This is a genomic window from Streptomyces sp. NPDC036764, assembly GCF_055609385.1.
On sequence record NZ_JBVJPT010000001.1, the window covers coordinates 1,465,231 to 1,522,901 of the forward strand.

A 57,671-nucleotide genomic window follows, 5' to 3' on the forward strand; every position below is an offset into this window, starting at 1 on the left:
CGTGGCCAGCGCCGCGTTGATGCCGCCGGCGGCGAGGGCCGTGTGGGCGTCTTCCTTGGGGCGCTTGCCGACCGCGAGGACGTCGACGCCAGCCTCGGCCAGTTCGATCGCCGCACGCAGACCGGCACCGCCGGTGCCGATCACCAGCACCATGGTGGAAAGACGTTGTTCGGTGATAGCCACGGTCTTCTCCGATCACGGGGATGTCACTCATTACGACCGGACCGCCGGCTCATCTGTGACAGCTTCCCGTTGCCCGGACACGTTTGCGGGCTTGGCCGTCCTGTAGTTCCTTACGCCAGCGTGATCGTCGTCGGTGTTCCCCGCCAGGCCATCCGCGCGTACGGGCACAGCGAGTCGGCCTTCGTCAGGAGCGGAGCGGCGATCTCCGGGTCGATGCCCGGCCACCTGACCACGAGGTCGATGTGCAGCAGGTAGCCGCCGTCGCCCGGATCCCGCCCGAAGACCACGGTCGCCTCGACGGAGATCGGGGCCGGGTCGAGTTCCTCCTGGCGTGCCACCAGGCTCAGGGCGCCGTGGAAGCAGGCGGCGAACCCGGCCGCGAACAACTGCTCGGGATTCGTCCCCCGGCCGTCTCCCCCCAGTTCGGCGGGCATGCGCAGGTCGAGGTCGAGGACCCCGTCGGCCGAGCGCGCCCTGCCGGAGGCGCGCCCGTGACTCGCCGGTCCGCCGCTCACCGTCACCGTGGTGGTGTAGATGGGGGAGAAGGAGTCGCCGGCGTAGTCCTTCTCGGTGGACAGGCCCGGCAGCTTGAACGGCTCGCTCATCGGGCGCCTCCCGCCGGGCCGTACGGCGGGAGGACCGAACCGGTCACTGAACATGCCATCTTCGACGCACCTCTGCCTCGTCGCGGTCTTCCCAGGTCCGGGACAGCCGGTTGACCGACAAGTCACCGAACCTGTGACAGCGGCCACCGAGGCGGCGTGCGGCCGTCGGCCTCAGTCGGTCAGCGACGCCACGTAGGGAGCCAGCTTGGCCGGGTTCATGACCCACATGATGCGTTCGATGCCCCGCTCCGAGACATCGACGCAGAGCAGTGCCACCGGGTCTCCGTCTGCGGACACGAGGACCGCCGGCCTGCCGTTGGCCTCGACCCAGCGGACCTCCGCGGGAGGCCAGAACCGCGGGGCGAAGGCGGCGAGGTACTTGGCGACGCGCAGACGGCCGACGACCGGGATCTTGGACGCCCCGCGGATCCCGCCGCCGTCGGAGTAGCTGACCACGTCCTGCGCGAGGACGTTCTCCAGCACCGACAGGCTGCCCGTCCGGGCCGCGTCGAGGAACACCTCCAGCAGACGCCGGTGAGCCGTGGTACTGACCGGCTCCTTGCGCTCCGCCGCCAGGTGCTTCCTGGCCCGGGTCACCAACTGGCGTGTGTTGGCCTCGCTCGTCTCCAGGATCTCCGCGATCCGCTTGTACGGGTAGTCGAAGGCCTCCCGCAGCACATAGGCGGCCCGTTCCACCGGGTTGAGCTTCTCCAGGAGCAGGAGCACCGCCATGTCGAGCGCCTCCGCCCGCTCCGCACCGAGCTGCGGATCCGCCCGGGTGTCGACCGGCTCGGGGAGCCAGGGGCCGGTGTACGACTCACGCCGCATCCTGGCGGACTGGGCGACGTTGATCGCCAGCCGGGCGGTGACCGTGGCGAGGAACGCCGCCGGCTCCTTGATCTCGCTGCGGTCGGTCCTCTGCCACCGCAACCACGCGTCCTGGACGACGTCCTCGGCCTCCGCGGCGGTGCCGAGGATGCGGTAGGCGATACCGAAGAGCTGGGGGCGCGCCGCCATGAACTGCTGTGCTGCCCGGTCGAGGGAGTCTGTGCCGTCCTCGGCGCGCATGCATCTCCTCCAGTCCTGGACGACCAGGCTACAAGCGGGCACGACGGGACGCGCGGCCGGGCCGCCGTCGCCGCACGCCCGTCAGTGCCGCCCCAGCCGCACCGCGAGAACGGCGGGATCGGCCCGTTCGGGCAGCGGAAGGAACCCGGAACCCGCGAGCTCCGCGATCACCTGCGCACGGGACGCCGGCCACATCCAGAACGTCTCGGAGTACTCGCGCAGAACACCCCGCGCGCCGCGCACCCAGTAGTCGAAGCGTGTCCGGATCCGGTCCGCGTCGGCCGACATCACCATGCGCCCTCCGTACACATGCTGGCCGACCTCCTGGCGCGGCAGATCATGCGTCGCTTCGCCATGGGGGAGGCGGTCGGGCGGGAGGTGGACGAGGAGGACCCCGCCGGGCACGAGTGCGTCGACGACGGCCGGCCACAGGGCGCGGCGCGCGTCCGGCGGGAGACAGCCGATGGTGTTATGGCATATCGCCACGTCGGCCACGTCTCGCAGCCCGGCCTCGCCGAGTCCGACGGGATGCACGGTCACCCGCGACCTCATGCCCACGGGCAGCGCCGCCAGGCGCGTCATCAGCAGGGACCGCATGGAACGCGCGGGTTCCACGGCATGCACCGGAACCCGCGATCCGGCGAGGCTCATGAGCGTGACCCGCCCGGTGCCGGCACCGACGTCCAGCACGCCCCGGCGGGCGGTACGGACGTCGCGGCCGTAGAACCTGTGCACGCGGGCCCGGTCCTGGTCCGCCTGAAGGATGTCGTAGAACTCGGCACTGACCTCGTAGGCGTCCCGTGGCTCCGGGCTCCGCACATCAACGGTGACATCTGACAGGAAAGGGAGCATATAGATATAGACAGGACGGATGGCCTATCTGTGACAGTGGGCATCGAAAGCGGTGACATACCGGCGCGGGCGGATGTCGTGGTCCCGCGGTGATCGTCCATCGGGCGCCGGGCAGGGCCACGACAGGCGTTGGTAGCGTCGGCCGTGCCGCGCCTGCCGGTGCGGTGCGCCGACCGACCGAGAGAGATGCGATGCCCCCGACGATCCGCAGGGCCGTGATCCCCGCCGCCGGACTCGGCTCCCGACTGCTGCCCCTGACGAAGGCGACACCCAAGGAGATGCTCCCGGTCGGCGACAAGCCGGTCATCGAGCACACCGTGCGCGAGCTGGTGGACTCCGGAATCACCGACATCACCATCGTGGTCTCCGGCGGCAAGAGCCTCATCCAGGACCACTTCCGCCCCAACCCGGCCCTCGTCGAACAGCTCCGCGCGGACGGCAAGACGGCCTACGCCGACGCCGTCGAGGAGGTCACCGAGCTGGCCCGCAAGGGCCACATCACCTACCTCGACCAGTACGGCCCCTACGGCAACGGCACCCCGGTGCTGAACGCCGCCCGTTCCTTCGGCGACGAGCCCGTGCTCGTGCTGTGGCCCGACGACGTCTTCGTGGCCGAGGTGCCCCGCGCCCAGCAGCTCATCCGGGCCTACGAGCAGACCGGCTGCCCGGTGCTCGCCCTCCTGCCGATGGACCCCACCGAGTCCCAGCGCTACGGCGTCCCCATCGTCAAGGAGGACCTCGGCGGCGGCCAGCTCCGGATCACCGGTCTCGTCGAGAAGCCCGAGCCCGCCGCCGCCCCGTCGTCGTACGCGGCCATCGGCGGCTACGTCGTCACCCCCGGCATCATCGACGAACTGCGCGAGCAGACCCGCCGGTGGTACGAGCACCGCACCGGCGAGGTCTACCTGACCGACGCCATCAACGCCTACGCCGCCACCCGCGCGGTGTACGGGCAGGTCATCAAGGGCCGCTGGTACGACACCGGCAACCCGGCCGACTACCTGGTCGCCCAGATGGCGTCCGCCCTCGCCCACCCGGAGTACGGTCCCCTGCTGCGCGGCCTGGTCGCCGCACTCGACGACGACAGCGCCGCCCGCCGGACACCGGCCACTGACGAGAGGTAGGACGGGACCGGCGGCGGATGACGTGTCCTCTCGGGTCCCGTCACGATGCACGTCCTATTCCACGAAGTACGAGTCGTGCTCGTCGAAGAACCTCGCGCGTTCCTCGTCCGTGGCGTCGGCCAGTTGAGACAGCCCTTCGAAGTACGCCTCACGCGGCGCCCCCGGTGTGAACAGGAGCAGCATCTCGGCGGGCGCGTCGGAGTCGTTGCGGAAGGCGTGCAGTCCGCCTTGCGGCACGTGCAGGAAGTCGCCCTGCCGGGCGTCGACCCACTGTTCGCCGTTGAAGAGACGGACGGTGCCGCCGAGGATGAAGAAGGATTCCGAGACGGTGCGGTGGAAGTGCGTCTTCGGGCCGCCCGCCCGCGCGCTCATCTCGACTCGGTAGAGCCCGAACTCGCCGCGCGTGGTGGTCGTGGTCGCCAGGTAGTGAATGGCGTCCTCGCCGGCTGTGCCGAGGTTCGGCGCAGTGTCCGCCGGCCGGAAGTCCGCGCTGACCTCTCCGCCGTCGCCGTGGTAGACCTGCTTCGGATACGACATGCCGACCGCTCCTTTCGCAAAAAGTGACGGGTCGGTCAGCCGAACTGGCCGGGCTGGTAGTCGCCGGCGGGCTGCTGGTTGATGACGTTGACGCGGTTGTAGGCGTTGATGACGGCGAGCAGGGAGATCAGCGCCACAAGCTGCTCCTCGTCGAAGTGCTTGGCCGCGTCGGCCCAGGCCTCGTCGCTGACGCCGCCGGCCGCGTCGGCGATACGGGTGCCCTGCTCCGCCAGCTCCAGGGCGGCGCGCTCGGCCTCCGTGAAGACCTTGGCCTCCCGCCAGGCGGCGACCAGGTGCAGACGCTGCACCGTCTCACCGGCTTGGGCGGCGTCCTTGGTGTGCATGTCCGTGCAGAAGCCGCAGCCGTTGATCTGGCTCGCGCGGATCTTCACCAGTTCCTGGACCGTGCCCGGCAGGGACGAGTCCGCGATCAGCTTGCTTGCCGAGTTGATGTGCCGCAGCACCTTTCCCGCGAGGGGGTTGCCGAAGTAGTCGAGACGCGGTTCCACGGTGTTGTCTCCTTGCCGTTGGGATGGGCTACACCCCACTGACCGGACGGGACCGGAAGGTGTGACAGCACGGCAGGTGTGAACCAGGTCTCACCACTGTTCGCCGAGGACGGTCAGCAGCCGCAGCCTCTCCTGGCTCTCCGTGCCCGGTACCGCGGTGAACACCTGAAGCCGCTGCGCCTGGTCGGGGTCGACGAGGGTCTGACAGTGCAACTCCAAAGGCCCGAGCCGCGAGTGACGGAACCGCTTCGGGCCGCAGTAGGGGCCGAGAACCGGGTGCTCGCGCCAGAGCGCGGCGAACTCGGCGCTGGCCGACCGCAGCGCGTCGACGAGGTCGGAGGTCGGCGAATCGCCCCCGTCCCGCGCGTACGCGCCGCGCAGATCCGCCACCAGCAGCCGGCTCTGCTCGGCGTGCTCGCCGTCCGGACGGATCAGCCGGGACGCGGGATCGGTGAACCACCGGTAGTGCAGGCTGCGCTCCCGTCCGGTGAACGCCGTCTCGTCCCCCAGCAGCGCGACGGCGGGCCGCGTCTGCCGCAGCGTCTCGCCCAGGTGGTTGACCACCTGCGCGGGAGTGTCCGCGAGCCGGTCGAGGATGCGCATCATCCCCGGACTGAGGTGATCCCCGCGCCGCACCCGGTGCGGAACGGCATGGCCGACGAGCCGGAACAGATGGTCCCGTTCCGCCAGCGACAGCCGCAGACCGCGGGCCAGGGCGGCCGTCATCTGCTCCGAAGGACGCGGCCCTCGCGGCTGTTCGAGCCTGCTGTAGTAGTCGACCGACATGTCGCACAGGGCGGCGACCTCCTCTCGGCGCAGCCCGCCGGTCCGCCGGCGCCGCCCGCGCGGGAGCCCGACGTCCTCCGGCTGAAGGGCCTCACGCCGCGCCCTGAGGAAAGCGGCCAATTCGGCTCTGTCCACTGTTGGTTCCCCTGTTCCGACGGTTCTGCGGTACTTACGGCGAGACCGTCCCCGAGCGTTGGTCGTCCACGGACTCGTCCACTGGCTCGAACGCGACTCCCGTCAGACGCTCGGAGACCTGCCACAGGCGGGCCGCGTCCGCCTCGCTGCGGGCCGACTTGTACAGCGCCAGCTCGGTGGGGCCTCCCGTGAACTGCCCGAGGCCGTCTGGACCGTACAGGCGCCCGCCCTCGGCGCGTGGACTCGTGGCCGCGTACAGCGCAGGAAGCACGCCCGCCTCCACCGCGTGCACGAGGACGCCCCAGCGGGCCAGCCGGCTCATGATCCGCTCGTGCGGCGCGGGGCGGGAGCGGCCGAGGTTGGGGCCGGACGCGTAGAGGTTGGTCAGCGTCGTGCCGGGATGGGCGGCGTTGCTCACGATGCCCCAGCCGCCCGCCGTGCTCCGCCGGTCCAGCTCCAGCGCGAACAGCAGATTCGCCAGCTTGGAGAGGTTGTAGGCACGCACCGGCGCATAGCGCCGCTCGCTCTGGAGGTCGTCCCAGTCGATCCGGCCGCCGCGCGCGGCAGCGCTGGTCACGGTCGTCACCCGGGCCCGGCCCGCCCGCAGCAACGGCAGCAGCCGCCCGGTCAGCGCCGCATGCCCGAGATGGTTGGTGCCGAACTGGAGCTCGAACCCGTCCACCGTCGTGTGCCGGGTGGCCGGCGCCATCACGCCCGCGTTGTTGATCAGCAGGTTGATCGGCCGGCCCTCCGCCCGCAAGGTGCCGGCGAGGTCCTCGACCGAGGCCAGCGACGCCAGGTCGAGGACGCGCGTGGAGACCTTCGCCGCCGGGGCGAGGGCCCGGATCCGTTCGAGGGCGGCGGCGCCCTTGGCCGCGTTGCGGACCGGCAGCACGAGCTCCGCGCCGGCCCGGGCCAGCCGCTCCGCCAGCCCCAGCCCGACCCCGTCGCTCGCACCGGTCACCACGGCGAGCCGGCCGTGCAGATCGGGGACGGTGACTTCCTTCATCGCATGCTCCCAGCGTGCGGTCGTGAACACGGTCGAGTACGAGGGTGCGCGGACCGGAGGCCCCGCTCCATGCGGCGCTCAACCATGGTCCGGCAGTACATGGCTGAGCCCCCTGGGGCTGCGTCCGGCGGGCAACGGCGTCCGGGCGTCCGCACCTGCACGACCCTGTATAACACCGTGTGACACGGCGCTGTTTCACGCGAGGTCGGCGGTCCCCCCGGCGGCGGCGTTACTAGGGTTTTTCCCGTCCTCGCCGACCGAGACTCTCACCGTGCCGCATCCGAGAGAACCCGCAGAACACGCCGTCTGACCTGAGCCGACGCCCCGCGTCCGACCGGCTCCCGGCCCAGGTCGTCCTGACGGGGCGGCCGCCCATCCCCCGGGGCGGCCGCCCTCCGCGTGCACTCGCGCGCGCCCGTGCCCCGCGCCGGGCAGACGCCCGGTCCGTGACCACGCCGGCCCGGGCCCGGCCGACGACATCCCGCATCGGTAACCGCTGTCGAGGTGACTTGAGATGGACAACGAACACAAGCTCAGGGACTACCTGAAGCGGGCCACCGCCGACCTGCGGCACAGCCGGCAGCGCGTCCAGGAACTCGAGGCCGCCGCCCACGAGCCCATCGCGATCATCGGGATGGCCTGCCACTACCCCGGCGGCGTGAGCGACCCCGACGGCCTGTGGGAACTGCTCGTCGACGGCAGACATGGCATCGGACCCTTCCCCGACGACCGCGGCTGGGACCTCGAGGCGGTCTCGGCCGCCGCCTCCGGCGGAGGCTTCCTCCACGACGCCACCGACTTCGACGCCGAGTTCTTCGGCATCAGCGCACGTGAAGCGGTCGCCATGGACCCCCAGCAGCGGATCGTGCTCGAATCCACCTGGGAGGCCATCGAGTCCGCCCACATCGACCCCACCGCGCTGCGCGGCAGCGAGACCGCCGTGTTCATGGGCGCCATGGCCCAGGAGTACCGCGCGGGCGCCGAGGACGGCGCCCGCGGCCTGCACCTGACCGGCAACGCCGGCAGCGTCCTGTCCGGCCGTATCGCCTACACCCTCGGCCTGACCGGCCCCGCCCTGACGGTGGACACCGCCTGCTCCTCCTCCCTCGTCGCCCTCCACCTCGCCGCCCACGCCCTGCGCACCGGCGAGTGCTCCCTCGCCCTCGCCGGCGGCGTCACCGTCATGTCGACGCCCTCCACCCATCTGGAGTTCGGCCGCCAGGGCGGACTGTCCGCCGACGGGCTGTGCCGCTCCTTCGACGACTCCGCCGACGGCACCGGATGGTCCGAGGGCGTCGGCGTACTGCTCCTTGAGCGCCTGTCCGACGCCCGCCGCAACGGCCACCGCGTCCTCGCCGTCGTCCGCGGCTCCGCCGTCAACCAGGACGGCGCCAGCAACGGCCTCACCGCACCCAACGGCCCCTCCCAGCAACGCGTCATCGAACAGGCCCTGATCAACGCCCGCCTCTCCGCCGACCAGATCGACGCCGTCGAGGCCCACGGCACCGCCACCACCCTCGGCGACCCCGTCGAGGCCCAGGCCCTCCTCGCCACCTACGGCCGCGCCCGCACCGCCGAACGCCCGCTGCTGCTCGGCTCGGTGAAGTCCAACCTCAGCCACACCCAGGCCGCGGCGGGCGTCGCCGGCGTCATCAAGATGGTGCAGGCCATCCGACACGGCGTCCTGCCCCGCACGCTGCACGTCGACGAGCCCAACACCCACGTCGACTGGTCGGACGGCACCGTACGCCTCGTCACCGGCAACACGCCCTGGCCCGACACCGGGCAGCCCCGCCGCGCCGCCGTCTCCTCCTTCGGCATCAGCGGCACCAACGCCCACGCCGTCATCGAACAGGCCCCCGCCGACCCGTCCGACGAGGCCACGCCCGCCGCCGCGCCCCTCACCCCCGTACCGCTCGTCCTGTCGGGCCGTACTCCGCAGGCCCTCGCCGCCCAGGCGGCCCGACTGCGCACCGCGCTGGACCGCCCCGGACAGCCGCCGCGCCTCGACGTCCTGGCCCGCGCCCTCGCCACCACCCGCACCGGCTTCGAGCACCGCGCAGCCCTCGTCACCGCCGACGCTGCCACCGTCACCGCCGGCCTCACCGCCCTCGCGGACGGCACCCCCGCCCCCGGCCTGCTGCGACACACCGCGACCGAGGCCCCCGCCGCCTTCCTCTTCTCCGGTCAAGGCGCCCAACGCCTGGGCATGGGCCGCGAGTTGTACGAGTCCTTCCCCGCATTCCGCGCCGCTCTCGACGAAACCCTCGCCCTGCTGCCGCCCGGCGTACGCGACGCGATGTGGGGCACCGACACATCCCCCCTGAACCACACCGGCACCGCCCAGCCCGCCCTGTTCGCCGTGGAGGTGGCACTCTTCCGCCTCCTCGAATCGTGGGGCGTACGACCCGACTTCGTGGCCGGGCACTCCATCGGAGAGGTCGCCGCCGCGCACGTCGCCGGCGTGCTGTCCCTCGCGGACGCCTGCACCCTCGTCACCGCCCGCGCCTCGCTGATGGCCGGCCTCCCCGAGGGCGGCGCCATGACGGCCGTACGGGCCTCCGAGGAGCAGCTACGCCCGTACCTCACGGCCGACATCGCCGTGGCCGCCGTCAACGGCCCGGCCTCCGTGGTCCTCTCCGGTCCCGCCGAGGCGGTGGCCGCAGCCGCCGCACGACTCGCCGCCGACGGCCACCGCACCACACCCCTGCGCGTCTCGCACGCCTTCCATTCGCCGCTCATGGACCCGATGCTGGCCGACTTCGCCGAGGCCCTGTCCGGCATCGACTTCCACCCGCCGCGCATCCCGCTCGTCTCCAACCTCACCGGCACCCTCGCCACCCCCGAGGACGTGTGCGACCCGCAGTACTGGGTCCGCCACGTCCGGGAGACCGTCCGCTTCGCCGACTGCCTGCGCACCCTGGACGGGCACGGCGTGCGCACCTTCCTCGAACTCGGGCCCGACGGCGTCCTCACCGGCCTCGTCCCCGAGTCGGCACCCGCGGACAGCGTCGCCCTCGCCGCCCTGCGCAAGGACACCCCCGAGCCCACCGCCCTCACCACGGCACTCGCAGCCCTCCACACCACCGGCGCCCCCGTCGACTGGACGCGCTACTTCGCCGACACCCCCGCCCACCCGGTCGACCTGCCCACCTACGCCTTCCAGCGCCGCCGGCACTGGCCGGCCGCGGGCGTCGGCGGCGCCGGAGACGTACGCGCGGTCGGCCTCGCCCCCGCCGAACACGGCCTCCTCGGCGCCGCCGTGTCCCTCGCCGACTCCGACGGCGCCCTCCTCTCCGGCCGTCTCTCCTTCACCACCCACCGCTGGCTCGCCGACCACCGCATCGACGGCCGCGTCCTCCTGCCCGGCGCCGCCTTCGTCGAACTCGCCCTGCGCGCCGGCGACGAGTTCGGCTGCGACCACGTGGCCGAACTCGCCCTCCCGGCCCCGCTCGAACTCCCCGAGCAGGGTGCCGTCCAGATCCAGACCTTCGTCGGTTCCGCCGACGCCTCCGGCCATCGACCGGTCACCATCCACGCCCGCCCCGATGACCGCCATGGTGAGCACGCCGGGGACGAGCACGCCTGGACGCTCCACGCCACCGGTCGGCTCAGCCCCGGCGCGGACACCGGCGCACCCGCCGTCCCGGACGCCACGCAGTGGCCCCCCGCCGGCGCCGTACCCGTCCCGGTCGACGGCGCCTACGACACCCTCGCCGAGCACGACTTCGCCTACGGCCCCGCATTCCGCGGCCTCAGCGCCCTCTGGCGCCGGGACGGCGACCTCTACGTCGAGGCCGAACTCCCCGCGGGAACCCGCACCGCAGGCTTCGCCCTCCACCCCGTGCTGCTCGACGCCCTCCTCCACGCCGTCGCCCACGCGGGCGACGGCCGCCTCGGCGTGCCGTTCGCCTGGGAAGGCGTCAGCCTTTACGCCACCGGCGCCACCAAGGTCCGCGCCCGCATCGCCGCGCAGGGCGGGGACACCGTCGCCATCGACGTCGTGGACACCATGGGCGCGCCCGTGCTGTCCGTGGACGCGCTCACCACACGCCCTCTCGACGCCGCGCGCACCGGCGCATCGACGGCCGCCGACACGCTGTACCGCGTCGACCGGGTACCGGCCGCCGAGACGACGCCCTACGAGGGTCCCCTCGCCCTGCTCGCCGACGCCTCGTGCGCCCAGGAGATCAGCGACGCCCTCCACCGCACGCCTGTACGCGTCCACGCCGACCTCAGTGAACTCGCGGGCACCGCACCCCTCCCGGACGTCGTCCTGGCTCCGCTCATGGTCGATCCCGACGAGACGAACCCGGTCGGTGAACTGCACACGCTGACCGCCCGCGCCCTCGACCTGGTCCGCCGTTGGCAGCACGACGAGCGCCTGCGCGGCACCCGCCTGGTCGTCGTACTCCGTGACGACCGGCTCGCGACCGCCGCCGTGCGCGGCCTGCTCCGCGCCGCCGAGTCCGAACACCCGGGCAGCATCGGCCTGTTGACCCTCGGCACCGAGCCCGTGGACGGAAACCTCCTCCGCCAGGCCCTCGCCGTCGCCGAACCGGAGGCCGCCCTCACGGACGGTCGCGTGAGTGTTCCGCGGTTGGTGCGTGCGGGTGGTTCGGGTGGTGTGGGGGTGGAGTGGGCCGGTCCGGGTGCTGTGGTGGTGACAGGTGGTTCGGGTGGTCTGGGTGGGGTGGTGGCTCGGCATCTGGTGCGGGTGCATGGGGTGCGGGAGTTGGTGCTGCTGTCGCGGCGGGGTGGGGATGCGCCGGGTGCCGATGAACTTGTCGCCGAGTTGGGTGAGTTGGGTGCTCGGGTTGAGGTGGTGGCGTGTGATGTGGCGGATCGTGGGGCGTTGGCGGGTGTGCTGGCGGGGCGGTCGGTGCGGGGTGTCGTGCATGCCGCGGGTGTGCTGGACGACGGGCTCGTCGGCAGCCTGACCCCCGAGCGCCTGCACGCCGTACTCGCTCCGAAGGCGGACGCGGCCTGGCACCTGCACGAACTCCTGCCCGACGTCGGGGCGTTCGTCCTCGTCTCCTCCGCCGCCGGCACCTTCGGCCCCGTGGGCCAGGCCGCCTACGCCGCCGCCAACGCCTACCTCGACGCCCTCGCCGCGCACCGCCGTGCCCAGGGTCTGCACGCGGTCTCCCTGGCCTGGGGACCCTGGCAGCTCGACGGCCAAGGCATGGCCGCCGACCAGCCGCCCACCGAAGCGAACGACGAGGCCGCGCTCATCCACCCGGTGTCCGCCGAGCGGGGTCTGAGTCTGTTCGACGCGGCCCTCGCGAGCCCTGACGACGTCGTGCTCCCCATCCCGCTGGACCTGCGGGCGGCACGAGCCCGCACCGAGATCCCCCCACTCCTCCGTGGACTCGTACGACCCCGCCGCCGCACCACGAGCAGCGGCACCGGCGCACCGGACCTGGTCCGCAGGCTCGCACCGCTGGACGAGGTGGAGCGGCACGAGGTGCTGCTCGATCTGGTGCGGGGGCAGGTGGCGTTGGTGCTGGGGCACGAGGGTGCCCTGGGCGTGGACGCGTCGCGGTCGTTCCGGGATCTGGGTTTTGACTCGCTGTTGGCGGTCGAGCTGCGCAATGGCTTGCAGTCGGTGACGGGGCTGCGATTGCCGGCGACGTTGGTGTTCGACTATCCGACGGTCGCGGTCCTGGCGGACTTCCTGCTGGGTGAGGTGCTGGGGGCGCAGGCTGCGGTTCCGGTGGCGTCGTCGGTGGCGGTGGTGGCCGACGATCCGGTCGTGATCGTGGGGATGGCGTGCCGCTACCCCGGCGGCGTGTCGTCGCCGGAGGACCTGTGGCGGCTGGTCTCGGAGGGCGGTGACGCGGTCGGGGAGTTCCCGTCCGACCGCGGCTGGGACCTGGAGCGGCTCTACCACCCCGACCCCGACAACCCGGGCACTTCCTCCACCCGGGCCGGTGGCTTCCTCCGGGAGGCCGGCGGCTTCGACGCGGACTTCTTCGGGATGAGTCCGCGTGAGGCGTTGGCGACGGATGCGCAGCAGCGGTTGCTGCTGGAGTCGGTGTGGGAGGCGATCGAGCGGGCGGGTATCGACCCGACCTCGCTGCGCGGCAGCCAGACCGGTGTCTTCGCCGGTGTCATGTACAACGACTACGGACTCCTCCTCGACGGCCGCGAGTTCGAGGGCCTGCGCGGCAACGGAAGCGCGATGAGCATCGCCTCCGGCCGAGTCGCCTACTCCTTCGGCTTCGAGGGGCCGACCGTCTCGATCGATACGGCGTGTTCGTCGTCGTTGGTGGCTCTGCATCTGGCGGCGCAGGCGTTGCGTGGTGGTGAGTGTTCGCTGGCGGTGGCCGGTGGTGTGACGGTGATGTCGACGCCGACGACGTTTGTGGAGTTCTCGCGGCAGGGCGGTCTCGCCGCCGACGGCAGGTGCAAGGCGTTCTCCGACTCGGCTGACGGTGTTGGCTGGGCGGAGGGTGTGGGTGTGCTGCTGCTGGAGCGGCAGTCGGACGCGGTGCGTAACGGGCACCGGATCCTGGCGGTCGTCCGCGGCAGCGCTGTCAATCAGGATGGTGCGTCGAACGGGCTGACCGCGCCGAACGGGCCTTCGCAGCAGCGGGTGATTCGACAGGCGTTGGCGTCGGCCGGGTTGTCTGCCGCCGAGGTGGATGCGGTCGAGGCGCATGGCACGGGTACGACGTTGGGTGACCCGATCGAGGCGCAGGCGCTGCTGGCGACGTATGGCCAGGATCGTGAACGGCCGCTGCTGCTCGGCTCGGTGAAGTCGAATCTGGGTCACACGCAGGCCGCTGCGGGTGTCGCTGGTGTGATCAAGAGTGTGCTGGCGATGCGGCATGGTGTCGTCCCGCGCACCCTGCACGTGGACGCGCCGTCCTCGCATGTGGACTGGTCGGCGGGTGCCGTGGAGCTTGTCCGCGAGCCTGTGGCTTGGCCGGACAACGAACGCCCGCGCCGCGTCGGCGTGTCTTCCTTCGGGCTGAGCGGTACCAATGCGCACGTCATTCTGGAGGCGGGGCCGGACGCCGAACCGACGCCGGAGGCGGGGGAGTTCGGTGTCCTCCCGTTGGTGGTGTCGGCCCGGTCCGAGCAGGCGCTGGACGCGCAGATCGAACTGGTGCGGGCGGTCGAGCCGTCGGTGGATGTCGCTTACACGCTGGCCGGCGGTCGTGCTCGGTTCGCGCATCGGGCGGTGCTGCTGGCGTCGGCGGACGGCGTCACGGAGGCGGCGAGGGGAGTGGTGGCCGAGGGTCCGCTCGCGTTCGTGTTCTCCGGTCAGGGCGCTCAGCGACTCGGTATGGGTCGTGAACTGTACGACCGATTCCCGGTGTTTGCGCGGGCCCTGGACGAGGTCCTTGCCCAGCTCGACCCTGCCATGCGCGAGGTGATCTGGGGTGAGGACGAGGAGGCCCTGAACCGCACGGAGTTCACCCAGCCTGCCCTCTTCGCCGTCGAGGTGGCGCTGTTCCGGCTGGTGACCTCTCTCGGTGTCACCCCGAAGTACCTCGCGGGTCATTCCGTCGGTGAGATAGCCGCCGCGCATGTCGCGGGTGTGCTGTCGCTCGCGGACGCGTGCACGCTGGTGTCGGCACGTGCCCGGTTGATGCAGGCCCTGCCCGCGGGTGGGCTCATGCTGGCCGTCGAGGCGGGTGAGGGCGAAGTCGCTCCTCACCTCGTCGACGGTGTGTCCATCGCGGCGGTCAACGGGCCCTCCTCGGTGGTGCTTTCGGGCACTGAAGAGGCTGTTCTCGCGGTCGCCGCCGCCCTGCCGGAGCGTCGCACCACCCGTCTGCGGGTCTCGCACGCCTTCCACTCCCCGCTCATGGACCCGATGCTGGAGGACTTCCGCGCGGCAATCGCCGGTCTCCACTTCGCCGAGCCACGCATCCCGCTCGTCTCGAACCTCACCGGCACTCTCCTCGACGCGGCGAGCACGGCGGACTACTGGGTTCGACATGTCCGCGGCACAGTGCGTTTCGCCGACGGCATCCGCACCCTCACCGACCACGGCGTGACCCGGTTCCTGGAGATCGGCCCGGACGGTGTGCTGTCCGCGCTGATCGGGCAGTCCGTGGCGGACGACGCGCTCGTCGTGCCCGTACTGCGCAAGGACCGGCCCGAGCAGGAGGCCGCGCTCACCGCCCTCGCGCAGCTCTACACGCACGGCGCACCCGTGGACTGGCGGGCGCTGTTCAGGGGCACGGACGCCCGGCTCGTGGATGTCCCGACGTACCCGTTCCAGCGCCAGAACTACTGGCCGGTCGGGGGATATACGACGGGCGCCGGGGACGTGCGGGCCGCCGGGCTCGCCGCCGCCGACCATCCGCTGCTGCGGGCCGCGGTGTCGTTGGCCGACTCCGAGGACGTGGTGCTGTCCGGGCGGCTGTCGGCGGCCACTCACCCCTGGCTGGCCGATCACACTGTCTTCGGGCGTGTGGTCGTCCCGGGCACGGCCTTCGTGGAACTGGCGGTGCGGGCCGGTGACGAGGTCGGGTTCGCCACCCTGGACGACCTCACCGTGACGACACCCCTCGTGGTTCCGGACACGGGCGCCGTGCAGATCCAGGTGCGGGTCGCGGAGAGCGATGACGCCGGTCGCCGCACGGTGACGGTGCACGCACGTCCGGACGAGGCGGCCGGGGACGCTCCCTGGACGCAGCACGCCACCGGCGTTCTCTCCGACGAACCACCGGTCCGGAGCGACTGGGCCGATGCCGCGCAGTGGCCGCCCGCCGGCGCGGAGCGTGTCGAGACGGGCGACCTGTACGAGGAACTGGCCGACGCCGGCCTCGCCTACGGCCCCCTCTTCCAGGGACTGCGCGGAGTCTGGCGGCGCGGTGCCGAGACGTTCGCCGAGGCGACGCTGCCGGCCGGCACCGATGCCGGCGGGTTCGGGCTGCACCCGGCGTTGCTCGACGCGACCCTGCACGCCGTCGCCGCCGGAGGGACGGGCGACCCGGCGCTCCCCTTCGCCTGGGAGGGCGTCTCGCTGCACGCGTCCGGCGCGAGCGAGGTGCGGGCCCGACTGGTCCGGCGGGACGACCGGGACGCGATCGCCGTGGACCTCGCCGATGTCGAGGGACGCCCGGTGGCACGTGTGTCCGGGCTGGTCGTCCGGCCCGTCACGAGTGACCGGCTCGGCGGGGCGAGTGCGGCGGCCGGATCGCTGTTCCGGGTCGACTGGACCGAGGCGCCGGAGACGTCCGCGGAGCTTCCGGCTGTGGCGCTGCTCGGGGGCGGAGATGCGCTCGCGGACGTGATGCGCGACGCCGTGACCGACGTTCGGAGCTACGCCGACCTGGCCGAACTGGCGGCGGACGTGGACGCCGGTGTCGATACCGATGCCGACGGCGAGGTGAACCGGCCGGTTCCGGGGCTGGTCGTGGCCGCCCTCCCGACCACCGACGACAACGCGCCGGACTTGGCCGGGCAGACGCACGCCGCCGTCGCGCAGGCGCTGGCTCTCGTACAGGCGTGGGTCGCGCAGGAGCGGTTCCGCGGCGCGCGGTTGGTGGTGCTGACCCAGGGCTCGGCCGTGGTCTCCGCGGCGGTGCGCGGGCTCGTGCGGTCTGCCGACGCCGAGTACCCGGGCCGCTTCGCGACGCTGGACCTGGCGGACGCCGATGCCGACCAACTCGGCGCTGCCCTACGTGCGTTGGCCGCCGACGAATCCGACGTCGCCGTACGCGGCGGTCGCGTGAGTGTTCCGCGGTTGGTGCGTGCGGGTGGTTCGGGTGGTGTGGGGGTGGAGTGGGCCGGTCCGGGTGCTGTGGTGGTGACGGGTGGTTCGGGTGGTCTGGGTGGGGTGGTGGCTCGGCATCTGGTGCGGGTGCATGGGGTGCGGGAGTTGGTGCTGCTGTCGCGGCGGGGTGGGGATGCGCCGGGTGCCGATGAACTTGTCGCCGAGTTGGGTGAGTTGGGTGCTCGGGTTGAGGTGGTGGCGTGTGATGTGGCGGATCGTGGGGCGTTGGCGGGTGTGCTGGCGGGGCGGTCGGTGCGGGGTGTCGTGCATGCCGCGGGTGTGCTGGACGACGGGCTCGTCGGCAGCCTGACCCCCGAGCGTGTCGAAGCCGTCCTGCGGCCCAAGGTCGACGCGGCCTGGCATCTGCACGAACTCCTCCCCGACGAGACGCCGCTCGTCGTCTTCTCCTCCCTCGCCGGTGTGCTCGGCACCGTCGGCCAAGCGGCCTACGCGTCGGCCAATGCCTTCCTCGACGCCCTGGTGGCCCTGCGCCGGGACATGGGCCTGCCCGCGGTGTCTCTCGTATGGGGCCCCTGGCAGCAGGAAGCCGGAGGCATGACGGCCGACCCGCAGCGGACGGCCCGCACCGGCATTCCCGCGATCACGGTCGACCAGGGCCTGGCCCTGTTCGACGCGGCCCTGCGGGTGCCCGAGCACGTGGTGGTACCCGTTCCGCTCGATCTGCGCGCCATCCGGGAACTCGGTGAAGTACCGCCCGTCTTCCGCGCGTTGGTGCGGTCGCGTCGTCGCGTGGTCGCGGCGGGCGGTCTGCTCCAGCGGCTCACCGGGCTGGACGAGGTGGAACGGCGCGAGGTGCTGCTGGACCTCGTACGGGGGCAGGTGGCGCTGGTCCTGGGCCACGAGAGTGCTTCGCGTGTCGATGACTCACGGTCGTTCCGGGATCTGGGTTTTGACTCGCTGTTGGCGGTCGAGCTGCGCAATGGCTTGCAGTCGGTGACGGGGCTGCGGTTGCCGGCGACGTTGGTGTTCGACTATCCGACGGTCGCGGTCCTGGCGGACTTCCTGCTGGGTGAGGTGCTGGGGGCGCAGGCTGCGGTTCCGGTGGCGTCGTCGGTGGCGGTGGTGGCCGACGATCCGGTCGTGATCGTCGGGATGGCGTGCCGCTACCCCGGTGGCGTGTCGTCGCCGGAGGATCTGTGGCGGCTGGTCTCGGAGGGCGGGGACGCGGTCGGCGAGTTCCCGTCCGACCGTGGCTGGGACCTGGAGCGGCTCTACCACCCCGACCCGCAGCACACCGGTACGTCGTCCACGCGTGCCGGCGGGTTTCTCGCCGACGCCGGCGCGTTCGATCCCGAGTTCTTCGGGATGAGTCCGCGTGAGGCGTTGGCGACGGATGCGCAGCAGCGGTTGCTGCTGGAGTCGGTGTGGGAGGCGATCGAGCGGGCGGGTATCGACCCGACCTCGCTGCGCGGCAGCCAGACCGGTGTCTTCGCCGGTCTCATGTACAACGACTACGGAGTCCTGCTGTCCGGCGACGAGTTCGAGGGCTTCCGGGGGAGCGGCAGCTCACCGAGTATCGCGTCCGGCCGTGTGGCTTACGCGCTTGGCCTTGAGGGGCCGACGGTGACGATCGATACGGCGTGTTCGTCGTCGTTGGTGGCTCTGCATCTGGCGGCGCAGGCGTTGCGTGGTGGTGAGTGTTCGCTGGCGGTGGCCGGTGGTGTGACGGTGATGTCGACGCCGACGACGTTTGTGGAGTTCTCCCGGCAGGGCGGTCTCGCCGCCGACGGCAGGTGCAAGGCGTTCTCCGACTCGGCTGACGGTGTCGGCTGGGCCGAGGGCGTCGGCGTACTGCTGCTGGAGCGGCAGTCGGACGCGGTGCGTAACGGGCACCGGATCCTGGCGGTCGTCCGCGGTAGTGCTGTCAATCAGGATGGTGCGTCGAACGGGCTGACCGCGCCGAACGGGCCTTCGCAGCAGCGGGTGATCAGGCAGGCACTGGCGTCGGCTGGGCTGGGTGCCGGGGACGTCGATGTCGTGGAGGCGCATGGCACGGGCACGACGCTGGGTGACCCGATCGAGGCGCAGGCGCTACTGGCCACCTACGGCCAGGATCGTGAACGGCCGTTGCTGCTCGGCTCGGTGAAGTCGAATCTGGGGCACACGCAGGCCGCTGCGGGTGTCGCCGGTGTGATCAAGAGTGTGCTGGCGATGCGGCATGGTGTCGTCCCGCGCACCCTGCACGTGGATGCGCCGTCCTCGCATGTGGACTGGTCGGCGGGCGCTGTGGAGCTGGTCCGCGAGCCGGTTTTGTGGCCGGACAACGATCGCCCGCGTCGGGCCGCCGTTTCCTCCTTCGGCCTCAGCGGCACCAACGCCCACGTCATCCTCGAACTGCCCGAGAACACAACGGAGTCGAGGCCCGCTCAGCAGCCGTCCATGGTGCCGTTGGTGGTGTCGGCTCGGTCCGAGCAGGCGCTGGACGCGCAGATCGAACTGGTGCGTGCGGTCGAACCGTCGGTGGATGTCGCTTACACGCTGGCCGGTGGTCGTGCTCGGTTCGCTCACCGGGCGGTGTTGCTGGCGTCGGCGGAGGGCGTCACGGAGGCGGCCAGGGGAGTGGTGGCCGAGGGTCCGCTCGCGTTCGTGTTCTCCGGTCAGGGCGCTCAGCGTCTCGGGATGGGTCGTGAACTGTACGACCGATTCCCGGTGTTTGCCCGGGCCCTGGACAAGGTCCTTGCCCAGCTCGACCCTGCCATGCGCGAGGTGATCTGGGGCGAGGACGAGGAGGCCCTGAACCGCACGGAGTTCACCCAGCCCGCGCTCTTCGCCATCGAGGTGGCCCTGTTCCGGCTGGTGACCTCCCTCGGTGTCACCCCGAAATACCTCGCCGGTCACTCCGTCGGTGAGATAGCCGCCGCGCATGTCGCGGGCGTGTTCTCGCTCGCGGATGCGTGCACGCTGGTGTCGGCACGTGCCCGGCTGATGCAGGCACTTCCCGAGGGTGGGCTCATGCTGGCCGTGGAGGCGGGTGAGGGCGAAGTCGCTCCTCACCTCGTCGACGGTGTGTCCATCGCGGCGGTCAACGGGCCCTCCTCGGTGGTGCTTTCGGGCACGGAGGAGGCTGCTCTCGCGGTCGCCGCTGCCCTGCCGGAGCGTCGCACCAGCCGTCTGCGGGTCTCGCACGCCTTCCACTCCCCGCTCATGGATCCGATGCTGGAGGACTTCGGCGCCGCGATCGCCGGTCTCCACTTCGCCGAGCCGCGCATCCCGCTCGTCTCGAACCTCACCGGCACACTCACCACCCCGGACACGGCCGACTACTGGGTCCAGCACGTCCGCGAGACCGTCCGCTTCGCCGACGGCATCCACACCCTCACCGACCAGGGTGTGACGCGCTTCCTGGAGATCGGCCCCGACGGCACCCTCACCGCCCTCATCGAGCAGACCGCCCCCCAGGACGCTCTCGTCGTCCCGACGCTCCGCAAGAACAGGACCGAGGAGGCAGCCGCTCTCACGGCGCTGTCCCGGCTCTTTACGAACGGCGTTCCGGTGGACTGGGCCTCCTTCTTCGCCGGAACCGGTGCCCGTCTCGCCGACGCCCCCACCTACCCCTTCCAGCGCCGGCACTACTGGCCCGCCGTCACCCCTTCCCTCCAGGACGCCGTGGCCTTGGGGCTGGCACCCGTCGGGCATCCGCTACTGGGTGCGGTCGTGCCGTTGGTGGAGTCCGATGGGGTGGTTCTCGCCGGGCGGCTCTCGGCAGGTACGCAGACCTGGCTCGCCGATCACGCCGTGCACGGCCATGTGCTGCTGCCGGCGACCGCGTTCCTGGACCTGGTCCTGCGTGCGGGGGACGAGGTCGGATGCGGCCGGGTCGAGGAGCTGTCACTCGGCGTCCCCTTGACCCTCGGACCGCGTGCGGCCGTGCGGATCCAGATCGCCGTCGGGGCTCCGGACGAGGAGGGCCGCCGTTCCGTCGGCGTCCACTCCCGCCCGGACACGTCGGACGACGATCTGCCCTGGACCCAGCACGCCTCCGGCACGCTCGCCGTGCAGGACGGCTCGCCGCAGACGCTCGACGTCACGGCGTGGCCGCCCGCCGACGCCCGGCCCGTGGACCTCGACGGTTTCTACGAGGCGCGGGAGGAGGCCGGCTTCGCGTACGGCCCGGTGTTCCAGGGGTTGCGCGCCGCCTGGCGGCGCGGTGGCGAGGTGTTCGTGGAGGCCGAGCTGCCCGAGCACGTTCCGACCGGCGGATTCGGTCTGCACCCGGCCCTTCTCGACGCCGTGCTCCACGCGGCCGCGTTCACCGGCGGGGAGACCGAGGAGTCGGGCGGACTGCTGCCCTTCGCCTGGGAGGGCGTGTCCCTGCACGCGACCGGCGCCTCCACGGTGCGGGCCAGGCTGGTGCGCACCACCACCGGCGCCGGCACCGGCAACATCGCCGTGACTGTGTCCGACCAGGACGGGAACCCGGTCGCGTCGGTGAACCGCCTCGTCGTCCGCCCCGCCGACGACCGTCTCTCGGCGAGTCGCACGAGCGGCGACCTCTACCGCATCGAGTGGACACAGGTCACCGCCACGGAGCCCTACGAGGGCCCGCTCGCCGTCATCGGTGAGGACGCCACCCCGTCGGCCGAAGCATGGGGCGCCACCGCGCACCCCGATCTCGCATCCCTCACCGACGCGTCCCCCGGCGTCGTCCTCGCCCTCATCAAGGGCGACACGACCGCCGATGACCTCGTCACCGCCGTGCGAGACACGACAGCTCACGTCCTGCGACTCGTCCAGGAGTGGCTCGATCAGGAAAGGCACCCGGACGCCCGTCTCGTCGTGACCACCACCGGCATGCCCGAACCGGTCGTCGGTGCCGTACGTGGCCTGCTCCGCACGGTGCAGAACGAACACCCCGGACGCGTCGGCCTGCTGTCCTGGCCGACGGGGGAAGAGCCTTCCCCCGACCTGCTGCGCCGGGCCCTGGCCCTCGACGAGCCCGAAACCGCCGTACGCGAAGGCCGGTTGGAAGCGCCGAGGGTCGTGCGGGCCGCCACGCCCGCCGACGCGGCCCGGCCCTGGACCGGCCGGGGCCCGGTCCTGGTGACCGGCGGTACCGGCGGACTCGGCGCGGTGCTGGCCCGGCATCTCGTGCGCTCGCACGGCGTACGAGAGCTGGTACTGCTGTCGAGGCGCGGCGCCGATGCGCCGGGCGCTGACGAACTCGTCGCCGAGTTGGCCGAGTCGGGGGCGGAGCGGGTAGACGTGGCGGCCTGCGACGTCTCCGATCGTGTGGCGCTCGCGGACGCCCTGACCGGCGCGTTGGCCGGGCGGTCCGTCTCGGCGGTCGTCCATGCCGCGGGCGTACTCGACGACGGACTCGTCGGCAGCCTCACCGCCGAACGACTGCACTCCGTGCTGCGCCCCAAGGCGGACGCGGCATGGCACCTGCACGAACTCCTGCCCGACGTCGGGGCGTTCGTGCTCGTGTCCTCCGCCGCCGGCACCTTCGGCGGCACCGGACAGGCCAACTACGCCGCCGCCAACGCCTTCCTCGACGCCCTCGCGGAGCACCGCCACACCCTCGGCCTGCCCGCCACGTCCCTCGTATGGGGACCCTGGGACCTCGACGGCACCGGCATGACCGGCGACCTCACCTCCGCCGAACGCGAACGCCTCGCCCGTACCGGCTTCCCCGCCGTGACACCGGAGCAAGGACTCACGCTGTTCGACGCCGCCATGGCCCACGACGCCGCCGTCGTCCTTCCCATCCCGCTCGATCTGCGCACGATCCGGGACCGGGGTGACGTGCCCGCCATGCTGCGCGGGCTGGTGCGTTCGCGTCGTCGAGTGGTCGCGGCGGGCGGTCTGCTCCAGCGGCTCACCGGGCTGGACGAGGTGGAGCGGCGCGAGGTGCTGCTGGACCTCGTGCGGGGGCAGGTGGCGCTGGTCCTGGGCCATGACGGCCCGGCCGGCCTCGACGACTCGCGATCCTTCCGCGACCTGGGCTTCGACTCGTTGCTCGCCGTCGAACTGCGCAACGGCTTGCAGTCGGTGACCGGTCTGCGACTGCCGGCGACCTTGGTGTTCGACTACCCGACGGTGAGCGCGCTCGCCGGTTTCCTGCTGGACGAGGTGCTCGGTTCGCGTACGGCCGCCCCGGTGACCTCGGTGGCGGCGGTGGCCGACGACCCGGTGGTCGTCGTGGGCATGGCCTGCCGGTTCCCGGGTGACGTGGCGTCGCCGGAGGATCTGTGGCGGCTGGTGTCCGAGGGCGGCGACGCCGTGTCCGGATTCCCCGAGGACCGTGGCTGGGACGTGGAGCGGCTCTACCATCCCGACCCCGAACACACGGGCACCTCGTCCGCCCGCGAGGGCGGCTTCCTCAACGGCGTCGGCGGCTTCGATCCGGAGTTCTTCGGGATGAGTCCGCGTGAGGCGCTGGCGACGGACGCCCAGCAGCGGCTGCTGCTGGAGTCGGTGTGGGAGGCCGTCGAACGGGCCGGTATCGACCCGACCTCCCTGCGCGGCAGTCAGACCGGTGTCTTCGCAGGCGTCATGTACAGCGACTACGCCCACCTGCTCGCGGGCCCCGAATTCGAGGGCTTCCGTGGCAACGCCAGCTCCCAGAGCGTCGTTTCGGGCCGCGTCGCGTACACCCTCGGCCTGGAAGGCCCGTCCGTCTCCATCGACACGGCGTGTTCGTCGTCGCTGGTGGCGGTGCATCTGGCCGCGCAGGCGTTGCGCGGTGGTGAGTGCTCCCTCGCGGTGGCCGGTGGTGTGACGGTGATGTCGACGCCGACGACCTTCGTCGAGTTCTCGCGGCAGGGCGGGTTGGCGGCGGACGGTCGGTGCAAGGCGTTCGCCGACTCGGCCGACGGTGTCGGCTGGGGCGAAGGCGTCGGCGTGCTGCTGCTGGAGCGGCAGTCGGACGCGGTGCGCAACGGGCATCGGATTCTCGCCGTCGTCCGCGGCAGCGCGGTGAACCAGGACGGTGCGTCGAACGGTCTGACCGCGCCGAACGGCCCCTCGCAGCAGCGGGTGATCAGGCAGGCACTCGCGTCGGCGGGCCTGAGCGCCGCGGACGTCGATGTCGTGGAGGCCCACGGCACCGGCACCACCCTCGGCGACCCGATCGAGGCGCAGGCGCTGCTGGCCACCTACGGCCAGGACCGTGAACGGCCGCTGCTGCTCGGCTCGGTGAAGTCCAACCTCGGCCACACCCAGGCCGCCGCCGGCGCCGCCGGACTCATCAAGTCGATCCTGGCGATGCGGCACGGCACTGTCGCGCCGACCCTGCACGTGGATGCGCCGTCGTCCCACGTGGACTGGTCGGCGGGTGCGGTGGAGCTGGTCCGGGAAGCGGTGCCGTGGCCGGACGCCGACCACCCCCGCCGCGTCGGTGTCTCGTCCTTCGGCCTCAGCGGCACCAACGCCCACGTGATCCTCGAACTGCCCGTAGACGCACCGGAGTCGAGGCCTGCTCAGCAGCCGTCCGTGGTGCCGTTGGTGGTGTCGGCTCGGTCCGAGCAGGCGCTGGACGCGCAGATCGAACTGGTGCGTGCGGTCGAGCCGTCGGCGGATGTCGCTTACACGCTGGCCGGTGGTCGTGCTCGGTTCGCGCATCGGGCGGTGTTGCTGGCGTCGGCGGACGGCGTCACGGAGGCGGCCAGGGGAGTGGCGGCCGAGGGTCCGCTCGCGTTCGTGTTCTCCGGCCAGGGCGCTCAGCGTCTCGGCATGGGGCGCGAACTGTACGACCGATTCCCGGTGTTTGCCCGGGCCCTGGACAAGGTCCTTGCCCAGCTCGACCCTGCCATGCGCGAGGTGATCTGGGGCGAGGACGAGGAGGCCCTGAACCGCACGGAGTTCACCCAGCCCGCGCTCTTCGCCATCGAGGTGGCCCTGTACCGGCTGGTGACCTCCCTCGGTGTCACCCCGAAATACCTCGCCGGTCACTCCGTCGGTGAGATAGCCGCCGCCCATGTCGCGGGCGTGCTGTCGCTCGCGGACGCGTGCACGCTGGTGTCGGCACGTGCCCGGCTGATGCAGGCCCTGCCCGAGGGCGGGCTCATGCTCGCGGTCGAGGCCGCCGAGGACGAGGTGATCCCGCACCTCACCGACCACGTGAGTGTCGCGGCGGTCAACGGCCCGACCTCGATCGTGCTCTCCGGCACCGAGGAGGCCGTTCTCGCGGTCGCCGCCGCCCTGCCGGACCGCCGTACCAGCCGCCTACGGGTCTCGCACGCCTTCCACTCCCCGCTCATGGATCCGATGCTGGAGGACTTCCGCGCCGCGATCGCCGGTCTCCACTTCGCCGAGCCGCGCATCCCGCTCGTCTCGAACCTCACCGGCACCCTCACCACCCCGAACACGGCCGACTACTGGGTCCAGCACGTCCGCGAGACCGTCCGCTTCGCCGACGGCATCCACACCCTCACCGACCAGGGCGTGACGCGCTTCCTGGAGATCGGCCCCGACGGCACCCTCACCGCCCTCATCGAGAACCACTCGGCCGAGGGCGCCGTCGTCGCGCCGGTACTTCGCAAGAACCGTTCCGAGGAGGCGGCCGCTCTCACGGCGCTGTCCCGGCTCTTCGCGCACGGCGTCCGGGTGGACTGGGCCTCCCTCTTCGCCGGTACCGGTGCCCGTCTCGCCGACGCCCCCACCTACCCCTTCCAGCGCCGGCACTACTGGCCCGAGTCCGGTGCCGTCGCCGCGTTGTCGGCGTCTGACGGCGGTGTCACCGATGCCGCCGAGGCCGAGTTCTGGGCGGCCGTGGACGACGCCGACGTGGACGCTCTCGCGGCCCAACTGCACGTCGGCAGCGCGGCGTTGAACGACGTGGTGCCCGCGCTGTCGGCGTGGCGCGGGCGGCGGCGGACGCGGTCGGCCGTGGACGCGCTGCGGTTCAGGGAGACGTGGCAGGCGCTCGGGGACGCGGTCGCGGTCGGGGTGCGTGAGGCCGGGCCGTGGCTGGCCGTGGTGGCGTCCGGGCGGCGCGAGGACACCTGGGTGCGCTCCGTCGTGAGAGCGCTCGGCGCGCGGACCCTGGTCCTGGAGGTCGAGGCCGAGGAAGCTCCGGACAGCGTCGCGCTGCGCCTGCGGGAGACCCTGGCCGGGCTCGACGACGGTGCCGCAATCGCCGGTGTGGTGTCGCTGCTGGCCGCCGGAAGCGATGTACGGGACTCCGGAGTTCCGGTGGCCGTGACCGGAACGGCCGTGCTCATGCAGGCGCTCGAGGAGGCGGGGCTCGACGCGCGGGTGTGGGCGGTGACGTCCGGGGCGGTGAGTGTGCCTGCCACGGATGACGCCGACCGTGGGCTGCCGGAGCCACGGGCCGCCGCCGTGTGGGGGCTCGGCCGGGTCGTCGCGCTGGAGCATCCGGAGCGCTGGGACGGACTCGTCGATCTGCCGGAGGAACTGGACGAACGGGCCCTGGGACGGTTCCTGGGCGTGCTCGCGCGCACCGACGGCGAGGACCAGGTCGCCGTACGGGAAGCGGGTTCGTATGGCCGACGGCTCGTCCCGGCGCCCGCTGAGAAGCGATCCGCGGACAACCACCCTGCCGCTTGGCGTCCCTCCGGGACCGTGCTCGTCACCGGCGGCACCGGCGCCCTCGGCGCTCATGTCGCGCGCTGGCTCGCCGGAAACGGTGCCGAGCGGCTGCTGCTGGTGAGCAGGCGTGGTCCGCAGGCGCCCGGTGCGGCGGCGCTTGAGGAGGAGCTGACGGCGCTCGGAGCCGACGTCACCGTCGCGGCCTGCGACATCGCCGACCGCGAGGCGCTCGGCGAACTGCTGGCCGCGATCTCGGACGCGGCGCCGCTGACGGCCGTCGTACACACGGCAGGTGTCCTGGACGACGGCGTGCTGCACGCTCTGACGCCCGAGCGGTTCGACGCGGTGTTCCGGGCCAAGGCGACCGCCGCCGAGGTCCTCGACGAGCTGACCCGGGACCTGGTCCCGGACCTGGACGCCTTCGTGCTGTTCTCGTCGCTCGCCGGCGCCGTCGGCAACCCCGGCCAGGCCAACTACGCCGCCGCGAACGCCGCGTTGGACGCACTGGCCCGTCGGCGGGTCGCGGCGGGGCTGCCCGCCACCTCCCTCGCCTGGGGCGCGTGGAGCGGAGCCGGCATGGCCGCCGAGGGGCGGCTCGGCCGGCACGCCTTCGGACGTTCGCTGGAGCCGGAGATCGCGCTGACGGCCATGGCCGAACTGGTCGCCGAGAGCGCGCCGGCCACGGTCGTCGCCGATCTCGCCGACGCCGGGCTGCTGGACGGCATGTTCGCGCTGCGGCACACCGCGTCCCTCACCGCGCTGCCCGGCGCCCGCCAGATCGCGGCCGCCGCCCAGCAGGCGCGGCAGGAGCACGCGGGTGCCGCGGCCGAGTTGCGCACGCGGCTGTCGGCGGCCCGTGAGGACGACCGGTTGGCGTTCGTCCTCAATGTGGTCCGCACTCACGCTGCGGCCGTGCTCGGGCATCCCGGGCCGGACGCCGTCAAGCCCGAGCGGGCCTTCCAGGAACACGGGTTCGACTCGCTCATGGCCGTCGAGCTGCGCAAACGGCTCACCGCCGCCATCGGTCTGGCGCTGCCCGCAACCATGGTCTTCGACCGTCCGACGCCGCTCGCCCTGGCCCGTCACCTGCTCGAGGAGATCCTCGCCGAGGGCGATGGGGCCGACGTCGTGGCGACCGCGGCCGACGTGTCCGACGAACCGATCGCCATCATCGGCATGAGCTGCCGTTTCCCCGGCGGCGTCGACTCCCCGGAGGCCTTCTGGCGGCTGATCGCCTCCGGCACGGACGCCATCGGGGAGTTCCCCGCCGACCGCGGATGGGACGCGTCCGGGCTGTACGACCCGGACGCCGACCGCAGTGGGACCACGTACTCCACACAGGGCGGATTCCTCGACGCGGCGGGCGATTTCGACCCCGGGTTCTTCGGGATCTCGCCGCGTGAGGCGCTCGTCATGGATCCGCAGCAGCGGTTGCTGCTGGAGACAGCGTGGGAGGCCGTCGAGCGTGCCGGCATCGATCCGGGCACGCTGCGCGCCAGCCGCACGGGCGCGTTCATCGGCTCCAGCTACCAGGACTACGGGCGCGGCGCAGGAGAGGGCACCGAGGGCCACATGGTCACCGGGTCCAGCCCCAGCGTGCTGTCGGGCCGGCTGTCGTACGTCCTCGGCCTCGAAGGGCCCGCCGTCACCGTCGACACCGCCTGCTCGTCCTCCCTCGTCGCGCTGCATCTGGCCTGCCAGTCGCTGCGCGGCGGTGAGAGCACCCTCGCGCTGGCCGGTGGAGCGACGGTCATGACGACGCCGGACTCGTTCGTGGCGTTCAGCCGGCAGCGGGCACTCGCCGCCGACGGCCGCTGCAAGGCGTTCGGTGACGGCGCCGACGGCATGACCCTCGGCGAGGGCGTCGGGCTGCTGCTCGTGGAACGGCTCTCCGACGCCGTCCGCAACGGCCATCCCGTGCTCGCCGTGATCCGCGGCTCCGCAGTCAACCAGGACGGCGCCTCCAACGGCCTCACCGCCCCCAACGGGCCCTCCCAGCAGCGCGTCATCCGCCAGGCCCTCGCCAACGCGCACGTCTCCCCGGACGACATCGACGCCGTCGAGGCACACGGCACCGGCACCGCGCTCGGCGACCCCATCGAGGCGCAGGCGCTGGTCGCGACGTACGGCAGGGACCGGGACCCGGAGCGGCCGGTGTGGCTCGGCTCGGTGAAGTCCAACATCGGGCACGCCCAGTCCGCCGCCGGTGTCGCCGGCATCATCAAGATGGTGCTGGCGCTGCGGCACCGAGTCCTGCCGCCCACCCTGCACGTCGACACGCCGTCCCGGCACATCGACTGGTCCTCGGGAGTGCTCCGGCTGCTCGACGAGGAGCGGCAGTGGCCCGCGAACGGACGTCCGCGCAGGTGCGCCGTGTCCTCCTTCGGCATCAGCGGCACCAACGCGCACGCGGTCCTGGAGGAGGCCCCGGACGCACTGCCGACGGCTGCCGAGCCTCCGCTGACCACCGCGCCCCCCGTGACCGGCGCCCTCCCCTGGGTGCTGTCCGCCCGTGCCCGCGGCGCCCTGCGGGACCAGGCCGCAGCGCTCGCCGCCCACACCGCGGCGCGGCCGGGCGACGACCCGGCCGACACCGGTCACGCCCTCGTCGCCACCCGCTCCCTGCTCGACCACCGCGCGGTCGCCCTCGGCGGCGACGCCGTCGAACTCACCGCCGCACTCGGCGCGTTCGCCGGACAGGAGCCCGCCGCGCCCGTCGTGCACGGCGAGGCCGACATCGACGGCCGTACCGTCTTCGTCTTCCCCGGCCAGGGCACCCAGTGGGACGGCATGGGCGCGCGCCTGCTCGACCTGTCGCCCGTGTTCGCGGAGCGCATCGCCGCCTGCGCGCTGGCCCTCGAACCGTTCGTCGACTGGTCCCTCACCGACGTGCTCCGCCAGGAGCCCGACGCGCCCGGACTCGACCGGGTGGACGTCGTCCAGCCCGTCACCTGGGCCGTGATGGTGTCCCTGGCCGCCGTGTGGGAGGCGTACGGTGTCCGCGCCGACGCCGTGATCGGTCACTCGCAGGGCGAGATCGCCGCGGCCGTCGTCGCGGGGGCGCTCTCCCTGGAGGACGGCGCCCGGGTCGTGACGCTGCGCAGCCAGGCCATCGGCCGGACCCTCGCCGGGCGCGGCGGCATGATGTCGGTGTCGCTGCCCGTCGCCGATGCCGCCGCCCGCCTGGAGCCGTGGGAGGACCGGCTGACCGTCGCCGCCGTCAACGGGCCCGGCGCGGTCGTGGTCTGCGGTGACCCCGAGGCCCTGGACGCCCTGCACGACGAACTCACCGCCGAGGGCGTGCGGGCCCGCAAGATCCCCGTCGACTACGCCTCGCACTCCGCGCACGTGACGGACCTGCACGACGAACTCCTCGACGTGCTGGCCCCCGTGTCACCGCGCGAACCGCGCATCCCGATGCTGTCCACGGTGACCGGGGAGTGGCTGGGCGACCCGGCCGCGGACGGTGGTGGCACGGACGCCGCGTACTGGTACCGCAACCTGCGGCAGACGGTCCGCTTCGGACCGGCCGTCGAACGACTCCTGGCCGACCGGCACCGGGCGTTCATCGAGATCAGCGCCCACCCCGTGCTCACCCTGGGCATTCAGGGCTCCGTCGAGGAGGCGGGCGTCGCCGCGTACGTCGGCGGCACGCTGCGACGCGGCGAGGACGACGCGCGACGTGTGCTCGCCTCGCTCGCCGAGGCGTTCGTGCGCGGCGTGCGCGTCGACTGGACCGCGGCGTACGACGGCGGCGCGCGACACCGGGTGGACCTGCCCACCTACCGCTTCCAGCACCAGCGGCTCTGGGTGCCGCCCGTGACGCCCGGTGCGGCCGAGGGGGCCGCCGGCGCGGAGGACGCCGTCTTCTGGAGCGCCGTGGAGGACGCCGACCTGCCGGGGCTCGCCCGGGACCTCGACGTCGCCGAGGACGCGCTGGCCGCCGTCCTGCCCGGCCTCACTGCCTGGCGCAGGCGCCGCAGCGAGCAGTCCACGCTGGACGACTGGCGGTACAAGGTGCGTTGGGTGCCGCTGCCCGTGCCGTCCGGTACGGCCGCCGGACGCTGGCTCGTCGTCACCGCCGACGGCGACGACGGCACGGATGTCATGCAGGCCCTCGCCGCGCAGGGAGCCGAACCCGTGCGGCTCGTGCTCGACGACAGCCACCTGGACCGCGCTGCCGTCGCCGACTTGCTGCGGGACGCGGGCCTGTCGGCCGACGGCGATACGACCCCCGTCACCGGCATCGTCTCCCTGCTGGCCGCTGCCGAACAGGACTGCCCCGGCCACCCGGGTGCCGCCCTCGGCACCGCCCTCAACGTCCTCCTCGTCCAGGCGCTCGGCGACCTCGACGCGGACCGCCCGCTGTGGCTGCTGACCCGGGGCGCCGTCGCCACCGGCCGCGCCGACCGGGTCACGCGGCCCGTACAGGCGCAGTCGGTGGGCATCGGCTGGACCGCGGCGCTGGAGCATCCCCGTTTCTGGGGCGGCCTCGTCGATCTGCCCGACACCCTCGACGAGCGGGCCGCGCGCAGGCTCGCCGCCCTCCTCGCGGGCGGCGCACACGACGCCGAGGACCAGCTCGCCCTGCGCGCATCCGGGGCGTTCGCCCGCCGCGTCGTCCGCCTGGCCCAGCAGGACGGGCAACGGCACGGCAGCGCCCCGAAGGGGCGCGGGGAACTGCGCGACCAGCCACAACTCAGCCGCAGCCGATCAACGACACATCGCGACACTGTCGGCGAGGCACTTGGCGAAGCCTGGACCCCCCGCGGCACCGTCCTCGTCACCGGCGGCACCGGCACCCTGGGCCCGCACATCGCCCGCTGGCTGTCAGGCCAGGGCGCCGAGCGGATCGTCCTGGTCAGCCGCCGCGGCCCGGACGCGCCCGGCGCCACCGAACTCGTAGCCGAACTCGCCGAGTCGGGCACCGAGGTCACCGTCGCCGCCTGCGACATCACCGACCGCGCCGCCCTCGGCGCACTCCTCGACCGCCTGCGCGCCGACGGGCACACCCTGCGCACGGTGATCCACGCCGCCGCCGTCATCGAACTGCACACCCTCGCCGCCACCGACCTCGCCGCCGTCTCCCGGGTCCTGCACGCCAAGGTCGACGGCGCCCGCAACCTCGACGCGCTCCTCGCCGACGACGACCTCGACGCGTTCGTGCTCTTCTCCTCCGTCGCCGGACTGTGGGGCAGCGGACAGCACGCCGCGTACGTCGCAGGCAACGCCCACCTCGGCGCGCTCGCCGCCGCGCGCCGCGCCCGGGGCCTGAAGGCGACCTCCGTCCACTGGGGCATCTGGGCCAACGAAGTCGGCGTCGGCCGGGTCGCCCCCGATCAAGTCCGGCGCACGGGCCTGGTGTTCATGAACGCCGACCTCGCGCTCGCCGGGATGCGCCGCGCCCTGGACGACGACGAGACCGTGCTCGCCGTCGCCGACGTCGACTGGGACCGCTACTACCCCGTCTTCACGTCCGTCCGCGAGACCCGGCTCTTCCACGACGTCCCCGAGACCCGGCAACCCGTCGAGAGCGTCGAGCGGCAACAGGGCCCCGCCGAGGGCGAGTTCGCCGCCCGGCTGGCCGCGCTGCCGGCCGCCGAACGGGACCGGCTGCTGCTGGACACCGTGCGCGGGCAGGCCGCCGCAGTCCTCGGCCTCGCCGGGCCAGACGACCTGTCCGAGCGGCGCGCGTTCCGCGACATCGGCTTCGACTCGATCACCGCCGTCGACCTGCGCAACCGGATCGCCTCCGCCACCGGGCTCACCCTGCCCGCCACCCTCGTCTTCGACCACCCGACGCCCGCGGGCCTCGCCGCGTTCCTGCGCACCCTCCTCGACGACTCCGGCCCCCGCACCTCCGGCCCCGCCGCGTCCGTCGCCGTCACCGCAGACGACCCGATCGCGATCGTCGCCATGAGCTGCCGCTACCCCGGCGGCGTCGACTCGCCCGAGGCCCTGTGGGACCTCGTGATGTCCGGCACCGACGCCATCAGCGGCTTCCCCGCCGACCGCGGCTGGCCCGTCGACGCGCTGTACGACCCCGACCCCGACACCCCCGGACGCACCTACGCCGTCCAGGGCGGATTCCTGCGCGACGCCGCCGGCTTCGACCCGCTGTTCTTCGGCATCTCGCCCCGCGAGGCCCTCACCATGGACCCGCAGCAGCGGCTGCTCCTCGAGACGTCCTGGGAGGCCTTCGAGCGCGCCGGGATCGTGCCCGAGACGATCCGCGGCAGCCGCACCGGCGCGTTCATCGGCGCCAGCTACCACGACTACCCCGCCGCCCAAGGTGAGGGCGCCGACGGACACGCCGTGACCGGCTCCCTCACGAGCGTCCTGTCCGGCCGCGTCTCCTACCTGCTCGGCCTGGAGGGCCCGGCCGTCACCCTCGACACCGCCTGCTCCTCCTCGCTCACCGCACTGCACCTGGCCTGCCAGTCGCTGCGCAACGGCGAGAGCGACCTCGCCCTCGCGGGTGGCGTCAGCCTCATGGCCACCCCGAACACCTTCCTCGGCTTCAGCAGCCAGCGCGCCCTCGCCCCCGACGGCCGCTGCAAGGCGTACGGCGACGGCGCCGACGGCATGGCGCTCGCCGAAGGCGTCGGCATGGTCCTCGTCGAACGGCTCTCCGACGCCGTCCGCAACGGCCACCCCGTGCTCGCCGTCGTCCGCGGCTCCGCGGTCAACCAGGACGGCGCCTCCAACGGCCTCACCGCGCCCAACGGCCCCGCCCAGCAGCGCGTCATCCGCGCCGCCCTCGCGGGCGCCGGCCTGGAACCGGCCGACGTGGACGCCGTCGAGGGGCACGGCACCGGCACCGCCCTGGGCGACCCGATCGAGGCCCAGGCCCTGCTCGCCACCTACGGCCAGGACCGCGAACGGCCGCTGCTGCTCGGCTCGGTCAAGTCCAACATCGGCCACAGCCAGGCCGCCTCCGGTGTCGCAGGTGTCATCAAGATGGTCACCGCGCTGCGGCAGGGCGTCCTCCCGCCGACCCTGCACGCCGACACGCCGTCCACGCACGTCGACTGGTCCGCGGGCGAGGTGCGGTTGCTCACCGAGGCCACCGACTGGCCGGACACCGGACGGCCCCGGCGCGCCGCGGTGTCGTCGTTCGGCATCAGCGGCACCAACGTCCACACGGTTCTGGAAGAGGCTCCGGAGCGGGCCGGCGCACGCCGGAACGAGCAGCCGGGTCGGCCGGGTGCGGGCATGTCCGAGGGCGCACAGCCGGGTCAGCAGGGGGCCGGCACGACCGAGGCCGCACTGCCGGGTCAGCAGGCTGCCGGCACGCCCGAGGGTGTACAGCCTGGTTCGGATACGCCCGAGGCCGCACTGCCGGGTTCGGGTACGACCGAGGGCGCACAGCCTGGTACGGATGCGCCCGAGGCCGCACTGCCGGGTTCGTGGGGTACAGCCGATGCCGAACAGCTCGCCGCATCCCAGGACTTGGCGGCGTCCGGCCCGCTCCCCGTGCTGCTCTCCGCCCGCGGCGACGACGCCCTGCGCGCCCAGGCCGGCCGCCTCCTCGCGTTCGCCGAGGACCGGCCCGACCTGCCGGTCGACCGCCTCGCCGCCGCGCTCGCCCTGCACCGCTCGGCGTTCGAGCGCCGCGCCGCCGTGGTCGCGTACGACCGGGACGACCTGCTGCGCGGCCTGCGCGCGCTCGTCGACGGGCAGCCCGACCCCGGCGTGGTCCGCCCGGTCACGCCCGGCGCCGGACGCGGACGGGTCGCCTTCCTCTTCACCGGCCAGGGCGGCCAGCGCCTCGGCATGGGGCGTGAACTGTACGACCGCCACCCCGTGTTCGCCGACGCGCTGGACGCCGCCCTCGCCCACCTCGACACCGGGCTCGACGTGCCGCTGAGGGACGTGATGTTCGCGCCCGAGGGCACCCCCGAGGCAGCGCTGCTCGACCACACCGGATACACCCAGCCCGCCCTGTTCGCCTTCGAGATCGCGCTGTTCCGACTTGTCGAGTCCTGGGGCATCGCGCCGGACTACGTCGCCGGGCACTCCGTCGGCGAGATCGCCGCCGCCCACGCGGCCGGCGTGCTCGAACTGGCCGACGCCTGCGCGCTGGTGGCCGCCCGCGCCCGCCTCATGGCCGGGCTGCCCGAGGGCGGCGCGATGGTGTCCGTGACGGCGACCGAGGACGAAGTCGCCCCGCTGCTGGACCGGCGGGTGTCCGTCGCCGCTGTCAACGGGCCCGCCTCGCTGGTCCTGTCGGGCGACGAGGACGCCGTCGAGGCCGTCGCCGCCGCGCTGGACGCCCGCGGCCACCGCACTCGTCGGCTGCGCGTCAGCCACGCCTTCCACTCGCCCCGCATGGACTCCGTACTCGACGCGTTCGCCGAGGCCGTCGCCGGCATCGGGTCGGCGCCCGCCGTGCTCCCGCTCGTGTCGACCCGCACCGGCGACGTCATCACCGACGACGAACTCGCCGCCCCCGACCACTGGGTGCGGCACCTCCGCGACACCGTCCGCTTCGCCGACGCCGTGACGACCCTGACCGGCCGCGGTGTGCGGACGTTCCTGGAGATCGGCCCCGACGCCGTCCTCAGCGGCATGGCCCGGGCCGTGCTCGACGCCGACCCCGCCACGGGCGGGTCCGCGGCCGTCGTACCGCTGCTGCGCCGCGACCGGGCCGAGGTCCCGCAGCTCACCACCGCCGTCGCGGGTGCCCATGTGCACGGCGTGACCGTGGACTGGGCGGCCTTCCTCGCCGGTGCGGATGTGACGGACCATCACCTCGACCTGCCCACCTACGCCTTCCAACGGCAGCGTTACTGGCCCGAACCCGGCACCGGAGCACCGGCGGTCGCCGCCGACCCCGCCGACGCCGCCTTCTGGTCCGCCGTCGAACGCGAGGACACCAACGCCCTCGCCGCACAGCTCGGCCTCGACACGGACGCCGCCCGATCGCTCACGCCAGCCCTCGCCGCCTGGCGCCGGCGCCGCCACGACCGGGCCCGTCTCGACGCCCTGCGCCACCATGTCGTCTGGCGTCCCGTCCAGCCCGCCACCGCCGCCCTCACCGGAACCTGGCTGGCGCTGCTGCCCGAGGACATGGCCGACCCCGAGTGGGCGGAGGGCACCCTCACCGCCCTCGGCACACCCGTCGTACGCGTCACCGTCACCGGTGACCGCGCGCGGACCGCCGACCGACTCCGTGCCCTGGACGAGCCGTTCACCGGCGTACTGTCCCTCCTCGCGCTCGCGGGAGAGGACGCCGCCGCGCTGACCGCGACCGCCTGCCAGGCCCTCGGCGACGCCGAACTCGACGCACCCTTGTGGTGCGCGACCCGCGGCGCAGTCTCCGTCCTCGGTGCGGGCGAACCCGTGCGCGACCCCGCCCAGGCCGCGGTGTGGGGACTGGGCCGGGTCGTCGCGCTCGAACAACCCGGCCGCCGGGGCGGGTTGGTGGACCTGCCCGACGAGGTCGACGCCGCTGCCGGGCGGCGACTGCGGGCCGTGCTGGCCGGTGGCGTCACCGAGAGCGCCGTACGTGACTCCGGTGTCTACGTCCGCAGGCTCGTGCGGGCCCCGCACCGCGAGACCCCGGCGACTCCGGCCCACGGCCTCGCCGACCCGCACGGCACCGTCCTCGTCACCGGCGGCACCGGCGCCCTCGGCGCGCACGCCGCGCGTCGCCTCGCCCGCGAGGGCGCGGGGCACCTGCTGCTGCTCAGCCGCCGCGGCCCGGACGCGCCCGGTGCCGCCGAGCTGCGGGACGAACTGACCGCGCTGGGCGCCCGCGTCACCCTGGCCGCCTGCGACGCGGCCGACCGCGACGCGCTCGCGGCCGTCCTGGCCGAGGTGCCCGCCGACGCCCCGCTGACCGCCGTACTGCACACGGCCGGCGTCGTCGAGGACCGCGTCCTGGACGCCCTCACGCCGGACGACTTCACGGCCGTACTGCGGGCCAAGGTCACCGGCGCGGAGAACCTCGACGCGCTCACCCGCGAACTGCCGCTGACCGCCTTCGTGCTGTACTCCTCGACCGCCGGTGTCGTCGGCGCCGCCGGACAGGGCAACTACGCCGCCGCCAACGCCCGGCTCGACGCGCTCGCCGCCCGCCGCCGCGCCGACGGACTGCCCGCCACCGCCATCGCCTGGGGGCCGTGGGCCGGATCCGGCATGGCGGCCGGAGAGGACGTCGATCGCCGGCTGCGTCGCGCCGGACTCACCCCGCTGGACCCGGAAGCCGGCGTCGACGCCCTGCTGGACGCCGTCGCCCACGGCGACACCGCCGTCACCGTCGCCGACGTCGACTGGCCCCGCCTCGCCGCCCTTCAGCCCGCCTCGGCCGCACTGCTCACCGAACTCGCCGGGCCCGCATCGGCCGAGGAACGGCCCGGTGAGCCGGGCGGGGACGACCTGCGGACCCGGCTGGCCGCGCTGCCCGCAGCCGAACGCGGCCGGACCCTGCTCGACCTGCTGCGCGCCGCCATCGCCGCCGTCCTCGGCCACGCCGACCCGCGGACCGTCGAGGCCGACTGGACCTTCCGCGACCTCGGCTTCGACTCGCTGACCACCCTCGAACTGCGCAACGGCATCGCCGCCGCCACCGGCCTCACCCTGCCCGCCTCCCTGGTCTACGACCACCCCACCCCGCAGCACCTCGCCGACTTCCTGCTCGGCGAACTCCTCGGCGACACCGCCGAGTCCACGCCCGACGACGCGGTGCCGCAGGTGCGGGCGGTCGCCGACGACCCGATCGCCGTCGTCGGCATCGGCTGCCGGTTCCCCGGCGGTGTGAGCGGACCCGACGACCTGTGGCGGCTGCTCGCCGACGGCCGGGACGCCATCGGCCCGTTCCCCGACGACCGCGGCTGGGACCTCACCGCACTCGCCGCCGGCGCCTCCGCCACCCGAGAAGGCGGATTCCTGGACGGCGTCGCCGACTTCGACGCCGACTTCTTCGGCATCAGCCCGCGCGAGGCCCTCGCCATGGACCCGCAGCAGCGACTCCTGCTCGAAACGAGCTGGGAGGCCCTGGAGCGCGCCGGCATCGACCCGACCGGCCTGCGCGCCACCCCAACCGGCGTGTTCGTCGGCACCAACGGCCAGGACTACGCCACCGTCCTGCGGCGCGGCACCGCCGACGTCCAGGGCTACGCCGCCACCGGCAACACCGCCAGCGTGCTCTCCGGCCGGCTGGCCTACGTCCTCGGCCTGGAAGGGCCGGCCGTCACCGTCGACACCGCCTGCTCCGCCTCGCTCGTCGCCCTGCACTGGGCCGTGCGGGCGCTGCGCGACGGCGACTGCGGCCTCGCCCTGGCCGGCGGAGTGTCGGTGATGTCGGCACCCGACGCGTTCGTCGAGTTCAGCACCCAGGGCGGACTCGCCTCCGACGGCCGCTGCAAGGCGTTCTCCGCCGCGGCCGACGGCACCTCCTGGTCCGAAGGCGTCGGTGTCCTCGTCCTCGAACGGCTCTCCGACGCCCGCCGCAACGGGCATCACGTCCTCGGCCTCATCCGCGGCTCCGCCGTCAACCAGGACGGCGCCTCCAACGGACTCACCGCCCCCAACGGCCCCTCCCAGCAGCGCGTCATCCGGCAGGCCCTCGCCGACGCCGGACTGCGGCCCGCCGACGTCCAGGCCGTCGAGGCACACGGCACCGGCACGACCCTCGGCGACCCGATCGAGGCCGAGGCCCTGCTCGCCGCCTACGGCCGCGACCGCGAACGGCCGCTGCTGCTCGGCACGGTGAAGTCCAACCTCGGCCACACCCAGGCCGCCGCCGGTGTCGCCGGTGTCATCAAGATGCTCCTCGCCATGCGCCACGGCGTCCTGCCGCGCACCCTGCACGCCGAGCAGCCCTCCCCGCACATCGGCTGGACGCCCGGCGGCCTCACGCTGCTCACCGAGCCGACCGAATGGGCCGCCGATCACGGGCCGCGCCGCGCGGGAGTCTCCGCGTTCGGCATGAGCGGCACCAACGCCCACGTCGTCGTGGAGCAGGCGCCCGGGGAACCGGCCGCCACGGAACGGCCGACCGAGGCCCCGGCTGCAATGGAGCTGTCGATCGAGGCCCGGGCCGCGGCGGAACGGCCGACCGAGGACCCGGCTGCAATGGAGCTGTCGATCGAGGCCCGGGCCGCGGCGGAGCAGCCGACCGAGGACCCGGCTGCAATGGAGCTGTCGATCGAGGCCCGGGCCGCAGCGGAACAGTCGCCCGAAGGCCCGGCCGCAGTGGAGCAGCCGACCGAAGCACCGGCCGCAGTGGAGCAGCCGACCGAAGCACCGGCCGTCACAGAGCGGGCGACCGCGGCCGGGGCCGGTGCGGAGCCCTCCGCTCCGTGGCCGTGGGTCGTCTCCGCCCGCACCGCCGCCGCCCTCGACGCCCAGCTCCACCGGCTGCGGGCCGCGGACCTGAACGGGACCGCCGCCGACGTGGCCCTCACCCTGGCCACCGCCCGTGCCGCCCTCCCGCACCGCGCCGTACTGCTCGCCGGACCCCACGGCACGACCGAGGCCGCACGCGGCCGGGCCCGGGGCAGCCGCGGCCCGCTCGCCGTCCTGTTCTCCGGGCAGGGCAGCCAGCGCCTGGGCATGGGCCGCGAACTGCACGCCCGCTTCCCGGTGTTCGCCGACGCGCTCGACGCCGTACTGGCCCGCCTCGACCTGGAACTCGGCCGTCCGCTGCGGCCCCTGATGTGGGGCGACGACACGGCCGCCCTCGACCGCACCGGCACCGCGCAACCCGCCCTTTTCGCCGTCGAGGTCGCCCTGTTCCGGCTGCTGGAGTCCTGGGGCGTCACTCCCGAGTACGTCTCCGGGCACTCCGTCGGCGAGATCACGGCCGCCCATGTCGCGGGCGTCCTCACCCTCGACGACGCCTGTGCCCTGGTCGCTGCCCGGGCCCGGCTCATGGACGCCCTGCCGCCGGGCGGCGCGATGGCCGCAGTACGGGCGAGCGAGGAGGACGTACGGCCGCTGCTCGGTGACGCCGTCGCCGTCGCCGCCGTCAACGCGCCCGACGCGGTGGTGCTGTCCGGCGAGGAGAGCGCGCTGAACGCCGTCCTCGACCGGCTCGACGCCGCGCAGATCACCCGGCTGCGGGTCAGCCACGCCTTCCACTCGCCGCTGATGGAGCCGATGCTCGGCGAGTTCCGTGCCGCGCTCGACCGCCTGACCTTCCGTCCGCCGACGCTCACCGTCGTCTCCAACCTCACCGGACGCCCCGCCACGGACGGCGAACTGGGCAGCCCCGACTACTGGGTACGGCATGTGCGGGAGACGGTCCGGTTCGCCGACTGCGTCGCCGCGCTGCGGGACGCCGGCGTCGGCGCCTTCGTCGAGGCCGGTCCGGACGCCGTGCTCTCCGGCGCCGTACGTTCCCAACTCGACGACACCACGCCCGTGGTGCCGCTGCTGCGCCGGGACGGCGACGAACCGACCGCCGCGCTGACCGCCCTGGCCCGCCTGCACGCCGACGGCGTACCGGTGGACTGGGCGAGCTTCTTCGCCGGAACCGGCGCCCGCCTGGTCGACCTGCCCACCTACGCCTTCCAGCACCGCCGCTACTGGCCCGAGACCGCACCCGTGCCCCAGGCCGACCCCGTGGACGCGGAGTTCTGGCAGGCGGTCGAGGCGTCCGACCCCGCGGCACTCGCCGTCACCCTGGGTGCCGACCTCGGCTCCGAGGCGACGGCAGCCCTGGCGACCTGGCGCCGCAGGCGCCGCGCCCGCGCCGCCGCGGACGACCTGCTCTACCGCGCCGAGTGGGTGACGACCGCGCTGCCCGAGGACTCCGGCACGGGGCGCTGGCTGCTGCTGGCCGGGGACGGCGACGAGGCATGGGCCGACGCCGCCGTCGCGGGGCTGGGTGCCGATCGCCTTGAGCGGGTCGACGCCGCCGTTCCGGAACTGGGTGGCGATCGTATTCACCGGGCCGGCATCGACACGCTCGCCGGTCTCGCCGATCTCGCCGTCGAACCGGCCGGTGTGCTGGCCCTGCCCGGCGCGGTGCGCGCCCACGGCCCGGACGGACTGCTGCTCCTGCTGGAGCGGGCGGGTCTCACGGCACCGCTGTGGTGCGCGACCCACCGGGGCTTCAAGGCCGACGCCGCCGACCCCGCGCCGCAGCCGACGTCCGCCGCGGCCTGGGGTGCCGGACGCGTCGCCGCCCTGGAGCACGCGGGCCGCTGGGGCGGCCTGCTCGACCTCGACACCGCCCCCGACGCTCGGTTGGGCGCCCTGCTCACCCTCGCAGCGGACGCGGCCGGCCAGGCGTCGGTCGAACGCGAACTGGCCCTGCGTGCCGACGGCTTGCGGGCCCGCCGTGTCGTCCGCGTACGCCCGGACGCCGACGGCGCCGACTGGACGCCACGCGGCACCGTGCTGGTCGTCGGCACCGGCCCGATGGGCGTCGCCGTCGCCCGCCACGCCGCGCTCGGTGGCGCCGACCACGTCCTGCTCGTGGGGCGCGACCCCGACGCTGACATCGCCGAACGCGTCCTCCTCAACGCGGACACCGCCGAACGCGGCGTCCCCGGCAGCACCACGGCCGCGGCCCGCGTCACCGTCCACACCTGCGACATCGCCGACCGCACCGCCCTGACCGCACTCCTCGACAGCCCGGACGCCGCCGCGCTCACCGCCGTCGTCCACGCGGAGGAACCCGCCGTCCGGCGAGGAGGCGACCGCACGCCGCAGCGCCTCCACGATCTGCGCGACGGCCCGGCGGGCGAACCCACCCTCGACGACGTACTCGCCGGGGTGCTCGCCCTGGACGAGCTCCTCGCCGACCGCGACCTGGACGCCTTCGTCCTGTTCGGCTCGATCGCCGCGACCTGGGGCGCCCGGGGCCGCGCCGCCGAGGCCGCCGCCGGCGCCGCCCTGGAGGCCGTTGCCGAGCGCGGCCGGGAGCGGGGCCGGGCCGTCGTGGCCGTGGCCTGGAACGCCTGGGCCGGCACCGTGGAGCCGTCCCTCGCCGGGCATCTGCGGCTCAGCGGACTGCCCGCGCTCACCGCGGACACCGCGCTCGCCGCCCTCGACCGGGCCGTCGGCCTCGGCCTGCCCGCCGTCACCGCCGCCGACGTCGACTGGGCGACGTTCGCCCCCGCGCACACCGCGAGCGGCACCTCCACCGCCCTGTTCGCGGCCCTGCCCGAAGCCCGCGCCGCGCTGGCCGCCGCGACCGGCACCGAACCCGGCGACGACCCGGCCGCGCGCCTGCGCGAAGAGATCCGTGCCCTTCCCGCGACCGAACGCGCCGACCGACTCCTGCGCCTGGTACGGGAGAAGAGCGCTCTTGTCCTCGGACACGGCACCGACACGGCCGCAGCCGACGCGATCGAACCCGACCGCCCCTTCCGCGACCTCGGCTTCGACTCGCTCGCCGCCGTCGACCTGCGCGACCAACTGGCCCGCGCCACCGGCCTGACGGTGCCCGCCACGGCCGTGTTCGACCACCCGACCCCGGACGAACTCGCCCGCCACCTGCTCGCCGAACTCCTCGGCGCCACCGGGCAGTCCGAACGGACCAATGCCCCCGTGGTGCCCGCCGCGGCGACCGATGACCCGATCGTCATCGTCGGCATGAGCTGCCGCTACCCCGGCGGCGTACGGTCCCCGGAGGACCTGTGGGACCTCGTCGTCGCCGGCGTCGACGCCACCGGCGACATGCCGCTGGACCGCGGCTGGGACTTCGACCGGCTGCTCTCCGGCGGGCCCGGCGGCAGCATCACCCGGCGCGGCGGATTCCTCGCCGACGCGGCCGACTTCGACCCCGGCTTCTTCGGCATCTCGCCCAACGAGGCCCTCGTGATGGACCCGCAGCAGCGGCTCGTCCTGGAGGCCGCCTGGGAGGCGCTGGAACGGGCCGGTATCGACCCGACCGGGCTGCGCGGCGGCGACGCGGGCGTGTTCGTCGGCGGCACCAGCGGCGACTACCGGCTCCCGGACGAGCTCGGCCGCTGGGAGACCGCGCAGTCCGGCAGCCTGCTCTCCGGCCGCGTCGCCTACACACTGGGCCTGCAAGGCCCCACCGTCTCCGTCGACACCGCCTGCTCCTCCTCCCTGGTGGCGCTGCACCTCGCCGTGCAGGCGCTGCGCGCGGGAGAGTGCACCGTCGCGCTGGCCGGCGGTGTGACCGTGATGTCGACACCGGTCGGCTTCGTCGAGTTCACCGCGCAGGGCGCGCTGTCCGCCGACGGCCGCTGCAAGGCGTTCTCCGCCGACGCGGACGGCACCGGCTGGGCGGAGGGCGTCGGCATGCTCGTCGTCGAACGGCTCTCGGACGCCGAACGGCTCGGGCACCGCGTGCTCGCCGTCGTCCGCGGCACGGCCATCAACCAGGACGGCGCCTCCAACGGGCTCACCGCACCCAACGGCCCCGCCCAGCAGCGCGTCATCCGCCGGGCTCTGGCCAACGCCGGCCTGACCCCGGCCGGGGTCGACGCCGTCGAGGCGCACGGCACCGGCACCAGCCTCGGCGACCCGATCGAGGCCCAGGCCCTGCTCGCCACCTACGGCCAGGACCGCGAACAGCCGCTGCTGCTCGGCTCGGTGAAGTCCAACATCGGCCACACCCAGGCCGCCTCCGGCGTCGCGGGCGTGATCAAGATGGTGCAGGCGATGCACCGCGGACTGCTGCCGCGCACCCTGCACGCCGACACCCCGTCCCCGCACATCGACTGGGCCTCCGGCGCCGTACGACTGTTGACCGAGGCCACCGACTGGCCGGAGAACGGCCGACCGCGCCGCGCGGGCGTGTCCTCCTTCGGCGCGAGCGGCACCAACGCCCACGTGGTCCTGGAGCAGGCACCGGTGGCGCCGAGTGACGAGGCCGCGCGGGAGGTACGGCACCCGCTGCCGGTCGTGCTCTCCGCCCGCACCCCCGCCGCCCTGCGCGACCAGGCCCGCCGGCTGCTCGACCGGGTCACCGCCCAACCGCGTCCGGCCGTCGCCGACCTGGCGTACGCGCTGGCCACCGGCCGCGCCCTGTTCGAACACCGCGCCGCGCTCACCGTCACCGGCCACGACGACCTCACCACGGGCCTCACCGCCCTCGCCGACCCGTCCGGCACCGCCGACGCCCCCGGAGTGCTGCACGCCGACACCCCCCGCCCCGGCCGGGTCGCCTTCCTCTTCCCCGGCCAGGGCAGCCAGCGCCTCGGCATGGGCCGCGAACTGTATGACACCCACCCCGCTTTCCGCGCCGCCCTCGACGAGGTGCTCGGGCACTTCGACCCGGCCGTGCGGGAAGTGATGTGGGGCGACGACGAGACGGCCCTCGATCGCACCGGCCTGGCGCAGCCCGCGCTGTTCGCCGTAGAGGTCGCGCTGTTCCGGCTGCTGGAGCACTGGGGCATCACCCCGGACTACGTCGTCGGCCACTCCGTCGGCGAGATCGCCGCCGCGCATGTCGCGGGCGCGCTGCCGCTCGCCGGCGCCTGCCGGCTCGTCGCCGCCCGGGCCCGCCTCATGGACCGGCTGCCCGAGGGCGGCGCCATGAGCGCGGTGCAGGCCACCGAGGACGAGGTCCGTCCGCTGCTCACCGACCGGGTGTCGGTGGCGGCCGTCAACGGGCCCGACGCGGTCGTCGTCTCCGGCGACGAGGACGAAGTGCTGCGCATCGCCGGCCACTTCGCCGACCTGGGCCGCCGCACCGGCCGCCTCCGCGTCAGCCACGCCTTCCACTCCCCGCACATGGAGCCGATGCTGGACGACTTCCACGCCGAGCTCACCGGTCTCAGCGTCACCGCGCCCGCCATCCCGGTCGTCTCCAACCTGACCGGACGCCTCGCCGGAGCCGACGACGGCTTCGGGTCGCCCGAGTACTGGGTCCGGCACGTGCGCGAGGCGGTCCGGTTCGCCGACGGCGTCCGCACCCTGAGCGAGCGTCAGGTGTCGGTGCTCGTGGAGGTCGGACCGGGCGGCGTGCTGCTCGGTCTGGCCGGCGCCGGTGACGCCGCGTCCGCACTCGCCGTGCCGCTGCTGCGCCGGGACCACGCGGAGGCCGCCTCGCTGAGCACCGCCGTGGCCCGGCTGCGGCTCGCCGGGCTCGGCGTGGACTGGGACGCGTACTTCGCCGGCACCGGGGCACGCCGCGCCGACGTGCCGACGTACCCCTTCCAGCACGAGCGGTTCTGGCCCGAGCACACCGCCCGGCGGGCCGCGCACAGCGAGGACGGCGACTTCTGGACGGCCGTCGAGAAGCGGGACTTCGCCGAGCTCGGCGCCCGTCTCGACGTCGACGACGACGCCCTGGCCAAGGTGCTGCCCGCGCTACTCGACTGGCGGCGCGGCCGTGACACCGAGGCCCGCATGGACGGCTGGCGGTACCGCGTCGCCTGGCAGCCGCTGTCCGGCCTCCCGGCCCGCCGCGCCACCGGCACCTGGCTCGCGGTACTTCCCGCGTCCGGCGCCGACGACGCCTGGACGGACGCGGTACTCGACGGCCTCGGCGCGAGCGTCGTACGGATGCCCGTCGACAGCACGGAACGCGCCGAACTCGCCGCCCGCATACGGACGTTCGGCACCACCTTCACCGGCGTGCTGTCGCTGCTGGCCCTGGACGAGCGTACGGCCGACGACGGGGCGCCTTCCGGCACCGTCGGCACCGCGGCCCTCGTGCAGGCGCTGGGCGACGCGGGCCTGTCCGCGCCCCTGTGGTGCGTCACGCGCGGTGCCGTGGCGGTCGGGGCGGCGGACGTGGCTCCGGCTCCGCGGCAGGCCGCCGTCTGGGGCCTCGGCCGGGTCGCCGCGCTGGAGTACCCCGACCGCTGGGGCGGCCTGGTCGACCTTCCGTCCGCCCCGCCCGGCGCCCGCGAGCTCGACGCCCTCGCGACCGTCCTCGCCGGACACGACGGTGAGGACCAGGTCGCCGTCCGCGGCGGTACGGTCTTTGCGGGTCGGATCGTGCCGGCGCCTGCCGATGGTCGTGACGGCGGCTTCGCGGGTCGGATCGTGCCGGCGCCTGCCGATGGTCGTGACGGCGGCTTCGCGGGTCGGATCGTGCCGGCGCCTGCCGATGGTCGTGACGGCGGTTTCGCGGGTCGGATCGTGCCGGCGCCTGCCGATGGTCGTGACGGCGGTTTCGCGGGTCGGATCGTGCCGGCGCCTGCCGATGGACGTGACGGCGGCTTCGCGGGTCGGATCGCGCCGGCGCCTGCCGACGGTCGTGACGGCGGTTTCGCCGACCGGATCGTGCCGGCGCTGGCCGACGGTCGTGACGCCGGTATCGCGGGCGGGATCGTGTCGGCACCCGCCGATGGCGATGACGCCGGTTTCGCGGGCCGCGTCCTCCCGGCACCTGCCGCCGGCACCGACGCCGCCTGGCAGCCCTCCGGCACCACGCTGATCACCGGCGGGACCGGCGCCCTCGCCGCCCATGTCGCGCGGCGCCTCGCCAAGTCCGGCGCCCCGCACCTCGTACTGGCCGGGCGGCGCGGCTCCGACGCGCCGGGTGCCGCCGCACTGCGTGACGAGCTGACCGGCCTCGGCACGCGCGTCACGCTCGCCGCGTGCGACGTCGCCGACCGGGGACAGCTCGCCGACCTGCTCGCCGGGATACCGGACGACCTGCCGCTGACGGCCGTCGTGCACACCGCCGGTGTCGTCGACGACGGTGTGCTGGACCGGCTCACCCCCGAGCGGTTCGCGACGGTCTTCCGCGCCAAGGCGGCCTCCGCGCTGCTCCTGGACGAACTCACCCGCGACAGCGGCCTGGAGGTGTTCGTCCTGTTCTCCTCGGCGACCGCCCTCGTCGGCAACCCCGGCCAGGCCAACTACGCCGCCGCCAACGCCGTCCTGGACGCGCTCGCCGAACGGCGCCGGGCCGAGGGCCTGCCCGCCACGTCCATCGCCTGGGGTGTCTGGGGAGGCGGCGGCATGGCCGGGGGCGCCGCCGCCGAGGAGGCGATGCGGCGGGTCGGCATCGAGCCGATGGACCCCGAACTCGCCGCCGAGATGCTGTGCCGGCTCGTGACGGAACCCCACCCGACCGCGCTGGTCGCGGGCCTGGCCAAGGGCGCGTTCGCCGGGCCCGCCGCCGGACGGCCGCGCGCCCTGCTGCGCGGCCTGCCCGGCCACGACCGGCCGCAGGGCGCCGCCGAGCCGACGGCCGAACCGGCCGAGGCCCTGCGGGAGAGGCTCGCCAAGCTGCCCCCGGCGCGCCGCACCGACGCGGTCCTCGACCTGGTCCTGGCCCGGTCCGCGGCCGTCCTCGGGCACCGCGACCCGGCCGCCATCGGCGCCGAACGCCTCTTCCGCGACCTCGGTGTCGACTCACTCGGCGCGGTCGAGCTGCGCAACCAGCTCACCGCCGTCACCGGTCTGCCCCTCGCTGCCACGCTCGTCTTCGACCACCCCACCCCGTTCTCGCTCGCCCGGCACCTGACCGAACGCCTCGCCCCCGAGACACCGGCGGCGTCCACCATCTCGCCCGACGACACCCCCGAGAACACCAGGATCCGCGCGGCGCTCACCCGACTGCCCCTGGACAAGCTGCGCGAGGCCGGCCTGCTCGACGAGCTCCTCGCCCTCGCCGCCGGCACCACCGACGGCCCCGAGCCGCCGGCGGAGCCCGAACCCGACGCCGACATCGACGCCATGGCGCTCGACGACCTCGTCCGCGCCGCACTCCAGGGGCACGGGCCCGGCACCGCCGAACCCGATGACCCGCACGACCTGACCGACGAGTCCGCCGAGTGACGGAGCCAGCCATGACCACGATGCCCAGCGAGCAGGTCGTCCAGGCCCTGCGGGCCGCCATGAAGGACGTCGACCGTCTGCGCAGGAAGAACCGGCAGTTGGCCGCCGCCGCGGCGGAGCCGATCGCCGTCGTCGGCATCGGCTGCCGCTACCCCGGCGGCGTACGCTCCCCGCAGGACCTGTGGCGGCTCGTCGCCGACGGCACCGACGCGGTGTCCGCGCTGCCCGCCGACCGCGGCTGGGACCTCACCGCGCTGAACACCGCCGGAGCCGACGAGCACGGACACGAACTCAGCACCCGCGGCGGCTTCCTCGACGGCGTCACCGACTTCGACGCCGCCTTCTTCGGCATCTCCCCGCGCGAGGCGCAGCGCATGGACCCGCAGCAGCGTCTGCTGCTGGAGATCTCCTGGGAGGCGATCGAACGCGCCGGTCTCGACGCCACCACCCTGCGCGGCAGCCGCACAGGCGTCTTCATGGGCACCAACGGCCAGGACTACGCCCACCTCGTGCTGCGCTCCCTGTCCGACGCCGACGGCGAGGTCGGCAGCGGCATCGGCGCCGGCGCCCTGTCCGGGAGGCTCTCCTACACGCTGGGCCTCGAAGGGCCCGCGCTGACCGTCGACACGGCCTGCTCCTCCTCCCTGGTCGCGCTGCATCTGGCCTGCCAGTCGCTGCGGGGCGGCGAGAGCACCCTGGCGCTGGCCGGCGGTGTCAACGTGATGGCGACGCCGGGGCCCCTCATCGAGTTCAGCCGGCAGGGCGGGCTGGCCCGGGACGGCCGCTGCAAGGCCTTCGGTGACGGCGCCGACGGAACCGGCTGGGCCGAGGGCGCCGGAGTGCTGCTGCTGGAGCGGCTCTCCGACGCCGAACGCAACCGCCACGAGGTGCTGGCCGTCGTCCGGGGTTCCGCCGTCAACCAGGACGGCGCCTCCAACGGCTTCACCGCCCCCAACGGCCCCTCCCAGCAGCGCGTCATCCGCGCCGCCCTCGCCGCCGCCCGGCTCACCCCCGCCGACATCGACGTCGTCGAGGCGCACGGCACCGGCACCCCGCTCGGCGACCCCATCGAGGCACAGAGCCTGCTCGCCACCTACGGCCAGGACCGCGAACGGCCCCTGCTGCTGGGGTCGGTGAAGTCCAACTTCGGCCATGCGCAGGCCGCCTCCGGAGTCGCCGGAGTCATCAAGACCGTCATGGCGATCCGGCACGGCATCGCGCCGCGCACCCTGCACGCCGACACCCCCAGCCGCCTCGTCGACTGGACGTCCGGCGCGGTCGAGGTCCTCGGCACCGAGCGGCCCTGGCCCGACACCGGTCACCCGCGCCGCGCCGGCGTCTCCTCCTTCGGCGTGACCGGCACCAACACCCACGTCATCCTCGAACAGGCCCCGCCCGCCCCGCCGGAGCCCGAGCCGACCGCACCCGCGCGCACGCCCGGCGCCCTGCCCTGGCTGCTGTCCGCCGCCACCCCCGCCGCCCTGCGCGACCAGGCCGAGAAGCTGCGCGACCTCCTCGCAGGCGACAAGGGTCCGCGGCCCCTCGACGTCGCCTACTCCCTCGCCGTCACCCGCGCCGCCCTCGACCACCGCACCGCCGTGGTCGACCACACGCCCGCCGCGCTCGCCGACCCCACCGGCCCCGGCACCGTCCACGGCCAGGTCGCCGGCCGGCCCAAGCTCGCCCTGCTGTTCTCCGGGCAGGGCAGCCAACGGCTCGGCATGGGACGGGAACTGCACGGCCGGTTCCCGGCGTTCGCCACCGCGCTGGACGAGGCGCTGGCCTGCTTCGAACCGGGGCTGCGGGAGGTGATGTGGGGCACGGACGACGGGTTGCTGAACCGCACGGACCACACCCAGTCCGCGCTGTTCGCCGTAGAGGTCGCGCTGTACCGGCTGCTGGAGTCCTGGGGCGTGCGCGCCGAGTTCGTAGCCGGGCACTCGGTCGGCGAGATCGCCGCGGCCCATGTCGCGGGGGTGCTGTCCCTCGCGGACGCCTGCGCCTTGGTGGCGGCGCGCGGCAGGCTCATGGCGGCCCTCGCGCCGGGCGGCGTCATGGTCGCCGTCGAGGCGGGCGAGGCCGAGGTGCGGCCGCTGCTGACGGCCGGCGTGGCGATGGCAGCGGTCAACGGGCCCCGCGCTGTTGTGCTTTCGGGCACCGAGGAGGACGTGGAGCGTGTGCTCGCGGCGCTGGGGGAGCGGCGACACACCCGGCTCGCGGTGAGCCATGCCTTCCACTCACCGCTGATGGACCCGATCCTGGACGACTTCCGCGAGGTCGCCGAAGGACTGACCTGGCACGCCCCCGAGACGGCCGTCGTCTCCGGCCTGACCGGCCTGATCGCCGAGCCGGAGGAGCTGAGCTCGGCCGAGTACTGGGTCCGGCACGTCCGCGAGACCGTGCGCTTCGCCGACGGTGTGACAGCCCTCGCGGACGCCGGGGCCACCGCCTTCCTGGAGGTCGGCCCCGACGCCGTACTCGCTGCCGCCGCCCGCGCCAGCCTGCCTGAACGGGCCGTCGTACAGCCCCTGCTGCGCCGGGACCGGCCCGAGGAGACCGCGCTCGTCACCGGCATCGCCGCACTGCACGTCCACGGCGTCGCCGTCGACTGGGCCGCGTTCTTCGCCGGCACCGGCGCCCGCCGCGTGGACCTGCCGACGTACGCCTTCCAGCACGAGCGGTACTGGCCGGCCGGCGGCGCCCGCACTCTGGAGGTGACCGGCGCCGGGCTCGAAGCGGTCGGGCATCCGCTGCTCGGCGCCGCGATGGTCGTGGCCGGCTCCGACGACCTCGTGCTCACCGGCGTGCTCTCCACCGCCGTACAGCCCTGGCTGGCCGACCACCGCGTCGGCGGCATGCTGTTCTTCCCCGGCACCGGATTCCTGGAACTGGCGATCCGCGCCGGGGACCAGGTGGGCTGTGCGCGCGTAGCCGAACTGACCCTCGCCGTACCGCTCGTGCTGCCCGACGAGGGCGCCGTACAGGTCCAGCTCAAGGTCGGCGGGCCGGACGGGACCGGGCGCCGCGAGCTGTCGTTCCACTCCCGTCCCGCCGACCGGGCCGAGGCGCCCTGGACCCTGCACGCCACCGGCCGGCTCGCCCCGGACGCCGCCGAACCGGCCCCCTTCGACGCCGCCGAATGGCCCCCGCGTGACGCGCAGCCCGTCGACATCACCGACCGCTACGACCGCTACGCCACTGCCGGCCTGGTGTACGGGCCCGCCTTCCGCGGACTGCGCGCCCTGTGGCGGCGTGGCGAGGAACTCTTCGCGGAGATCACCCTGGACGCCTCGGTCCGCGACACGGGCGAGTACGGCGTGCACCCCGGCCTGCTGGACTCCGTCCTGCACGCGGCCGCCCTGGACCACGACTCCGAGCGCCTGCTGCCGTTCGAGTGGCGTGAGGTGACCCTGCACGCCTCGGGGGCCGGACTGCTGCGCGCCCGGCTGCTGCGCACCGGACCGGACACCGTCGTGGTCGACGCCGCCGACGCACAGGGCGCCCCGGTCGTCTCGATCGGCGGCCTCACCCTGCGGGCCGCGCCCGACGCCGCCACGCCCGCCACGCCCGACCCGGCCGGGTCGCTGTTCCGCCTGGAGTGGCAGCAACGCGAGGTGCAGGCCGCCGCGAAGGGCGGCTGGGCGCTGGTCGGCGAGGACCCGTTCGGGCTCGCGGCCCATCTGGCGGGCGCCGCGCACGCGCCGGCGCTGGACGCGCTGCCGGGCGAGCGGGCGCCGCGCCACCTCGTGGTCCCGGTCGCCGGATCGGGCGAGGGCGCCGAGGCGGCCCGTGCCGCCGCCCGCCAAGTGCTGGCCCTGCTGCGGGACTTCCTCGCCGACGACCGCTTCCGCCGCTCCCGACTGCTGCTGGTCACGCGGGGCGCCGTCGCCGCGACCGACGCGGAGGACGTGACCGACCTGGGCGCCGCCGCCGTATGGGGACTCGCCCGGTCCGCGCAGGCCGAACATCCCGGCCGGCTGCTGCTGGTGGACACCGACGAAGCGTCCGCGGCGCTGCTGCCGACGCTGCCCGCCCTGCTCGACGACGCCGAACCGCAGGCAGTCCTGCGCGACGGGGAACTGCGGGTCGCCCGACTGGCGCGCGGCGCGGGTGCCGCGCTCGTGCCGCCGGTGGACGGGGCGTGGCGGCTGGACGTGAGCGAACGCGGAAGCCTGGACGGGCTCGCCCTGACGCCCTGCGAGCAGCAGGAGCTGACGGGGCGGCAGGTGCGCATCGCGGTGCGGGCCGCAGGTATCAACTTCCGTGATGTGCTGAGCACGCTCGGCATGTACCCGGGTGAGGCCGGGCTGCTGGGTTCCGAGGCCGCCGGAGTCGTCGTGGAGACGGGCCCCGGGGCCGAGCTGTGGCGGCCGGGCGACCGCGTCATGGGCATGGTCGCCGGCGGCTTCGCGCCGAGCGTCGTCGTGGACGAACGGCAACTGACCGCCGTGCCCGCCGACTGGTCCTGGGAGACGGCCGGTTCGGTTCCGCTGGTGTTCCTCACCGCCTACCGGGCGCTCGTCGAACTCGCCGACGTCAGGCCCGGCGAGAAGGTCCTCGTGCACGCGGGCGCGGGCGGTGTCGGCATGGCCGCGATCCAGCTCGCACACCACCTCGGCGCGGAGGTCTTCGCCACCGCCGGCGAGTCGAAGTGGCCCGTGCTGCGCGAACTGGGCGTGCCGGACGACCACATCGCCTCCTCCCGCGACACCGGCTTCGCCGACCGGTTCGCCGCCGTGGCGGGGGAGGGAATCGACGTCGTCCTCAACGCGCTGTCCGGCGAGTTCGTCGACGCCTCGCTGCGGCTCCTCGGGCCCGGTGGCCGGTTCCTGGAGATGGGCAAGACCGACCTGCGCGCCGCGGACACCATCGCCGACGGCATCCGCTACGAACCCTTCGACCTGGGCTGGGTGGACCCCGACGGCATCCGGCGGATGCTGACCGCACTCGACGCGCTGTTCGCCGCCGGCACCCTGCGCCCCCTGCCGGTGCGCTCCTGGGACGTGCGGCGGGCCGCCGACGCGTTCCGCTTCATGAGCCTGGCCCTGCACACCGGCAAACTCGCCCTCACCCTGCCGCCGGCCCTGGACCCCGACGGCACGGTCCTGATCACCGGCGGTACCGGCGGCCTCGGCAGCCTCCTCGCCCGCCACCTCGTCACCCGGCACGGCGTACGGCACCTGCTGCTCGCCGGCCGCCGCGGACCGGACGCGCCCGGCGCCCTCGAACTCGTCGAGGAACTCGCGGCGCACGGCGCCGAGGTCGCCCTCGTCGCCGCCGACCTGACCGCGCCCGGCGCGGTAGCCGCCGTACTGGAAGCCGTCCCCGCAGCGCACCCCCTGACAGCGGTCGTCCACACGGCGGGCGTTCTCGACGACGGCGTGCTGGACGCCCTCACCCCGGACCGGCTCGACACCGTGCTGCGGCCCAAGGCCGACGTGGCCTGGCAACTGCACGAACGGACCCGCGACCTGGACCTGGCCGCGTTCGTGCTGTACTCGTCCACCGCCGGCCTGATGGGCAGCCCCGGCCAGGCCAACTACGCCGCGGCCAACGCCTTCCTCGACGCGCTCGCCGAGCATCGCCGCGCCCACGGGCTGCCCGCGCTGGCGCTGCGCTGGCCCGGCTGGGAGCAGCACGGCGGCGGCATGACCGCGGCGCTCTCCGACCGCGACCAGCACCGCATCTCCGCCCTCGGACTCCCGCCGCTGACCGCCGAGCAGGGCCTCGCCCTCTTCGACGCCGCGCTCGCCACCGACGCCGCCGCCCTAGCCCCGCTCCCCGTCGGCGGCACGCCCCTGCCCCCTGGCGTCCCCGTCCCCGCGCTGCTGCGCGGCCTCGTCCGCCCCGGGCGCCGCACCGCAGGCAGCGGAACCGTCACCCGGGGCGCCCTGGTGGACCGGCTCGCAGGACTGCGGCCCGACGAACGGCGCCGCCACCTCGTCGAGCTGGTGCGGGCCGAGGCGGCCGGTGTGCTGGGCCACGGCACGAGCGAGGCGGTCGACGCCGACAGCGAGTTCCGCCGGCTCGGCGTGGACTCGCTCACCGCGATCGAACTGCGCAACCGGCTCGCCACCGCCACCGGCCTCCAACTGCCCGCGACACTGGTCTTCGACTACCCCACGCCCCGCAGGCTCGCCGTCCATCTGCTGGGCGAACTCATCGAGGAGGGCGTCGTCGGCGACGCCCCCGCGACGCCGGCCGCGTCCGGCACCGGCCCTGCTGACGAACCGCTCGCCGTCGTAGGCATGGCCTGCCGCTACCCCGGCGGCATCACCTCGCCCGAAGAGCTGTGGGAGTTCGTGGCGGCCGGCGGTGACGCCATCTCCGGCATGCCCGACGACCGGGGCTGGGAGAAGCACACCGGCGTCGCCTCGGCCGACGGAGTCGCGGGCGGATTCCTGCGCGGTGCGAGCGAGTTCGACGCCGCGTTCTTCGAGATCTCCCCGCGCGAGGCCGTGGCCACGGACCCGCAGCAGCGGCTGCTGCTGGAGACCGCCTGGGAAGCCCTCGAACGGGCCGACCTCGACCCGCACAGCCTGCGCGGCAGCCGCACCGGTGTCTTCGTCGGCCTCAGCGGCCAGGACTACGGCACCCTCGTCATGCAGTCCTCCGTCGACGTCGAGGCCCACGCCACCACCGGCCTCAACACCAGCGTCGCCTCCGGCCGGCTGGCGTACGTGTTCGGCCTGGAGGGCCCGGCCCTCACCGTCGACACCGCCTGCTCCTCCTCCCTCGTCGCCCTGCACCTCGCCGGGCAGGCGCTGCGCGGCGGCGAGTGCTCGCTCGCCCTCGTCGGAGCGGTCACCGTGATGTCCACGCCGGTGGGCTTCGCCGGCTTCTCCCGCATGGGCGGCCTCGCCACCGACGGCCGCTGCAAGGCCTTCGGCGACGGCGCCGACGGGACCGGGTGGTCCGAGGGCGTCGCCGTCCTCGTCGTGGAGCGGCTGTCGGACGCCGTGCGCAACGGGCACGAGATCCTCGCCGTGGTGCGGGGCTCGGCCGTGAACCAGGACGGCGCCTCCAACGGGCTCACCGCGCCCAATGGCCCCTCCCAGCAGCAGGTCATCCGTCAGGCCCTCGCCAACGCCGGGCTCACCCCCGCCGACGTGGACGCCGTCGAGGCCCACGGCACCGGCACGAGCCTCGGCGACCCGATCGAGGCGCAGGCGCTGCTCGCCACGTATGGCCGGGACCGCGAACGGCCCCTGCTGCTCGGGTCGGTGAAGTCCAACCTCGGCCACACCCAGGCCGCCGCCGGCGCCGCCGGGCTCATCAAGACCGTGATGGCGATGCGGCACGGCGTCCTGCCCCGCACCCTGCACGCCGACCCGCCGTCCCGGCACGTCGACTGGTCGAGCGGGGCCGTCGAACTGCTCACCGAGAACGTCCCCTGGCCGGACACCGGCCGCCCACGCCGCGCGGGAGTCTCCTCGTTCGGCATCAGCGGCACCAACGCACACGTCCTGCTCGAACAGCCGCCGAGAGCGAGAGAGTTGGACAGCCCGTCCCTCAGCGCACCGGCGCCGGACCGCGCAGCGCTCACCGTGGGGCTCCCATGGGTGATCTCCGCCCGCACCGAAGCCGCCCTCGAGGCGCAGATCGCCCGGATCCGGACCGCCGCCGAAGGGCTCGACGCCCGTGACGTGGCCTGGACGCTGGCCGGTCGCGCCGGACTCGAACACCGTGCCGTCCTGGACTCCGACGGCACGACCGAACTCGCCCGCGGCCTGGCCGCCGACCGCCCGCTCGCCGTCGTCTTCCCCGGCCAGGGCAGCCAGCGCCTCGGCATGGGCCGCGAACTGCACGCCCGTTTCCCGGAGTTCGCCTCCGCCCTCGACGCGGTCCTCGGCCACTTCGACGCCGGCGTCCGGGACGCGATGTGGGGCACGGACGAGGAACTGCTCAACCGCACCGACCACGCCCAGTGCGCCGTGTTCGCCGTAGAGGTGGCGCTGTTCCGGCTGCTGGAGTCGTGGGGCGTCACCGCAGGACACGTCACCGGGCACTCCGTCGGCGAGGTGGCCGCCGCCCATGTCGCGGGCGTCCTCTCCCTCACGGACGCCTGCACGCTGGTGGCGGCCCGGGGCCGGCTCATGGCCGCGCTGCCGCCGGGCGGTGTGATGGTCGCGGTCGAGGCGACCGAGGACGAGGTACGGCCGCTGCTCACCGACGGCGTGTCCCTCGCCGCGGTCAACGGCCCCACCGCGCTCGTCGTGTCCGGCGCCGAGGACGAGGTGACCGCCGTCGTCGCGGCCCTCGGCGAGCGGCGCCACACACGCCTCGCCGTCAGTCACGCCTTCCACTCGCCGCTCATGGAGCCGATGCTGGACGACTTCCGGCAGGCCCTGGCCGGGCTGGAGTTCCGTCCGCCCCGGATGACGGTGGCCTCGGCGCTCACCGGCCGTATCGCCGAGCCGCAGGAGCTGTGCTCGGCGGAGTACTGGGTGCGGCACGCCCGCGAGACCGTGCGGTTCGCCGACGCCGTGGACGCCCTGCGTACCGCGGGAGCCGCGGCCTTCCTGGAGGCCGGCCCGTCCGGTGTGCTCAGCGGCATCGTCCTCGCCACCGGCCCCGACGACGGCGTCGCCACCCCGATGCTGCGCCGCGACCGGGGCGAGGAGGACACCGTGATCGGGGCGCTGGCCACGCTCCATGTCGCGGGCGTCCCCGTCGACTGGCGCGCCGTCGGCGCGGGCACCGGAGCACGCCGCGTGGAGCTGCCGACGTACGCCTTCCAGCGGGAGCGGTATTGGCCCGACGGCGGCCCCGTCGCCCCGCCCGCCCCCCGCACCGAGCCCACCGGCTCCGCCGCTTCCCGCGACGAACTGGTCGCCCGGCTCACGACGCTCGGCCCTAAGGAGCGCGAGCGGCACGTGCTGGGGCTGGTGCGCACCGAGACGGCCGTCGTGCTCGGCCACCGGGGCCGCGACGGGATCGACCCCGACCACGAGTTCGGCAGGCTGGGCATGGACTCGCTCACCGCCGTGGAGCTGTGCAGGCGGCTGTCCGCGGGCACCGGACGCCAACTGCCCGCGACCCTGGTCTACGACTACCCGAGCCCCCGCCGGCTCGCCGCCCACCTCCTCGCCGAACTGCTCGACGACGACCCCACCGCCGGCCGCGGTGCCGACCGGGCCGCGCCGGTGGCCCAGGACGAGCCGCTGGCCATCGTCGGCATGGCCTGCCGCTTCCCCGGCGACGTCAGCACCCCCGAGGAGTTCTGGGAGCTGATGCTCGCCGGCCGCGACGGCACCGGACCGTTCCCGGACGACCGCGGCTGGGACCTCGACACCCTGCACGGCACCGGCCCCGGCAGCAGCGCCACCACCCGCGGCGGATTCCTGTACGACGCCGCCGACTTCGACCCGGGCTTCTTCGGCATCAGCCCCCGCGAGGCGCTCGCGATGGACCCGCAGCAGCGGCTGCTGCTGGAGACCTCCTGGGAGGCGTTCGAACGCGCCGGACTCGACCCCGACGCCCTGCGCGGCAGCCGCACCGGCGTCTTCGTCGGCACCAACGGCCAGGACTACGTCCATCTCGCCACCCGCGCCCGCGAGGACATCGGCGGCCACCTCGGCACCGGCCTCGCCGCCAGCGTGATCTCCGGCCGGCTGGCGTACGTGTTCGGCCTGGAAGGGCCGGCCATGACCGTCGACACGGCCTGCTCCTCCTCCCTCGTCTCGCTGCACCTCGCCGCCCAGGCGCTGCGGGGCGGCGAGTGCGAACTCGCCCTGGCCGGCGGCGTCACCGTGATGACCACCTCGGTCAGCTTCGTCGGCTTCAGCATCCAGGGCGGCCTGGCGACGGACGGCCGCTGCAAGGCGTTCTCCGACGACGCCGACGGCACCGTGTGGTCCGAGGGCATCGGCATGCTGGTCGTCGAGCGGCTGTCGGACGCCGTACGCAAGGGGCACGAGGTCCTCGCGGTCCTCCGGGGTTCGGCCGTCAACCAGGACGGCGCCTCCAACGGACTCAGCGCCCCCAACGGCCCGTCCCAGCAGCGCGTCATCCGCCAGGCCCTCGCGAGCGCCCGCCTCACCCCGGCCGACGTGGACGCCGTCGAGGCCCACGGCACCGGAACCCGGCTCGGCGACCCGATCGAGGCGCAGGCCCTGCTCGCCACCTACGGCCGCGACCGCGAACGGCCCCTGCTGCTCGGGTCGGTGAAGACGAACATCGGCCACACCCAGGCCGCCGCCGGAGTCGCCGGCGTCATCAAGTCGGTGCTCGCGCTGCGCCACGGCAAGCTGCCCCGCACCCTCCACACCGACACCCCCTCCAGCCGTATCGACTGGTCCTCCGGCGCGCTGTCCCTCCTCACCGACACCACCGAGTGGCCCGAGACGGGCAGGCCGGCGCGGATCGCCGTGTCCGCTTTCGGGATCAGCGGCACCAACGCGCACGTCATCATCGAGGGCGCGCCGACACCGGAACCGGAGACGCCCGCGACCGCCACACCCGCCCTCGCGCCGTGGCCGGTGTCCGCCCGTACCGAAGAGACCCTCGACGCACGGATCGCCGAGCTGACCGACTGGGCGCCCGACCGTGACCCGCAGGACGTGGGCCGCTCCCTCGCCGCCCGCTCGCACTTCGCCCACCGCGCGGTGCTCCTCGCCGACGGCGAGGCCGTGCGCGGAACCGCCGCCGAACGCCGCCCGGCCCTGGTGTTCTCCGGGCAGGGCACACAACGGCCGGGCATGGGCAGGGAGTTGTACCACCGCTTCCCGGTGTTCGCCGAAGCCTTCGACGAGGTGCTCGGCCACCTCCCGCCCGGCCTGCGGGACATCATGTGGGGCGACGACCCAGAGATCCTGCGCCGCACGGAGCACGCGCAGCCCGCCCTGTTCGCCCTCCAGGTCGCCCTGCACCGCCTCGTCGCGTCCCTCGGCGTCACTCCGGAGTACGTGACCGGACACTCCGTCGGCGAGATCGCCGCCG

At 74.1% G+C, this 57,671-nt stretch carries 11 protein-coding genes (2 of these 11 only partly in view); 3 read left to right on the forward strand and 8 right to left on the reverse strand.

Annotated elements, in window-relative coordinates:
* From ACZ69Q_RS06370 to ACZ69Q_RS06385, 4 genes are all read right to left on the reverse strand, one after another.
* Positions 1-153: the start of an FAD-dependent oxidoreductase gene (locus ACZ69Q_RS06370; protein ID WP_471040107.1), read on the reverse strand. The gene continues 1,548 nt to the left of window position 1, outside the view; only the first 153 of its 1,701 coding nucleotides appear in the window; the start codon lies at positions 151-153; its stop codon lies beyond the left edge, outside the window.
* A gap of 140 nt (positions 154-293) precedes the next feature.
* Positions 294-788: an Ohr family peroxiredoxin gene (locus tag ACZ69Q_RS06375; protein ID WP_471037241.1), complete on the reverse strand. Its 495-nt coding sequence runs from the start codon at positions 786-788 to the stop codon at positions 294-296.
* Positions 789-959: 171 nt separating this feature from the next.
* On the reverse strand, positions 960-1,856 hold the full coding sequence (locus ACZ69Q_RS06380) for an RNA polymerase sigma-70 factor (protein ID WP_471037245.1): 897 nt from the start codon (positions 1,854-1,856) through the stop codon (positions 960-962).
* Positions 1,857-1,937: 81 nt separating this feature from the next.
* Positions 1,938-2,675, reverse strand: a complete 738-nt coding sequence (locus ACZ69Q_RS06385; RefSeq protein WP_471037247.1) for a class I SAM-dependent methyltransferase — start codon at positions 2,673-2,675, stop codon at positions 1,938-1,940.
* Between the two features lie 224 nt (positions 2,676-2,899).
* Between ACZ69Q_RS06385 and ACZ69Q_RS06390 the strand changes: the two genes are divergently transcribed.
* Positions 2,900-3,832, forward strand: a complete 933-nt coding sequence (locus ACZ69Q_RS06390) for a UTP--glucose-1-phosphate uridylyltransferase (protein ID WP_471037251.1) — start codon at positions 2,900-2,902, stop codon at positions 3,830-3,832.
* Between the two features lie 54 nt (positions 3,833-3,886).
* Here the strand turns inward: ACZ69Q_RS06390 and ACZ69Q_RS06395 are convergent, their stop codons facing one another.
* The 4 genes from ACZ69Q_RS06395 to ACZ69Q_RS06410 all read right to left on the reverse strand — a co-directional run bounded on the left by ACZ69Q_RS06395 (position 3,887) and on the right by ACZ69Q_RS06410 (position 6,808).
* Positions 3,887-4,369 (reverse strand): cupin domain-containing protein, encoded by a 483-nt coding sequence (locus ACZ69Q_RS06395; protein WP_471037253.1) that lies wholly within the window; start codon positions 4,367-4,369, stop codon positions 3,887-3,889.
* Positions 4,370-4,404: 35 nt separating this feature from the next.
* Positions 4,405-4,878 (reverse strand): carboxymuconolactone decarboxylase family protein, encoded by a 474-nt coding sequence (locus tag ACZ69Q_RS06400; RefSeq protein ID WP_471037257.1) that lies wholly within the window; start codon positions 4,876-4,878, stop codon positions 4,405-4,407.
* A 90-nt stretch (positions 4,879-4,968) separates the two neighbouring features.
* Complete coding sequence (locus ACZ69Q_RS06405) at positions 4,969-5,799, reverse strand: helix-turn-helix transcriptional regulator (protein ID WP_471037261.1); 831 nt, start codon at positions 5,797-5,799, stop codon at positions 4,969-4,971.
* Between the two features lie 34 nt (positions 5,800-5,833).
* On the reverse strand, positions 5,834-6,808 hold the full coding sequence (locus ACZ69Q_RS06410) for an SDR family oxidoreductase (RefSeq protein ID WP_471037265.1): 975 nt from the start codon (positions 6,806-6,808) through the stop codon (positions 5,834-5,836).
* 514 nt (positions 6,809-7,322) lie between these two features.
* On the opposite strand from ACZ69Q_RS06410, the gene ACZ69Q_RS06415 reads away from it, so the two are divergent.
* Together ACZ69Q_RS06415 and ACZ69Q_RS06420 are read left to right on the forward strand one after the other, a co-directional pair.
* Positions 7,323-46,730, forward strand: coding sequence for a type I polyketide synthase (locus ACZ69Q_RS06415; protein WP_471037269.1), 39,408 nt, complete (start codon positions 7,323-7,325; stop codon positions 46,728-46,730).
* An 11-nt stretch (positions 46,731-46,741) separates the two neighbouring features.
* On the forward strand, positions 46,742-57,671 hold the 5' portion of the coding sequence (locus ACZ69Q_RS06420) for an SDR family NAD(P)-dependent oxidoreductase (RefSeq protein WP_471037272.1). The gene runs 3,572 nt beyond the window's last position; the window shows 10,930 of its 14,502 coding nt (coding positions 1-10,930); the start codon lies at positions 46,742-46,744; its stop codon lies off the right edge, out of view.

Excerpts from the sequence above, each read along its gene's own strand:
- ACZ69Q_RS06375 (WP_471037241.1), bottom strand. The coding sequence starts at position 788 with ATGAGCGAGCCGTTCAAGCTGCCGGGCCTGTCCACCGAGAAGGACTAC.
- ACZ69Q_RS06380 (WP_471037245.1), bottom strand. The coding sequence starts at position 1,856 with ATGCGCGCCGAGGACGGCACAGACTCCCTCGACCGGGCAGCACAGCAG.
- ACZ69Q_RS06390 (WP_471037251.1), top strand. The coding sequence starts at position 2,900 with ATGCCCCCGACGATCCGCAGGGCCGTGATCCCCGCCGCCGGACTCGGC.
- ACZ69Q_RS06395 (WP_471037253.1), bottom strand. The coding sequence starts at position 4,369 with ATGTCGTATCCGAAGCAGGTCTACCACGGCGACGGCGGAGAGGTCAGC.
- ACZ69Q_RS06410 (WP_471037265.1), bottom strand. The coding sequence starts at position 6,808 with ATGAAGGAAGTCACCGTCCCCGATCTGCACGGCCGGCTCGCCGTGGTG.
- ACZ69Q_RS06415 (WP_471037269.1), top strand. The coding sequence starts at position 7,323 with ATGGACAACGAACACAAGCTCAGGGACTACCTGAAGCGGGCCACCGCC.